This is a genomic window from Salipaludibacillus sp. CF4.18, assembly GCF_051262595.1.
Classification (GTDB): domain Bacteria; phylum Bacillota; class Bacilli; order Bacillales; family Salisediminibacteriaceae; genus Salipaludibacillus; species Salipaludibacillus neizhouensis.
The window spans coordinates 1-44,359 of the sequence record NZ_JBIMEV010000038.1; the positions used below are offsets into that span (position 1 = coordinate 1).

Here is a 44,359-nt window from a genome sequence, read left to right on the forward strand (position 1 = left end):
ATAATCCATTCGGGTTCAGTGAACAGCCATACTGGTTCAAGAAAAGTTAGCCGATGAATCGTTAAAAACCAAATAGTTATGATTGCACTTAAGCCATATCCATAAATTATTTGGACTGCAGTTAAGTATTTAATTCTGCCTAAACAGATGAACAAAAACGGAAGATACGCAAAATTCCATTCGAATAAATGATTACCGTAAGTTATTGTAGATAAAATAATCGTAACAAATCCAATAGTCACCAAATACATTCTAGGATACTTGCCATCTAATAAAAATGAAACAGTTATAATATACATCCAGCCGATCCAATAAAACAATATTCCGTCCATGTCTTCCCTGCTCCTTTCTTTTAAGAGCAGTTTCACCGAAAAAATACAGATCTAAACCTAAGATTAGGTGGTCATTTATCCTTTAGAGTGAAAAACCAGCAGGAAAGCGTAAGAAGATGGTCAACGTGCATTTAGTTCACATAAGCTGACCGCATAATATCGGGGGACAATCCAACAACAGCATGATATTGAGGGACTAAAAAAGTATACATTGACTTTTTCAACCCCTCAGACATTACCTTCGATTTGCATATGTAGTTGTATCAATTCTCCGTTCAACAAGCCACTCTTTTGTGCGGCCGGAAATAAGAATAGAGCTTTTCTGAAGTTCCTGAATCGAACGAACACCTAGAGCAGTCATAATAAAACGCAGCTCCTTAAGCATTGATTCCACATGAACGATCGTTCGATCAATACCATCATCTCTTATCCATTTTAAAACATTTCCCGCCATACCAGCGGATTCGGCACCAAGAGCAATTACTTTTGCAATATCATGTGCATTTTGAATGCCTCCTGAAGCCAAAATGGCACCAGGCTTTTCTATAGACTTGACCTCTGCAATCGATACAGCGGTGGGTATTCCCCAATTATCAAAGCTAGTCATAGGATCATCTCTTCTAGCATTCTCAATCAAAGAAAAGTTTGTACCTCCTAAACCACCAACATCAATTATCGATACACCAATTTCCTTCAATTGCTGAGCGGTTTCTCGGCTCATCCCGAAACCAACCTCTTTTACAATAACCGGAACTTCAATTTGATTAGAAATTTGCTCAATTCTTCTCAAAGCTCCTGTAAAGTTCCGATCCCCTTCAGGCATAACCAACTCTTGAATCACATTCATATGAATTTGCAAAGCATCAGCTTCTAACAAATCTACACAAAATTTTGCCTGATCAACACTTGCTTCACTTCCAAGATTTGCAAAGATTATTCCGGTGGGATTTTGTTGCCTGACGACTTTGTATGATTGCTGTTCTGTCTTATCTTTAATGGCAGCCATTTGTGATCCAACTGCCATTGGTATATGAAACATATTGGCTAATTGAGCTAACTCTCGATTTATTTTCTCTGTTGCTGATCCCCCGCCACCGGTCATAGCATTGATAAAAATCGGCGAACTCGTAGATAGCTCGCCGATTTCAGTTGACAGTGATACCTCATCAACACTAATATTTGGGAAACTTTGATGTATAAATCGTATATCATCTAATCCTGTGCCTCTGCTCTGTCCAGTACTAAGAGCATGTTCTATATGATCAAGCTTACGTTTGGAACGACTCATATTTCCACCTTCAATCTTCAAAAACAATTAGAATTTAAGTGACTTTCTTAGCTCCAAATAAAATGCTCGTGCCTGCACGACTCATCTCAAGTTAAGGCTAAAAAAAGCCTTGGTGCAGCCTGGTTCTGATCGCTAAGTATTATTTTTTATATTTATCTAACTGGTCACCAATGACATCTCCGAAGGAAAAGCCTGAATTGTCATTATGCTTTTGATATTCTTTTTTAGCTTCAGCTTCCATTTTTTCTTCTTGTTCTTCCTCAAGTATCCGAATACTTAATGAAACCCGTTTCTCGACTGTATTCACATCAAGAACCTTCGCTGAAACCTTTTCTCCTTCTTTTAATACTTCACCAGGCGTACCAATATGGCGGTTTGCTATTTGTGAGATGTGTACCAGTCCTTCGACTCCAGGAGAAACTTCAACAAACGCACCAAATGCTACTAAGCGTTTCACCGTTCCTTCCACAATATCACCTTGCTTAATTTCATTAGCAACTAGCTCCCATGGTCCAGGTTGTGTTTCTTTGATGGACAGAGATATTCTTTCGTTATCTGGGTCAACACCTAGCACCTTCACTTTTATTGTATCGCCCTCGCTCACTATTTCTGATGGAGATTCTACATGATGATGTGCCATTTGAGAAATGTGAACTAATCCATCCACACCACCGATATCAACAAACACCCCAAAGTCAGTGAGTCTTTGCACGGTTCCTTCAATTACTTCTCCTTCTTTTACAGAAGAAAGGGTTTGCTTTTTCTTTTCGGTTACTTCTTCATCAATTACAGCACGTTGAGATAAAATTAATTTATTTCTTTCGCGATCCATTTCAATAACTTTTAATCGGAGAGATTTACCGCGATAATCCGAAAAATCTTCCACATAATGTCGTTCGACGAGAGAAGCCGGAATAAAACCACGTACCCCAACATCAACTACTAAACCGCCTTTTACTACATCAGCAACTTCTGCTTCAAATATATCTCCTGATTCCAAGCGTTCTGCCATTTCATCCCATGCTTTTTCAGCTAAAACTGCTCGTTTGGATAAAAGTAGTTCATCTTCCGTTAGCTTTATTACTTTGAAATCATGCTCTTCGCCTTCCTTAAGAACATCACTCACTTTTTCAACATGCAGGCTGGAAAGTTCACTGATAGGCAAAACGCCATCCATTTTATACCCTACATTAATAAACGCTTGTTTCTCCTCTACTTTAGCGACTGTTCCCTTTGTCAAATCACCTACTGACAAAGTTTTGAACTCAACCATCTCATTATTCATTTCTTCTACCATTGACATTAACCTCCCTAAATCCCGATCAACAATACGGGTCCATAAATGCTATTTATGATCATCTTTCACATAAGTGAAAGAAATTACCTGTTTGTCATAAGAGAAAGACCTAAGGTTCAGGCTTCTAGCTGAAACCTCTTCTCCGTTATCCACACGTTTATCGTGATTGGTCTAGTAATGATTGAATACCATTCATAATTTCTTTTGTTGCTTCTTCTGGAGATGCTTTTTGTTCCCTAAGTATACTCATATTTATGGGATCACCGTATACAACCTTTAAAGTAGAAAATAACTTATAGCTACCAATAACCGCACATGGTACAACATAGGCTTGAGATCGAAGTGCAAAAAATCCAACTCCTGCCAAACCTTCACCTAGTTCACTTGTTTTACTTCTTGTACCTTCTGGAAATACGCCGATTAGTTCTTCTTCTTTTAAAAGCTTTAAGCCAGTTCTTAATGCTTGTCTGTCGCTTCCACCCCTGCGAATAGGAAAGGCTCCCAATTTTGGTAATAAACTCTTTAAAATTGGAGCATCAAACAATTCTGCTTTCGCCATAAATCTCGTCTGTCTATTAATAAATGCACCTACTAGTGGTGGATCTAAATAATGAATATGATTACTGCACAATAAAACTCCGGAATTTTCTGGAATCTTATCCTTATCTATAATGAGTACACGGTAAAAAAGACGAAAATAGACTCTGCAAATAAATTTACCGAAATCGTGTAATCTACTCCACATTATAATCCCCCTTATCAATAAGGGCATTTATTGCTTCAACAACCTCATTTATGGTCATCGATGTCGAATCAATTTCTATTGCATCTGATGCTTTTTTCAAAGGGGCTACTTCTCTTTCTGAATCTAATTTATCTCTTTGAGCTATTTGCTTTTTCAAAGATAAATAGTCAGATTTAATTCCTTTAGAAACCAGCTCCTCATGCCTTCGTGTAGCTCGCTCTTCTACGGTAGCCGTTAAAAATATTTTCAGTTCTGCGTGAGGCAATACAGCAGTTCCTATATCACGACCATCCATAACAGTTCCTCCTGCCAAAGCAAGTTGCTGCTGTTTTGCTACCATTTCTTTTCGAATTTCTCCATGCTTTGCTACATAGGAAACCTGACCGGTAACTTCCGAAGAACGAATTTCTTCGGTGACATCTTGTTTATTTAAATATATATGCAGGACGCCGCCTTGATTTATTAGTTGAATGTCCGTTTTTTTAAGGAGATTCACTAATCCCGGCTCATCATCTACGTTACAATCATTTTGCAGAGCGTACCAAGTAAGTGCACGGTACATTGCTCCCGTGTCAACATAAATGAAGGAAATCTCTTCAGCAACCATTTTAGCAACGGTACTTTTCCCTGCTCCTGCTGGACCATCAATAGCTATGTTTATTCTTTTATTCATACTGTATTTCCTTTCTAGCACTACTACAAATTATGTTGTTAATATACCCCATATATTATCACATTTACATGGGAACGGTCTATTTATTCCAAAACCTTCTTTAAAATAGTTTCTTGGATTACGTATTAGAAATTTTTTCTTTTTTCTTCATTTCAAGCTGCTTTTCATAGCAAAATTGAACAATTTTTTGTCTTTCTGTATCTTCTATTTCACTAAACTGAAACATTCCTTTTAAACGTCCAGAAGATTCAATCGCACGTATAAAGGAAGCAACCACTGGAACATACTCAATGGTTCCTGACTGATGATGAAGGGAAAGCCAGGTATTTATTTTTTGATCCGGCTGTAACGTTGGTTCTTTAGGAAGAATCAATGCCATTCCACCACCACTCAAATCAACACTAACGGTAGTAAAAGCTTGAAATTCCCCCCTCATAGAATGGACGGCAACATCTATAGACGCGTCTACACGGAAATGTTGGCGACGTTGAATTCGTATATAGTGATCCTTCCCTGGATCGCTTAACATCAGCATCGGTACCTTCCCATTAGATTTACCGAGAACTTCTGTATCAAACATGTAAATAGCCTGATCATTGCCTTGTATCCAAACTCTAAATTGTGTACCTTCAAAAAAGAAACTTGCTTTGTGAAAGTTTTTCTCTACAGGGAAGTCTATATATATTTTGTCTGTTTCAGCATCTAAAATTTTACTTTTAAAAACTTTTTTTCCACTCTCTGGATCATTTAATTCAAGATTTATCGTATTGCCTATTTTAATCAAATGAACCTTCCTCCCCTTGTTCAATTTACTTCACGATATGTAACATTCTATACTAAAAATAATTCTCCTGCATCTCTTGCTCTATTACTACTTAATTATATCAAATTCAGACACAAATCGTGTAATCGATTAGAAACATTAGTTTTAAAAAACACGCACCGTCTTTTATTATATACAGCGTGAGCTTTTGTCACCCCGAGTAACACCTCTGTAATTTCGTTTAGGTGCTGCTAGAAAGGAGGGCTGATTTCTCTAGATGCACGTGGCTTAAAGATACCTTGCAAGAAAAAACCGTTAAGAGTTTTACTCCTAACGGTTAAGTTTAATAATATGGATAGTTTTCTTTTATAAAGTTGTTCAGCCCTTGAAAATTCGTTCAGGGTTTTGCATTTTCTGGACTCCCTCTTCGCGTCCATTTTTTGCATTGATAAAAATTCGGTAAGTATCTTGATCAATGACCCCATAAAACTCATGGCATAAAACTTCTTCCTCTAATTGATTTTCAATCACTCCGAGATGATGCTCCTTCACATCCAAGTGAGGATTTAGATTTTCCTCCGCCTCTTCCTGAGTCAGGGTAACTTCTAAGTCTCGGTCTTTTTTATAATTAGCTAAATATGGAAAAGCTTCAAAACCAATTACGTCGCCTTGATCAAGTGCAACTTCTAATATAATCCCATCTGAATAGATTCTTACATCGTCTTTTAATACAACAAACTCAAAGACACCAATATTGTCATATTGTTTACTGTCGACCAATTGCATGCTGTCGTATTCGTTTCTTTCTAAAAAGGCTTTTGCTTTTTCTGATGCCTCATTTAAACTAATCTTTTGTTCTTCAACATCTCTTTCGTTGAGCATCCAAACTGCATGACCACCTTTTTTCGTAATGTCCATTGTCGTCGTAGTATCATGCTTCTCATCCGGAACAGTTACGGTATAGGCCTCATATTCCAGACCTTCACCAGCCATTTCTATATCTATGTTACCTTTATTTCCTAAGCCTAGAAACTTCGCAGCCTTATCTCTTGCTTCTTCTTCATTTATCTCTTCACCACTTAAATTTTCAGCAATTTCTTTTGCATTTGATGATAGATGACTATCGCCTGCACCAAAATCAACTTCTGAGAACGCCCCTACTTTTTCATCGATGATGTGAAATCCATCTATGATAGAGTTATCCAACGGCTCGTCTTGAGCTTGCAATTGGTCATTAATATCCATCCAACGAACATCATCTTTTAAAACTTTTGATTGAACGTTTCTCATTTCAGTTTGTATATCTTTTGATTGACTATATAGTGTTTTTAAATTCTCATATTCATCTTCTGTCAATGGTTCTTCGTCAAAGTCCCTAACCGCATGGCGGTAAGAAAATTCCCCCAGTTTATATAAAAATTCTTCGGTTTTACTGAATGAGGAAAGAACCAATGGAAATTGTCCAATATCATTTTGCGCTTCCGAAGTAATCTTCCAAACCTCTGATAAAGATGGAGATAATCTTTCCTTTGAATTCATTGCAAGTGTAGAACCGAGTTCGTCATGTATTAAGTCCACTCGGTAGGTTAAGTCATGAAAAGCTCTTTGGTACGTATTTTCCCCTTGTATCACCAAGGCCTCTTTTTCTTGATGTTCATTATAGCCCCAGACTCCAGTGCCAATAACACCGGCAGCTAAAACACCTATTAAAATATTGCGTATCATATTCTCACCTCACTTTAATTATTCGCAAAATACGTGCTTGCCGATCCGTTTTATTTGTGGTCTCCCCCATATCCATGCTGAAGTAGCTGTATCCGGGTTAAAATAATAAAGTGCATCTCCAGTTGGATCTTGCCCATTTATAGCATCTAAGACCGCTTTTTTAGCATCTTCATTAGGTGTCAACCAAATTTGACCGTCTGCAACGGCTGTAAATGCCCTTGGTTCAAAAATGACGTCTGTAACAGTATTTGGGAATGTTGGGCTTTGTACACGATTTAAAATTACCGACGCTACAGCTACTTTTCCGACGTGAGGTTCTCCTCTAGCTTCACCATGTACCGCCTGAGCCATGATGTTGATGTCATTATCTGAATAACCCTCTGGAACGTTTACTGCTTTTTGAATACTAACCCCATCATCTTCCTGTGGGATTGCTTCCTCAGGAGCCGGTGTTTCATCCGGAATATCTTCACCTGGATAACGCGTTGGTGTTCCTTCTTCAGGCGTTTCCGCTTCTGCTGGAGGTTCTGGTGCTGCCTGATCAGGTGCCTTATCTGGTGCCTTTTCTTTAGCTGGTTGCTTCGATTCCTGTGTATCTTTTTTTGGTTTAGGATCTGCTTTCTCCTTACCGCCTTTAGGTCCTTTTTGTATGTTCTTATCTACGCCTCCATAATAAGTAAACTCCCTTCCTTCCCTTAACATCCGATGTACAAATTCCTTATCAAACTCTGTAGCTTTTTCAAGCATACCTTTCATTTTTTGTCCTACTAAACCATCTACCTCTAATTCAAATTTTTCTTGGAAGTTACGTACTGACCAATAGGTCCCCCACCCAAAAACACCATCGATATCTCCCTCGTAATAGCCGTTGTATTGAAGCCTGGCTTGAAGCTCAACGACATCTTCACCTGTAGCGCCTTTTTGAACCACTTGATCTGAAAAAGCATCTGTGTCAACTGGCAGAGCCATAGTAAACAAACATACGAAAGTAATATAAAACAAGAGTTGTTGGATCGTTTTACCTTTATACCACTTCATCTAAATCCTCCTTCTATGATGCTCGTATATCACAATTATTTGGAATACATCTAGTTTTATCTAAAGTTACGATTTTATTCTAAATCCTTGTTTCTAAAAATTTGAATAGTTATCACAGAAGATTGAAGAATTACTGCTTACTTTCCGTGTCGATCCATAAGTCGCCTCGAGCAATTGCTCCATGGGATATCACTTGGATCTTAATTTGATGGTAGAGAATACTACTATTAAAAGATAGTTAAACAAAAAAAATACAAGGCGCAATCGCCTTGTATTTTTTCTTTATTCAGGTGTAACATCTAAATCAATTTTAGTTTCATTTCCGCAGACACAACGTTTAAATCCCGTGTCAAAACCGCCTAATTCATTAGGTCGTCCGCGAAGGATATATTTCTCTCCGCATTCTTGACAACGAATTGTTACCTTATACCTATGTTTCGTTTCAGGCAAAAAGATCACTCCTTTTTCAACATCCATTCTCGTTTTTTCCATTATAACGTGTTTAAAAAGTTATTAAATATCACTATACAACGAAAGAGGGGGTAGATTCAAGAATTCGAGTCCTTTAGCCTGTAACATCTTTAATAATGTGAAGAGCTTGATTCTGATTTGCTTTTTTAATATTCCTTAAAGCTACAATCCATAAACAAACCATAAACGGAGCTAAAGCATATATCCAGTGATTAAGGCTGGCCAAAATCAAATTATAAAACCCATGTAACACTATAGGAATGAATAAAGCTAGAAATAAATACCTGTTTCGTTTATTTATATGAAACTTCGCTTTACCAAAATAATAGCCCATTACAACTCCGAATAATGCGTGACTTGTAACTGGAAAAATTGCACGGTAAAATGCAGTATCTAGCCCATTAGCTAATATAAAGAGAATATTCTCAATCGATGCAAATCCTAACGCTACAGCAGTGGAATAAACAATTCCATCATACCGTTGGTTAAAATGCACATGGTAAAAAACTGCAACAAGAACAATAAACCATTTAATGAATTCTTCTACAAAAGCAACTTGAAAAAAAGTAATTAAAAGAGAAGAATTAAAAGTAGTTTCTTCCGTTATGACAAATTGAATGAACATCACAGGGAACACTAAAAGTGCCCCAAAAATAAAACAGCGTATAACCATCAAAACAGGTTCTTGTTCAAATTCATCTTTTAAATAAAAAAAGATTAAAAGTGCTATAGCAGGAGTGATTGCCACTGTTATAATCGAAAGCATAGCAAATTTCCTTCCCCTGTAAAATTAAATATTGCCACGGACATTTTTTATTAACTACTACTATAGTAGAAAAAGTTTACGCATAATGCAATAATAACCTTGTGATTCAAATCATACTTAAAGGAGGACTAAAATGAAAAAGATACTTATTTTACATACAGGTGGTACGATTGCTATGAGCGAAGACGTTCAAACAGGAGAAGTGAAACCAAATTCTAATAACCCCCTTCACGACACAATCATGAAAATGGAAAACGTTTCAATTTCTGTTGAAGACTTTTTAAATGTTCCTTCTCCTCATATGACGATCGGAAATATGCTTTCGTTAGCCAAAAGAATTGATGAAAGAGTGATAAATGAAGCATTTGACGGAGTTGTTATAACTCACGGCACCGATACATTAGAAGAAACAGCATACCTTTTAGATTTAACGGTGATCTCCTCGGTTCCAGTAGTAGTAACTGGGGCAATGAGATCCAGTAATGAGCTTGGCTCAGATGGCCCTTATAACCTTTTGTCATCCGTTAGAACTGCAATGAGTGATCAAGCTCACGATAAAGGGGTTCTAGTTGTACTTAATGATGAAATCCATACAGCTAAAAACGTTACTAAAACTCACACAAGTAATATTGCAACCTTTCAAAGTCCACAGTATGGACCAATTGGTATTGTTACGAAGCGTCACGTACAATTTCACCAATCACCAACAAAACAAGAGACTTTTCCCGTTGAAAAAATGTCTAAAAAAGTTTTACTTGTAAAAGCAGTCGCAGGGATGGAAAAAGAAGTCTTTGATGCAATATGTAATATTCATATGGACGGCCTTGTCATTGAAGCACTTGGTCAAGGCAATGTTCCACCTGAGCTTGTATCTGCAATCGAAAAACTTGTTCAAAATAATATTCCTGTTGTTTTAGTTTCCCGCTGTTTTAATGGAATCGTTCAAGATGTTTACGGATATAAAGGGGGAGGAAAACACTTGAAAGATATTGGGGTCATTTTCACCAATGGACTAAGTGGACAAAAAGCTCGAATAAAGTTAATGGTAGCCTTGGAAAGCTCATCAGAAACAAAGTCTCTTCATTCTTCCTTTGATCTATAATCAAAATACTAGCGTTTTGATGAAGCTTATTAAGAAAAACATGTAGCGTCTTATTTAAAGCAAAAGAACTGCTTTCTTAACCATAGGGTTTAAAAAGCTCGAAGTAGCAAAGGCGGCGACTCCGCAAGGACGAACTTTCCCGAGGAGGCTGAAGCACTGCCCGCGGAAAGCGTCCGCCTAGAGCGGATTCGAGCCCCTCTGTTCGGTAGCATAAACCTCTCTTCTTCCACCTACCTATATTGATGTTTTTTTCTCTACTAGGTAATCCGCGATGATTTCTCCGTGATGTCTGCCATTTTCTATAAAAATTTCATTGGCATTGTTTCCAGCTGCAATAACTCCGGCTATAAAAATATTATTTACATTTGTTTCCATCGACGAAGCGTCAAACTCCGGACGCCCTGTTTCCTCATCAATCATAACACCTATTCCACGGATAAAAGCATGGTCAGGATGGTAACCTGTCATTGCAAAAACAAAATCAGCATTGTGCGTTTCGATTGATGTCCCGCTTTTTGAAACAATCGTATCATCTTTTATCTCCATAATTTCTGTATTAAAATGCATACTAATCAATTTGTTTTTCACCAATGATGCAAATTCTGGTAAAATCCACGGCTTGATACTCTTAGAATACTCTTCCCCACGATAATAAACATGTACTCTGGCACCTGCCTTTTCCAGTTCCAGAGCAGCATCAATCGCCGAATTCTTCCCACCTATAACAGCCACATCCTGATCGAAAAATGGATGTGCTTCATGAAAATAATGATATACGTGTGGTTTTTCCTCGCCATGTATACCCATGAAATTCGGCGAGTCATAGTAGCCCGTTGCAATAACAATATACTTGGATATGTATTTTTTTGTTTTACCGGATCTTTCTTTTGTCTCTAATATAAATGAGTTGTTTTCTTGTGGATCTACAGAAATAACTTCTTCATACGCATTAATTCTAACTTTTTTATCTTTAACTACCTGCCTGTAATATACGAGGGCCTCGTTTCGTTTTGGCTTTCTTTCAGTACTGTAGAAAGGAATGCCACCAATAGACAATTTTTCACTCGCACTAAAAAACTGTTGATGGGTCGGATATTTGTATAATGAATGAACAATATTGCCACGTTCAATGACTAAAGGGTTAAAACCTTTTTTTTGTAATTCAATGGCCGCGGATAATCCACAAGGTCCCGCACCTACAATAATAATATCTTCCTGCCTCATGTTAGCAACCTCATTTCACGAATCAAAAAGAATCCCCACAAACATAAGGGATTCCATCTGAATTTATTTAAAAAGATGGTATCGTCCTGTTCTAATTAATCAATAACCTACTGAAAAAACCTTACAAAACTACCGCTCGTTTTCTATCATTGATAATAGATTAAATCCAGCCTCTAAACCTGCTCGCTTCAGCCATTTTTCTCACGCCTACCATATATGAAGCTAATCGCATGTCCACATTTCGAGTGGTTGCGACACGGTAAACATTATCAAAAGAACTTACCATTACTTTTTCCAGCTTAATCGCTACTTCTTCTTCTTCCCAATAAAATCCTTGGTTATTTTGCACCCATTCAAAATAAGACACCGTAACTCCACCTGCACTGGCTAATACATCAGGAACTAGTAAAACTCCACGATCATTTAGTATCTTGGTTGCTTCCATTGTCGTTGGTCCATTGGCCGCTTCCACAACAATGTTAGCTTTAATTTTATGCGCATTTTCTTCTGTAATTTGATTTTCTATGGCAGCAGGAACTAATATGTCACAATCTAATTCTAATAGTTCTTTATTTGTAACCGTATCTTTGAACAGTTTGGATACCGTACCAAAGCTGTCACGCCGATCTAATAAATAATCTATATCAAGTCCTTCTGGATCGTATAAACCACCATATACATCGGAAATACCTACCACTTTAGCTCCTGAATCATGCATGAATTTAGCTAAAAAACTTCCCGCATTCCCGAAACCTTGGATAACAATTCTCGCCCCTTCTAAGTTAACGCCCTTTTTTTTGGCTGCTTCTCGAATGCATATCGTAACACCTTTTGCTGTGGCAGACTCCCTACCGTGAGATCCTCCAAGAACAAGAGGTTTTCCGGTGATAAAGCCAGGAGAATCAAACTCCTTCATACGACTATATTCATCCATCATCCAAGCCATTATTTGTGAATTTGTAAACACATCTGGTGCCGGGATATCTTTAGTAGGGCCTACGATTTGGCTAATTGCACGAACATATCCCCGACTTAAACGTTCAATTTCACGGAATGACATTTCTCTTGGATCACATACGATCCCGCCCTTACCACCACCGTAAGGTAAATCCATAATCCCGGCTTTCAAGCTCATCCATATCGATAAAGCTTTCACTTCAGTTTCTGAAACATCCGGATGAAATCTTACGCCTCCCTTAGTTGGTCCAACAGCATCGTTATGCTGGGCACGATACCCAGTAAATATTTTAATTGAATCGTCATCCATTCTAATTGGAATTCTTACAGTCATCATTCTAAGGGGTTCTTTCATCAACTCGTAAACCTCGTCAGAATAACCGAGTTTTTCTAAGGCTTGTTTAATAACAATTTGGGTTGATTGCAATACATTTTGGCTGGACTTTTTGGCTTCCTTTACGTTCTTCTCTGTATTTTCCACCTTTTCGCTTCCTTCCATTGATATCACCTCTGCAGATCTCCATAGTTTATGAACTTTTCAGTTGCTCTATCTACCTCTAACTATAAAGAAGTTATGGCTATAATTCCACTTTTCTTTCCATATACTTTATATTTTCTCAGATACATTTCAGAGCACCCTCACGTTTAACCAATGAATGTATAGTCTATGTTCTAATTAGAAAAAAACCCATTCAAAATGGGTTTCAGCAAAAATATTTAATTAAATCTTTGACTGCATTTTTAACGATAATTGGATTTCCATACGCCTCAAGAAGAGCTTTCGTACAAGTGGTACGGTTCCCATATTCTTGAATCATTGGTTCGTAATATAATATTTCATCAGTAGAATAAATCTCGGTAGGAAATAATAAATAATAGTTGTTTTTATAGCAATATAACTGGCCTTCCTGAACATTGTTTCTGCTTAGTTCAACTGCAAGATGAATGACATCATCCAGGCTCTCAAAACGATAAATAAATGGATCAGTACTAGGAACAGCACTTGTAATATCCCATTCCATACTAATATCATCGTGATCTTCCACTAGTTCTTCTGTTTTAGTGACAATAATAACAATTCCCTGACTAGGAACAGAGTATACTTCCACAACAATAGGACCATCTGGATCAAAATCGAGCTTTACACTTGCCTCTGTAATCATATCCCGAAAAACTTCGTCAATAACTGGGGTATCAAACCATGTATTCTCTGTTGAAATCCCACGTTGATCGAGATCATCATACGTTAGAAATATTTTCATTTTATCATAAGCTAATCTCTCAAGACGCATCGAACACCCTCCCTCATTCTGTTCCTTTTTCAGAAAAGAGGTCCTCTCTCTTATCGTGATTATGATAAAGTATGTTATTCATAAAGAAAGGGTTCCATAGGGTTTATACAAAGTTTGAAGTTCATAGCTTTTCTTTTAACCACTTTGTCCATTCCTCTTCAGAATCTCCAACAAAAAATGAATTATATTTTAAATCATCTGTGGTATAGAGACCTTTTATTGCATGTCCTCCAACACCTACAGAAAGATACGGAAAATGATTATGGAGGTTTTCAGCAAGCTGCATCGTATTTTTTAAATATTCACTCATTGTGCAAGAGATGATAATCATTTTCGGCTCGACTTCATTAACAACCAGAAATACATCATCTTCAGGAATTCCTGAACCAAGATAAATGGTCTCATACCCTCTACGCTTCAAGAAAAATGTAAATATAAGTAATCCTATTTCATGTCGCTCTTCTGGTCCGCAAACGCAGATAACTTTAGGTAACAGACCATTAACAGGTAAATTGTGAAAAACCATACCAATTTTCGTCCGTAAAAAAGAAGTCACGAAATGTTCATGCGCTGTAGTTATTTCTTTTTTTTCCCATTTGTCACCGACGTCTGCTAAGATCCCTCCAAGAATGTTAATAACAACTTTTTCAGTGGAAAACACACCAAAAGCTTGATCTAGAAGCTCATTACTTTTTGTTTCATTAAATTTAAGTAATGATGACAGTAAATCTTTTTTTAATTTTCCGATTTGATTATAATTAGCCGTCTCTTCCTCCATAACTTCCTGATAGTCATGCTTGTCCAATAATTCGACTGCTTGGCTGATCGTAAATCCATTATCTACTTTATTAATAATCCATTTTAGTACTTTTAATTGTTCATCTGTATACAAACGATGCCCGGCATCATTTCTGACAGGTTGAATAAGTTGATACCTTCTTTCCCAGGCTCTCAACGTACCAGGATGGATGCCAAGCAATTTAGAAACAGCTTTTATGTTGTATTTACCTGCCTGATCTTCCAAATCCGTTCACCTACTTCGTTCTAAGTATAAAGATAATAATATCAAGTATACGTTATTCTAATTATTGTGTAAAACCCGTACAATGTTTGTACAGGTAACGAAAATGGTTCCCCGATATTTCATCCTTGATCAAAAACTTGAACTTGGTTTCTAAAACAAGCTAAATACTACTCCGAAGAGTCAGAAGCATTGTCCGCCTAAAAAATAATACCAAAAAAGATTGTGTCAGAAAGTCTGCAGACCTTTGACACAACCCAAAATTATTTATGAAAAAGATTAATATCATGTTCTTCTTTTAATCTTTTATATACTTCTGTTTGCTTTTCTTTAGTGCTCCAAATATCATATGAACGATCAATCAGATCTTCTTTCAATCGATCAAAATCACTTTCTGCCTTTTCGAATGAAAATTTTTTATTGTTTAGATTAACAAACATTAATCCAATAGCCAAGATGAACACTAATATAATAGGATCAGCAATTAATTGAGAAACATAGTAGGTATCCATCCATCTAACATACAAATATACTACCGATAATCCTAAAATACCAAGGAGATAGACCCCGGCTCGTACAAGTTTTTTTTGTGCCTTCGTTTCTTTTTCCTTAGCTTTTATTATCGCATTAACAAGATATACTTCCATTGATTGATTTTTATTTAATGAATCCAACATAAACTCTCTCCTTTCTATCTAAGCATATGAAGAAGGAGAGAAATATAGCATCATTGATTCAACTATTATCACGAATCAAATTAAAGCCTTTGAATCCATATAGGGTATGTAACCATTGCAGCTACTAAAAATAAAAATAAAATCAATAAGATTCGAACTAAAGGAAATCTTATCATTTTTTTCTTTTTTTTCTTTTTTTTCTTTTGCACGCGTGATTTCTGTTTATCTTTGCGACGATGTGCTTCACTTCTTGGCGGAAATTCCTGAACGTCCAAAGTTGCGGATGTATCGTCTTCATGCGATTGATTTTCCAACTCTTTTTCACTTGTATGATTCTTCACAACTAAAATCACCTCTTTAATCCATTCCTCTACATCTATCATAAGAGTATCATTATACGCTTCATTCCGGAATAAGCATTTTTCATTTAAAAGCTAAGAATTAATAAAAGACGGCTATGCCGTTTTTCTTAGAATTTATGTGCTATTTTATTTTCGAGTATCTGATCATTAATCCAAGTATAAAATCAATTGTAAAATGTGCAACAATAACTGTTAATAGATTGTCTGTAAAATAATATAAAAAACCCAGTGAAATGCTTAGTAATACAGTAAAAGAAAATAAAAATAGATTAGACAAATAGCGTATATGAATAATTGCAAATAAAAATGATGCAATCCATAAACCAAAGTTTGTTTGTAGAACCCCGCGAAATAAAAATTCCTCGCTAAAAGCAATGACAACTGTAAGTACTAAAATATGCAAGGGAGACCTTTTTAAGAATATCCGTGAATTAATTCCACCATCATCAAACCAAGAACTAGGCAAAATTTTATATAAAATTAATTCTAAAAAAACGACTGACAAACCAATAACAAAACCCATTAAGATGTGTTCTATTTGGAAATGAATGTTATCCAAAGGGCTAAACCATCTCCCTGTTAGCCATTTACTAATGACAATGCCAATCACTAATATTGTCATTTGAGTTAAATACAGATTTTGTAACAGCTCTTTATCTGTGAGTGTCTTTATGAGTTCACTCTGTTTATTTCCCATAAAGACCTCCAGCGTTTGTGATCAACATGTTCTCTAACTCTTTCGACCAATCACTTTCCTTGTGAATCGACCTTTCTGATCTCACGTTGTAATTAATACTATCTATTTCCTTTAAATACGTTTCTGTCAGTTGACATTGAGAACAGCAGAATTCTGGTAAAACCAAGATTTCTTCTTCAAAATAATGGGACACATACCTACGCAAGCACGTCCGAGATAAAACAAAAGATTTTATTCTCTCTAATTGTAGAATTTTCTCTTTTTTTCTTGTTTGAAACTTAACACGTAATTTCTTAATAACATGCTGTTGTTGCTCATTTAGTTGCAAGTTTCCTTCCTCAATCAAATTTTCCTGATCGAGGTAATAATGCAACATTCTGTAGCTGTTATCGTCTAATTGATAAAAGTTGCGTAACTCCTCTAAAGAATAATGAGAAAAATCACTTTCATCGGATAAGTAATTGAGTAAATCATCATCAGGAAATTCGTTCTCAATAAAAGAAAGAGGTAATAGCTGATCTTCAGGCTGATAAATTAGTAAAGCGGTACTTTGTGATTGGTCTCTACCTGCTCTTCCTATCTCTTGCACATATTGCTCTATAGATGAAGGTAAGTGTAAGTGTATAACCGTTCTCACATTAGACTTATTAATCCCCATTCCAAAAGCATTCGTACAGCAGATAATATCTAGCTCATCATGAATAAATTGATGTTGGATTAGCAATCGATCTTCTTTTGTCAGCCCTCCGTGATAAAAGGAACTTTCGAAATTTGTTTCTTTTTTCAAGAGGTCAGCAATCCTTTCCGTCTCCTGCCTTGTACCCGTATAAATAATAGCCGGTGTTTCAACTTGATTTATTCTAGCAATTAGCAGCGCATGTTTTTCTTGAACACTTGCTACTTCTTCGATTCCAATATAAATATTCTCTCGATTAACTGGATAACGTATAACTACTTCGTTTTCCATTTTTAGTTGCTCCCGAATATCCTTTTCCACGAGTGGTGTTGCCGTAGCAGTCAACGCCAGGCAAGATGGATTTCCTAGTGAACTTCGAAGGCTGTTCAAGCGTAAATAATCTGTGCGGAATTCATGTCCCCAGTGTGAGATACAATGAGCTTCATCAATAACAAATAAAGTTATTTTTTGTCTTACGAGAGCTTGTTTCACAAACGGAAGGGATGCCATTTCAGGGGAGAGGAATAATAAATCTAGGTCGCCCAATCCCATCATAAGATCTTGTTTTTCTTGTTGATTAAGCAAACTACTCAAATGAGCTACTCTTTTATTCCCACTAGCCTTCATCTGGGTGACCTGATCCTCCATTAATGAAACTAAGGGAGAAATAACGAGCGTCAAACCTCCGAGAATTAACGACGGTAAATGATAACACAGCGTTTTCCCTCTACCTGTTGGAAGGATAGCTAAAACATCCTGCTGATTCATTACAGCTTCGATAATTTCTCGTTGACCTTCCCGGAAGGTATCAAAACCAAATAAATTTTTTAATGTAGCATCTAAATTGCTCAAGTTCTTACAACCCCTTTCAGTTTTTGCGATAATGCTACTCGAATCTGAAAGTAGGAAAATCTATCCCCAAGATTGTCTTTTATTGGTTTCAGTCTGGTTGTTTGTAACAAATCAGCCGTTTGTTGAATGAGCAGTTTCGCTTCCTCCGTTATAAAAACGTTTGTGTTAAAACCAGGATCATGAATGGATAATTCAACAATATGATCTTCTATCGTACTTATCTTTAATCCTCTAGCATAGGCAATCCTCTGCAGATCCAACCCTTTATCTAAATGCTCTTTTGTTTTTCTTGCAGTATCTGTAACCAGCTGTTCCTTCATTTCCAACGGCAACAATATGGGAAGGATAGAATATTCTTCTGGCGTTTGACTAACCTTAGTAATAATCTGATGTACAATAGCCCAAAATATAATTTCGGTATAGTGCGGATCTTGTTGAAAAGGCATCGACAATTGGGAATAAGTACGACCGGTTCGTTGGCTGGATGTCAATTTTTTCACAAATAAATTTGCTTTTTGATCTGAAGATAAATGTAGTATTTGTTTTAAATCTTTTACCAAAGCTTGTCCTATATCAACAATTGATCCATTGGTTTTCAATAATTGTTTTACTTGTTGCTGGGATTGCTTCTTTACCGACACGGGAAGGAATCGATAATTATTATCCTTTAAATGAGATACGGTTTGAACAAGTAAAGATAAGTCTTCCCAGAATGAAGCAGCCACATGATTCCATTCGTATTTCAAACCGTTAAATTCCGTTGGGAAATGATAAACCGCGGATAGCTCTTTTAATTTAAGGCATCCTTCAGCAGTTAATGAAACTGTGTTAAGAGAACACTCTTCAAGCATATTTTTATTTTTCATTTGCTGGCTCAAGTTTTTGAGTTCTTGGAATGAATACCTTTTAAGGGAAGCTGTAATATCTTCACATTGAAACAAGGAAATATCTTGAATAGTCTGTGCTGATCTCTTTCCCTTTAATAGATGTATTACACCATTTAATGTTTTTTCTCCTTGCATCCGATACACGGCTAATAAAAGAATATACTGTAGAAAATTTATTTTAATGTCCTCCTTTCGGTACTAATTTTTATTAAATGTTGTTTTTAGACGAAGTGATAGTTCAGTTTTATTCCACATCCGATCCAAAAAAAGCCTATCATTTAAGTGTTAGAGCTTATTTTTAACTATTGAAATGTCATGTCATTACCTTTACAATGAAAAGATAAGAATAATTTTCACCCTAGAGAGTTGTTCTTGAAATGTAACCCTTTATAAAATGATCCAAGCATTATATAGGGATTCGATATTATATATTTATGGGAGGTATTTCCTTATGGCAAAGTTTACTATTGTAGACAAAGACACTTGCATAGCATGTGGTGCATGTGGCGCGGCTGCTCCAGATATCTATGATTATGATGATGATGGAATTGCATTTGTTATTCTAGATGATAATGAAGGAACTAAAGAGGTTCCAGAAGAACTTCATGAAGATATGGAAGACGCACTTGACGGCTGTCCAACAGACTCCATTAAAATTGCTGACGAATCATTTGATGGAGATGCTTTGAAGTTTGAATAAGTTTTTAAAAACCACCGTTATATTTCCGGTGGTTTTTTAATCCACATTTATACTACTGAGATCCCTGCACAACAAACTCACAGATTTTTCTTCAAAATGATTTTAAAACGCTATTTAATAAAGAGTTCCTTTTCAACACCCGTAATATGACTCATCATTAGGTTGAAAGCTTTCTCAGCATTTTTGTTTTTAATTGCTTCATAAATCGCTTGATGTTCTATGTGGAGTAGCTCCATTTTTTGTCGATTAGAGTACAAAAATACTTGTCTGGCTTCCTTCATCGATTCTTGTACTGTACTTGATATGGTCTCCATCAGCCTTTCTAACATTGGATTATTCGTCGCTCTCACTATGGCCATATGAAAATCAATATCCCCTTTCTCACCTAATTCCCCATTTCCGTAAGACAGACCCATATTGTTTAATATAGATGACATTCTCCCGAGATCCTCATCTGTCCGATTCAAAGCAGCGATAGATGCTGCACCAGTCTCATTTAGTTTTCTCACTTCAAATAGTTGACGAAGATCTTCTTTGACCATAATCGATGGTATTAGTTTCTTTGAAATGTCATAATTATTTTTTTTGACAAAAGTCCCTTCTCCTTGGTGAATTTCAATTAATCCCATCGCCTTTAAAGCACTTAAAGCCTCTCTTATAGCTGATCTACCAACATCGAACTCTGCCGCTAGTTTTTCCACAGAAGATAGCCGATGACCCGGTTCATACTCACCACTTATTATCATCTCGGTTAATTGTTCCGCCACCAGGTCATATATCTTTTTAGATTTCACTTGTTTCATCAAATTTAGCGCCTCATTTCACGTTTCTTACGAATAGTCGATAAAGCGATTAATTACTTAAATTGTAGCGTTTTTTTAGCAAATATACAATCTCACTTTTTCATAGAAATCCAAAATGAAGGACAATATTATAACTCCTTAAAAGTTACTTCTCTTATTTATTTAATTATCATGGATATAACTGGATGACGCAAAGATACATGCAAGCTTTTCAAATTACTTCAGTAAAGACTACAGAATTCAATACAGTATGTCTAATTATAAATTTTAAAAATTGAATTAGCTCTCTTTTCGTGGTACAGTAGTCAAAGTATAAAATAATAGAACTGAGAATTAGAAAGGTTGATGACAGCAATGAAAAGATTTACTAGAAAAACTTTTTTGGCTATTCCTTTAGCTGGGGTACTTCTCCTTGCAGCATGTGGTGGCAATGAAACCGAAAATAATACAACAAATAACGGGGCAAATAACAATGAACCCGCTACAGAAGAAAATGAGGCAACTAACACAGAAGAAGTACCTGCAGAAGATAATGAGGCCGCTGTAGACCCAGAAACAGAGGCTGCAATGCCTGAACCTGACTTAGAAGGTATTCCTGATGTAGTTGCAGAAGTCAATGGTGAAGAGATAGCAAAAGAAGAATTCGTAACGACTTACGAAGGACAGTTCCAGCAAATTGCAATGCAGTCACAGATGTCAGGCCAAGAACTTGACCAGGATCAGCTAAAGACTCAGGTTGCAGAAAGTATGATTGGTACAGAACTACTTATACAGGAAGCTGAAAATGCTGGCTTTGAAGCTTCACAAGAAGAAATTGACGAAACACTTGAGGAGTTAGCAACTCAATTTCAATTAGAATCAAAAGAAGAATTCATGACTCTTATGCAAGAACAAGGCATGGAAGAAGAAGAAATAATGACTCAACTTGAAATGCAAGTAAAAGTTGATCAACTTATTGCTAGCGAGGCTGGTGACATTGAGCCAACAGAAGAAGAGCTACAAGAGTATTATGATCAAATCGTTGCCCAGCAAGAGCAAATGAGTGACGAAAATAGTGAAGAAGTAGAAATACCATCTTTTGATGAAGTAAAACCTGAAATTGAAAAACAACTGAAAAGCCAAAAAGAATCAGAAGTGTATCAAACATTAATCGAAAGACTTCGTGAAGAAGCTGACGTCACGATAAACCTATAATATCTTTATTTCCAGGCACTGAAAAGAGATTTAACTCTTCCAGTGCCTTTTTAATGTATTATCATTGTTTTTCCTAATGATCATTGATTTGCTTCAAATAGAGGTGCTGAAAGCTGCTTCTGGTGGAAGCTTTCCACTGGTAACACAACCCTCGTGAAAACCATATCTCATCCTTACTCAGTATGAAACACGTCTCCCCCACGCTCATACAAAATGTCACTTTTATTAGCTCTTGCATTAACCACTCTTGCAACAGCAAAGAAGTAATCAGACAACCTGTTTAAGTAAGCTACAGCAAGGGAAGAAACTTCACTATCATCATTGATACGGACTGTTAATCTTTCCGCTCTTCTAGTCACTGTTCTACATACGTGTAAATGGGCAGCAGATGGCTCTCCTCCAGGAAGAATAAATTTCTTCAATGCAGGCGCTTCACCCCAATATTCATCAATTTTAGCTTCTAAGTATGTTACCGCATCTTCCTGCAAAGACCACTTTTTTTCAGCAGTTACATTAGCTAAGTCACCACCAAGGTCAAATAACTCATGTTGAATTTTTAACAAGTCATCTTTAACGTCCTGACAATGATCCACCTTTAATGATACAAGTGCCACACCAATAAAACTATTTAATTCATCCACAGTTCCATAAGCCTCTACTCTGTCATTTGTCTTTTTTACGCGCTTTCCAATAAGAGACGTTTCTCCCTTGTCACCTTTTTTCGTGTATATTTTCATTTCTTAGCATCATCCAATCATGTTAGTTTTGTAAACTGATTCCTCCACATTATAACAGTCACAAATCATCTTGTATTAATATTAATTATATTTGTCTTACACGATTAACAACGGTAAGATAATAGTGATAGGAGAGTGATATAAATGAGTGTAGAAGAACATAAGAAAGAAGCTCCCAAAAGTGTATCATGTATGATATTAACGGTATCCGATACTAGAACCCGTGTAACAGATAAAAGTGGCACTATTATGAAGGAAATGCTGGTAGAGGCTGGATTTAAAGTAGCTGCTCATAGAATTGTAAAAGATGATTACACTAGCATCCAGGAGCAAATAAGATACGCTGACCTTGATAAAAATATTGAAGCTCTATTAATTAATGGAGGTACAGGCATTACGTTTCGTGATACTACGTATGAAGCTGTATCAAGTATGCTTGATAAAGACCTTCCTGGCTTTGGGGAGATTTTTCGATATCTAAGTTTTGAAAAAGACATTGGCTCTGCGGCTATGCTGAGTAGAGCAATTGCGGGTGTAAGAGGAGAAACAGCTGTTTTCTCTACTCCTGGTTCTTCCGGGGCTGTGAAGCTCGCAATGAAAGAACTTATAATTCCGGAGCTAGCGCATGTTATTCGGGAGATTAATAAGGATAAATAGAATGGCACGTAAGCCTTTTGATAATAAATATGTTTGTATTAGAGGTTAATTCATACTATCATGAATTAACCTTTTTCTGTTACTTGTGGAACAAGATTTTTCTTGTTCATTCTTGCATATCATATGGTAAAAACACTGAAAATGTCGTTCCTTCATTTAATTTACTATGAACCGATACTTTTCCTCGATGGGCATCTACAAGATTCTTGACAATAGCAAGACCTAAGCCTGTTCCTGCTCTTCCTCTTGTCCTTGCTTTATCTGCTTTATAAAATCGTTCAAACACAAATGGCAAGTCCTCTTCCGATATTCCAGATCCAGTATCCTCAACATCTACTCTGATCCCATTGTTAACTGGTTCAAGTCGCAGTGTAACCTGACCATCTTCCGGAGTATGACGGATAGCATTATCAATAAGATTTGTAAACACTTGCTCAATTCGATCTGAATCAACCTTTAGCAGTCGATCAATCTTATCGATATCGCCAATCATGTGAATACTATTCTCTCTAGCTAATCCTTTGAATTTCCTAAGTATACGATAAGTAAATTCCTCCATGTTAACAGATTCCATATTCAGTTGAGTATGACCCGCTTCCATCCTTGCTAGATCTAATAATTCGTTGACTAATCTTTTCATCCGTACTGATTCTTCATATATAATCTGAGCAAGTTCTTTCTTTTCTTCCTCACTTCCTGCAATATCATCAATTATCGCTTCACTATAGCCTTGCAACAGAGCAATAGGTGTCCTGAGCTCATGAGACACATTTGCAACGAAGTCCTTGCGTAATTTATCATGTAGTCTATCTTCCGTCATATCTCTTAGTACGGCAACGGCTCCGCGGACTTTTTCTTGATCATATAATGGAGTCATGATAATATCCCAGCTTCTACCTTGGACATCTACTTCTCCCATTTGCTCGCACTCTTCTTGAACGACCTGTCCAAACAGACGTTGTAGTTTTTTAGGAAGTTGACTTGCTGTCTCAGTTTTGACTCCTTGCTCATAAACCCAAGCTTTTAGAAATTCATCAGCAGGTGGGTTTGTAATCATTACAGTCCCATATCGGTCAATGGTAATAACACCATCTGCCATTGAGCTTAAGATTCTCGATAACTGCTCTTTCTCATGATTTAAAGCATGTATATTTGTATTTAAACCGCGTGCCATTCGATTAAAAGCATTTCCTAATAGTCCTATTTCATCATTAGTTAAAACAGGCACTTTTGTATTGAAATTCCCTTTTGCTACTTCCAGCGATGCATTTCTCATTTTTCTGAGAGGAGAAGTAATTCGCGACGTCAAAAAGAAAGCAAATACTGTCGTTAAAACTATCGCAACACCAGCAGACAGAAAAATAATATTCTTTGTTTGATTCAAAGCTTCATTCACTATATCCAAAGGCTGATAAAGGAACACAGCTCCTACTTCCGCATCTGCAAAAGTGACTGGTAATCCCACTATCATCATTTCTTCTTGAACTGCCTCTTCCATATTGACTAAAGAAAAGTTGCCTTGAGTAACGACGCGGTTCCCTAATTCTAAAACCTCTGATAGGGCTTCTTCTTCGTAGAAAACCGAGATGGGCAATTCACCTTGACTGTCACCGGAAGTATACCAATATTTTTCTTCATCAAGAATAATTAAGCCCTGGGTTTCGTATGTTTGTGATATCATTGATCCCATCGAGAAAGCTGTCTCATCTACGCCCTCTTCTTCAAGAACGTTAACGATTAGCGTAGCATGATTCATCAATTCATTTTCAGCTTGTTCTGTATAAAAACCTTCAAAAAACTGTAACAGCATAATCGTTAAGATAACTAAAACTACTGAGACTAAAAGTAAAATTGTAAACCAGAGTTTGCCTACTACGCTTCGCCAAAACATCATTACTCCTTCACTGCCTCAAACTTATACCCTACTCCCCATACAGTAGAAATCATATTTGCAGCATCAGGGGAAACCTTACTTAATTTCTCGCGTAATCTCTTTATATGAGTATCAACCGTACGCAAATCTCCGAAAAACTCATAATTCCATACATCCTTCAACAATTGCTCTCTTGAAAACACTTTATCAGGTGCCAGAGCTAAATAAAGCAATAATTCATATTCTTTCGGCGTCAAATTTATATGGTTTCCAGCAGCGGTTACTCTATGTGCATCATTATCAATCGTAAGGTATGAAAACACTAGGACATCTTTCGTTGTTGTTTCCGTTTGTAAGAATTTTGTAGACGATGCTCTTCTGAGTAAGGCTTTTACCCGAAGGACAACTTCCCGTGGACTGAATGGTTTGACTATATAATCATCTGTGCCTGCTTCAAAACCCTGGACGCGATTGGCTTCCTCACCTTTCGCAGTGAGCATAATTATCGGAGTAGCTTTGTGCTTTCTTATTTCCTCGCAAACCTCAATACCATCCATACCTGGCATCATGAGATCCAGTATTATTAAATCATATTCTTCTGCTAAGGCCATCTCTAATGCCTTTTCTCCATTTTCAGCATCATCGACCAAATACTCTTCTCTTTCCAAATACATTTTAAGTAATCTTCGAATACGCTCTTCATCATCCACTACTAATATTCTTGCTTCTTCAGCCATTAGCTAATCCTCCTAAGACTATATAAAACGATTATATAAAAATCGGAAAGCATCGTTCTTTACAGTTTAATTATAAAGTTTTTCAATAAAGAATTGAAAGACTATTCAACACACTAATATTACATTTATTGTAACACGCTCTTTTATAAGAAGGTAGGCACATTCACGGAAAAAGAACACAGAAGAAAAGCACACTCTCGAAAAAGAAAGTGTGCCAGCATACTACATTGCATAAGAATGAAGCCCCGCGATAACAAGGTTAACAAAAATCAGATTAAATAAAATAATTATAAAACCCAAAACGCAAAGCCAAGCACTTTTCTCTCCTTGCCAACCTCTCGATAGACGTAAATGAAGATATGCTGCATAAAATAAGAATGTAACAAGTGCCCAAACTTCTTTTGGATCCCAACCCCAAAAACGGGTCCAAGCAATTTGAGCCCAAATCATCGCAAAAATCAGGCCTCCAAGAGTAAATACGGGGAAACCAATGGCAATAGCACGATAACTAATTTCATCCACTGCTTGCGGATTAACATTTTTCACCAGTGGTTGAATAATTCCACCTATCGGCTTTCGGAACAGAAGCCTCAAAATCAGATAAAAAACAAGCCCTCCTAGAAATGACCAAATAACGACATTTAAATCCCCACTTGCTATAATTGCAGGCGCATTAAATAAAGGATTCATCCCGCCGGAAATTAATTCTCCTTCGTTTGGTCCTACTAACGGTGGCATCGTATAATCTATCTGTGCTTCTTCGCCAAGTTCGTTCGTGTATTCAAACGTGGCTTCGTAATCTGCTAGGTTAAAACCAACATTTAATAATATATAGCCAATCCCGGCAATGATTGAAAAAAGGATAAACTCGACGCCCAGAACTTTCTTTGTTGCTTTTGTAAAATCAATAACCCGAATTAAATAGATTAGTCCCCCAACAAATCCGATTGCTAAAATACCTTGACCAATAACCGTGGTTATAACATGAATCGTTAACCAATGTGATTGAAGTGCAGGTATAAGTGGCTGTGCTTCCGTCGGAAACATGGAAGCATACGCTATAATCAGCATCACTATAGGCATCGTAAAAATTCCCAGATAATTATTTTTATACATCGGATAAATAATTACAAATGCTAACGAGATTGCTATGCCTAATGCAGTTGTATATTCAAACATATTACTTACAGGGGCATGTCCAACTGCAATCCATCTGACGATAAAATAACTCACTGCAGCTATTAAGGCAATAACAGCACTAATATACCCCCATAAACCGGCTTTATTTTTTTCCTCTCCCTCACGGGTTTTAAATTTCTTTCCAGTTATGGAAACTGCGAAAAGAATTGTTGATGCTAAAAAGAGAAAAAAAGCAACATACATTAAATTACTGCTCATTTCAAACATTGTTTTGATTCACTCCTTCATTTTCCTTCTCTTTCGCTGCTTCGTCTAATTGATCAACTGGTGAAGGGATTTGAGTGTTGGCTGAAATGAGACTGAAGTCTTTTTTCAAAGCATGCCAATTTTTATTAGCATGACCAGCTAATAAAAGTGTTCCTTCACGATTCTGAATCCAAATACGACGATGGTGCCAATAAGATCCTTGTATTAATCCAATCATAAATATGATCGCTCCAACTGAAATAACCGGTAATGTTCGATCCTTTCTAATTGTCAGACCAGTAACATCAACCATTTCTACCCCAGCCAAACGAATTGTGTGGTCATGGTCACCGTTTAAGGATTCATTTACCTGAATTCCAATAAGACTGATTTCTCCCTCAGCATTTTCATCCTCTCGGTCTACATCAGGAGGAAATACCTCAAAGATTATTCTAGGATTATCCGGAATTCGGTTTATCGTTGTTGGCTCACGATTGTCATCAATAAGAAAATTAGGAAAATACTCTAAAATTTCAATTTCATAACCATTTTCAAATTCATAAAGTTTTTGTGGATCATTAAGGTCCACTTCAAAAATGAAGTCTGAAAAGTCTTCGTCTACTGTCTCGCTTTCCAATGTAAACGAGAAGGTAGAGAGTTCATTAAGTTTATAATCAACTTGATATAATGAAAAACCTTCAAAAGTTAAAGGATCATTAACAATAATCTCGTGGTCTTTGACCTCTTCTAATTCTGTTTCACTGCCCACTGTGCCATTAGATGACCTTTTAAGTAATGTCGCAGAAGTTCGAAAGGATTCAACGACTGATCCTCCTGCTCTTTCCAAAGCCGCCTCAAACATTTCGTTTTCTTCATCATATAAATCGATCGCAAATTCATTATTACGCACAAAGTAATTTCCACCAGTTCCACTTATTACTTCTTGTTCCCCTTCCCGAACCCATACATGCTCATCTGTGTACATTTCAGGGAAAAACCGAAGCATTCCACCGATTAGAAAGATAATTAAGCCTACATGATTGACATATGGGCCCCATCTAGCAAATCTCCCTTTCTCAGCTAGTAAGTTTCCATTTTCTTTTCTAATCTTATATTTTTTATCTCGTAATACTTTCTCTGCTTTCTTCATTTCAGCCTCAGGATCATCCAATCCTTCCGCTTCTCCAAAAACTCGTTGCCGTTTGAGAAACCCTTCGTGACGAGTTACTCTTTGAGTACTAAGTGCGCGATATAAAGGGACTACCCTATCTAAACTGGCGATGACCAGTGAAATACCCAATGATGCAATTAGAAGCATATACCACCATGAACTATATAGATTATGAAAACCTAATTGGTAGTATAACAACCCTAATGTACCATACTCTTGTTCATAGTAAATCGCTGGATTTTCGCCTGGTGGAATATACATCTCTTGAGGAAAAACAGTTCCTAAAGAAGAAGTAATTAATAAAGCAAAAATTATCCATATTCCAACCTTAACGGAAGAAAAGAAATTCCATACTCTATCTATCATTGATTTTTTATATGTTTGAGAACGTCTCGCTACACCTTCGTATCGCATGTTAGCGATTTTTCCCTTTTCCTCTTTCAGCGGCTTCCCACAGGACTCACATAAATACGTCCCATAAGGATTAACATGGCCACACTCACATTTGACCTTCTCCATAATGAACCCCCACTAATTGCTCGGTATTAATTCATCCAATGATGCAATTACTTGCTCTTCTGTTTTGGCTCCCACTTCAGCATCTATTACTTGCCCTTCTTCGTTAATAAGGAATGTAGCAGGTAGGCTGTGAACACCATATGCATTACTCACTAGCATGTTACGATCAATATATAATGGATAAGAAAGACCTTGTCTTTGTTTATGACGATCTACTTGTAGTGTCGTTTCATCGACATTAATAGAAACAATTTCTACACCTTTTTCATTGTAGTCTTCATGGTACTCTTCCAAATATTGCATTTTTTCCCGGCAGTAAACACAGTATGTTGCCCAAAAATTAACATAGACACCTTTTCCTTGAAGCTCAGCTAACTCCAGCCGATTACCGTCCATATCTTCTAATACGAAATTCGGAGCTATGTCACCTTCGCTTACAAGACCACGATCCGCAGAGAAATGATTGTAAAAGGTAAATCCTATAGCCACCATCATTACACCTAAAATGATTGACCGTATTAGCAGTCTTCGTTTTTTCATGATGAACCCCCATTACGTCAATTAATCTTCACTCTAATATTAACACTAGCCGTTTAGTGTTTACAGCAGTTGCATCCATTAGTTGTGAACTTTATGTGACGGCTAAATCTCTAAGTTGTTTTACTTCGTGCGGTTTTAATTCTCTGTGTTCTCCCGCATTTAAACCACGAAGATGAAGAAATCCGTAATTCTCTCTCTTTAGTTTAATAACTTGGTGACCAATGGCTTCTAGCATGCGTCTAACTTGTCTATTTTTACCTTCGTGAATTGTTATTTCAAGAATCGACGTATTTTTATTGTTATCTGTTTTTTTCACTTTGACTTGCGCCGGTGAAGTTTTGCCATCCTCTAGATTAATTCCACGCTCAAGCCTTTTTAAATCTTCCCTTAAAGGTGCACCTTCTACCTTGGCTATGTACGTTTTTTTGATTTTGTACTTAGGGTGCATGAGCAAGTTTGCAAACTCTCCATCATTTGTTAATAGCAGCAGTCCAGAAGTATCATAATCTAATCTCCCAATTGGAAAGATTCTTTTTTCCGTTGGAATATAAGAAGTAACTACTTTTCGGTCAAATTCATCAGTAACACTGGAAATAACTCCAGAGGGTTTATATAACAAGAAATAGACAGGCTCTTCTTTATTAATAGGTACTCCATTCACTACTACTTCATCTTGTTGTGCATCCACTTTCGTACCAAGCTCTGTAACCTTCTTTCCATTTACCGATACTTTTCCTTCAGTAATTAATTGTTCTGCCTTACGTCTTGATGTAATACCAGCTTGCGCTATAACTTTTTGTAATCGCTCCATTACTTTCACCTCGTATATTTCTAATCGATATTTTTATTCTAGTAGTTAGTTTGTGTCTCAAACGTTAATTTTATCTTTTTTTTAGTGCCGATACAATAAATAACCCCTAAAGGCAAACCCTTTAGGGAAAATATCGTAATATATCTCTAAATTCTTTTCAACTTATTAGAAACTATGTCCTGCTACTGCACTGATTACTGATCATTATCATATCACATACTATGATGAACACAAGCATATTTTCCTCTAAGAAAAACGGCATAGCTGTCAACTTATAAATTCTTACCTTATTAAGAATAAATTTAGACAATCTTTATAGATAGGTTTTCTGAAAAAGATTCTTCCTTCACAAAAACACAAGTCGAACAATAATTATAGAAGCAATAATGCCAATTACATCGGCAGCTAAGCCTACTTTTAATGCATCTCCCATTTTTTTAATTCCAACTGCCCCAAAATAAACAGTGAGTACATAAAATGTTGTGTCCGTACTTCCTTGCATTGTTGAAGCTAAGCGGCCAATAAATGAATCAGGACCATAAGTAGCTATAAGGTCACTCGTCATCCCGAGCGCTCCATTTCCGGAAAGTGGACGAATTAATGCTAAAGGTAGGATCTCAGCAGGAATATAAAACATGGATAACACCGGTGATAGCGTTTCAATAATAAAATCCATAGCTCCTGATTCTCGAAATACTTTAATAGAAACAAGCATACCAACCAAGTAAGGTATAATTCCAAATGACATTTCTACGCCTTCTTTTGCTCCTTCCACAAACATTTCATACGTAGCTACTTTTTTCCACGTTGCAGTAAGAAGGATAAGTAAAATTATCGAAGGAATAATCCAAATGGAGAAGTTTGTTATCCAGTTCATAACGTTTTAACCTCCCTTTTTCAATCGACGAAAGTGAAAATAGCGATCTATGATTATCGCTCCTATCGTCGAGCACGTCGTAGCCAAAATAGTAGTAAACACAATTTCGGTTGGTCCTACGGAGTTATATTCTATTCTTAATGCAATAACAGTCGTAGGTATCAGGGTGATACTAGCTGTATTTATAGCAAGTAATGTAATCATAGATCTGCTTGCTTCTTCTTTATTTCCATTTAACACTTTCAGTTCTTTCATCGCTTTAATGCCCATCGGAGTCGCTGCGTTACCTAGACCAAATAAATTTGCACTCATGTTTGATATAATATATCCCAATGCTGGGTGTCCCTTTGGTATGTCTGGAAAAAGTATTTTAACGAATGGAGACATTATTTTACTTACCCCATTGATAATGCCCGCCTTTTCCGCAATTCTCATCATCCCAAGCCAAAAAGTTAACACACTGATTAAGCCTATACAAATGGCAACGGCTTCTTTTGCTCCTGAAAATATTGCCTCATTAACTAAGTCCATATTTCCTTGTATGGCAGCAAATACAAATCCTATCAGGAATAGACTCACCCAAATAATGTTAACCACCTGTAAAAACTCCATTCATCGGAATCCATCTCTGTATCCATTTCTCATAAAATGTAGAAACCTTCTCTTCATTTTTATATGCTAGTGGAACAATTCCAATTGTTTCTCCAGACAAGTCTATTTGAACCGTTCCTATTGGATATGGATGTCCACTCTCTTCCCATTCAGCTGAATTTGACGGGGATAATAGCATCAGCTTTGTTTTTATTTGATTGTGTTCATCTTCTTCCAAAGGAAATTCAAACGAAAATTCAGCTTCAAGATGATTTTTAAAGTACGGATCGTCTATGTCCTTTACCATTCCCTTTTTAACCAGTGTCTTTATTTGAAAGTTTGCAAACCCCCAATCAAATAAATTCATATGGTCATGCCAATCACTTGGGGCATCGATCGTCACTGCAATGAGTTCCAATCCATCTTTCTCTGCCGAGGAAACGAGTGTCCTGTTGGCTCGTTTTGTATATCCCGTTTTACCTCCTATTGCATAGGGATACAGCTGAGTTAGTAGACGGTTTTTGTTGTTAAACACGCGAATATGGTCTTTATCTGAATCAGAGCGATAACTTTTTGTGGATGTCACTTCTTTGTATGTTTCATTTTCCATGGCATATTGAGTTAATAAGGCCATGTCTAATGCGGAAGAATAGTGTTCTTCGTGGTCATCTAGACCATGGGGATTTGCGAATATCGTTTGTTCCATACCGATCTCACTTGCTTTTTCATTCATCATATAAACGAATCCTTCTAAGCTTCCACCTACATGTTCTGCTATAGCAACTGCTGCATCATTTCCTGATCGAAGCATTAATCCATAAATGAGATCTCTGAGGGGAATTTCCTCACCTTCTGTTAAATATATCGAAGAACCCTCTGTACTGAACGCCCGCGAAGACACAGTTACTTTTTTATCTAGATTCCCAGACTCAATTGCCAGAATTGCTGTCATTATTTTCGTAATACTTGCAATTCTCATCGGAGAACGAGCATCCTTCTCATATAAAATTCTACCACTCTCCTGTTCTATTAAGATTGCTCCTTTTGCCGATACATTCTGATTGTATTCTGCATAGATAGAGCGACTCTCGAAAAATAGAACCGAAAAAAGAGTAAGTAATACGATAACCATTCGGGTAACTTTCATTATTTTTCCTCCGATCTAACAGGTAATTCTATTGCATGTCCTATTAGCCAATTTTATGCATGACGATCGGAAGTATGTCTTTAAAATCAGATAATAAAAAAGTGTTTATTGTTAGTGGTGACTATTTTTAATGAGGAAAATAAAATAAGAGGAAATGATGAGGATGAAGGGACCTTCATAAATAATATGATCGGTCCTTCCTTCGTTATTTTGTCATCCTTTAGATTTAAAAATTAATGCTGCTAGGAAGCTGAATATAATTGCGGATGATATACCTGCACTGGTTACTTGAAATATCCCAGTTATAATACCAATCATTCCACTTGCTTCGGCTTCCTGCAAGGCACCATGTACAAGTGAATTCCCAAAACTCGTTATGGGTACTGTTGCACCTGCACCTGCAAAATCAATCAGTGGCTCGTATAAACCTAATCCATCCAGTATCGCTCCTGAAACAACCAGTGCACTTAATGTGTGACCCGGGGTAAGTTTTCCAACATCTAAGAGAAGTTGTCCGATGACACAAATTAATCCACCTACAATAAATGCATTTAGAAAAATCATTTAGTTTCCTCCTTTCTGTTTTTCTAATGATACCGCATGGGCAATACAAGGAATTGATTCGTGTTGCTGGTATGTTATTGGTGACAGTAACGCACCTGTAGCCACTACAAGAACTCGATTTAATTCCCCACTATTTATTCGGTTCACGATGTTTCCGAACGTTACGGCAGCCGAACATCCAGCGCCACTTGCTCCGGATTGAACTGGTTGCTCTTTTTTATAAAGCATTAATCCAGCATCTTGAAAGAGCTCCTCTTTAATTGCAATATTTTCATTTTCAAATAACTCGAGAGAAATTGCTCTTCCAATTTTCCCTAAATCACCCGTTAATATTAGGTCATAATAGTCAGGTTCTAATTTTAAATCCTCTAAATGAGCTTTAATCGTATCCACCGCAGCAGGTGCCATTGCCCCGCCCATATTAAATGGGTCTTTTAGACCTTCATCAACGACATGACCGATGGTTGCTGAAGTAACAATTGGACCCACCCCAGAAGAACAAACTACACCTGCACCTGCTGCAGTTACGGTCCACTGTGATGTTGGTGGTTTTTGCGCACCATACTCTGTAGGATATCTAAAAGTTTTTTCCACTGCAGCATTATGGCTTGACGAAGCAGCTAAAATATAATCCGCACCTTTAGCATTTATAATGAAAGCAGAAAGTGCTAATGCCTCCATTGAGGTTGCACATGCACCGAACAGACCAAAGAAAGGAATAGCTAAGGATCGACTTGCAAAACTTGTTGAAGTAATTTGATTAAGTAAATCTCCAGCGAACATAAACTGAATATCTTCCTTTGTTACATTTGCTTTTTTTATCGCTTCCTTACATGCATCTTCAAGTAATACTTTTTGTGCTTGTTCAAAGCTGTTTTCCCCACACATTAAATCATCATAGAAAGCGTCAAAATGATTGACTAACTCTCCTTTCTTTTCGAAAGGACCACCGATAACACCAGTACCAATAATTACTGGATTAGACTCAAATGTCCACGTTCTTTTTCCTTCAAGCATTTGTAACCCTCCTCTCAAAATAATAAGGTTTTAATAATCGCTATGATAAACGCAGAAAAGACACCAAATACTATGACTGAACCAGCAAGTTTAAACATATTTGCTGCAACTCCAAGTACAAATCCCTCTGTTCGGTGTTCAATAGCCGCAGATGACATCGCGTTAGCAAACCCTGTTACCGGTACGGCCGATCCCGCTCCGGCAAACTGTCCGAATTTATCATATATCCCTAGGCCAGTAAACAGACACGCTAGAAAGATCAGTGTCGCTACCGTTGGATCCCCAGCAGTTTTATCCGTGAAATCGAAAAAATAAATATACCCGTTTGAAATAAGTTGACCAAGTGTACAAACTAAACCACCAATAATAAAAGCTTTTAGACAATTTATTCCCACCGGACGCTTTGTTTCATGCTTACTTGCTATTTTTTGATATGCTTTTTGTGAGGGCGTTGGTTTCTTAGATTTTTCCATAACTGTAAACCACCTAGCCTTTCAAATCTTCTTTTACTTTTTTAATTTTCTGCTCTAACTCTTTTTTAGTTAATTTATTATTTTCCAAAGCCTGCTCAATCTCTGTTAATTCCATCTCTATTTTTTGGTCTGTTGATACCTCAAATTCCCCATTCGGAATCGATTTTTCAAGTTTTTCTTTTGCTTCTTTACGTATGTCTTTTAAAAAGAAACGATCGAATCCATTTACTGTTAAAGCAACATATACATCTTTATCCAGGGCGACTGAAGTTGCATCATCCACTTCCTCCATGTCTAATACTGTTCTTTCCGCTTCCTTGGCTAAGTGCTGAGGAATCTCCACGCCTGAACCTGCCACACCGTACCTCTGTGCTTTTACCGGATCATCTTCAGCCTGACATCCCACTACACCTATCAGACAGAATACCGAAAGAAGAATCATACATATCCTCATACTCTGTTTGCACTCCTTTTATTTTTCATATTATTATTATCAGAGTGGGAAAGTCTTTTTATGTAAGAAATAATTAACATTTTTACGGAAACAATTATAATCGAAGGAGAGGCTTCTTATGGTTTGGATTGGAATCTATGTTTTACTTGTAGTTGTTATTTTTCTGCAAGGATTCATTTTTTATCAGCTGCGTTTACAAAGTAAAAAGGTAAAGGAATTGTTTAACAAGATTGATTATGTGCCTGAAGTTAAATCAAAGTCTTCATTAACAATGGATTTTGAGGAAGAAATACGAAGAACTACGGAACTTCAGTGGTTAAGAATTCGAAACGCCATTCAAAAACAATCTCACGATATTCATAAAAAAGAGATGGAACTTGCCCCAAAACAGTTTCTTTATAGTCAGGAGACCCTCTCCACTGTTTTTAATGATCAACAGATGGATGCTATCCTTTCTTTCTCAAACACCTACCAACAGTATTTGACTCGCTTTTGGTATACAAAGAACGGAAACTTGAAATCTGTTTTTACAGGCTCAACTAATGACCCGCACTCTGAAGTAGGACAATTAGTGCGCTCGTCGCATGAACTATGCCACCTAATGGATAAGTGGTTCCTCCTCTTTCACCAAAACTAAAATATAATTTAACAAATAGAGAAACCTATCTAATGTAGTTCATTTACATAGGAGGGTTTCCCATTGAACACTAATTTTTTTGCATTAACAATAGAGCTCCTAGTAGGGTTCCTTGCTCTACTCGTATTGACGAAAGTCTTAGGGAAAACTCAGATTGCTCAGCTTACACCTTTTGATTTTATATCTGCATTAATACTTGGTGAATTAGTTGGTAATGCAATTTATGATAAGGATATTGGTTTGCATTATGTTCTATATGCGGTTTTTGTTTGGGGAGCTTTAATTATGTTGGTGGAAACGATCACTCAAAAATATAAAAATTCCAGAGGATTGCTGGAGGGTAAACCTACGATTGTGATTAGACGCGGTGTCATTGATCGGGCCAAACTTCAGACAACAAAACTCGATTTGGATCAATTACAGCATTTATTACGTGACAAAAGCGTTTTCTCCATCCAAGAAGTCGAATATGCTATTCTCGAAGCTAACGGTACAATTAACGTTTTAAAAAAGAGTACGTATCAATCGGTAAGCAAAAGTGATATTAATATAGCTCCAAATGATGTGATGCTACCTATAACCATTGTTTCCGATGGAGGATGGATTGATGAGAATCTTCAGCAAACCCCTTTACTAAAGGAGTCTTTACAAAATCTCTTCAGTGAGCAAGGGATTGAGATCAATCATGTATTAATTGCTGAGTGGTCAGAGGGAGAGCCTCTCTATGTTCACCTCGATCATGCGCCATTTATAAAATATTTAGATATTAGTTCTTTAATATAAGAAAAACGCTGAGCGTCTTTTATTAAATACAGCGTCAGCTTCCATCGCCCCGAGTAGCACCTATATACTGAGTGTAGGTGCTATACTCGAAAGGATGATGGATTTCCCTTGATACGTGCGGTGTGAAGGGAGCTACCAATTTTATAAATTCTTATCTCTTAAAAAATAAAGGTATATCTAATAGGTTAGCAAACCCATTGATATACCTTTAATATATTAATTCTCTCTTTGATTCACTTTCGTTCGGTAGTCTGTTTCGTAATACTCTAATTCTTCTCTCACTGTCTGGATAGGTCCTTCAATAGTTTGTACAACTTCTTTTACTATCCTAGGGACCTCGTTACGAAAACGAATCGCATTTTTTCCTGTGTAGGCAGCCCGACTATCCTCATACCAAACATCATAATGCGGCTGAAAAAATTCTTCAATGCATTGATGAAAAATCCAGTACAACGTTTTTTCAGCTGCTGCTTTTCTGAAATTTTCGCTACGCAAAATAATATTACCCGATTCTCTGCCTTCTTCAAAAAAAACAAGAAGACGCCTAAATTGGTCAAGAATTAATTCGAAGTCCTCAGTTGAAGTATTGGTAGTTGATTTAACTAAATCGTCTAATCGGATCTCATTTAAGAAAGATCTAATTTCTCCGGATACATCTTTCATATTCCCCATGGTAATCTGAAGCTGCTGCCTGACTAGATCATTTCCCATTTCTGAACTCCCCTCTATCTGATTACTTCTATTTTAGCTCTTGTGAGGCCAATTGTTCCTGAAACTTCTCGAAAAATAAGTCAACTTCACCTTCTACATCTTCTTCTGATTGTTCTGTTAAAGGTGGTAATTCTTCAATAGTACGTAAGCCAAATTGCTCTAAAAACTGTTTTGTTGTTCCATATAAAATTGCTCTACCTGTTCCCTCGACTCTACCCACTTCTTTAATAAGACCCTTGGCACTTAATGTACGGATCGGGCGTTCAGATTTCACACCACGGATATCTTCAATTTCCATCCGCGACAATGGCTGCTTATAGGCTATAATCGCCAGAGATTCAAGTGCCGCTTGGGATAGCGTCGTTGAAGTTGGAGATTGCACGAGGCGTTTAAAAAACTCTGCATGCTCTTTTTTCGTCGTTAGCTGATATCCCCCAGCCAATTCAACTAATTGTATTCCCCTTTGCTCTGATTGATACATCTCTTTCATTTCAGCAAGGTAAAATTTTAATGTTTTTCTATCTAATTCAAGGACCTCCATTAGTTGCTTTTCATCAATACCCTCTTCGCCGGATACAAATAAAAGTCCTTCTATCACAGCTTTAATTTCATGACTCTTCAATGGATGGACCTCCTTGTGCGTAAACCATAATATCTTCAAAATTTCTTTCTTGTTCGCATCGAATAGCGTTCGCCTTCATCAATTCCAGTAAAGCTAAAAATGTCACCACAAGGTGAGGTTGATCATCCTCTTTAAATAAATCTGAGAAACGGCTTCTGCCTTTCTTCAAATAGAGAGCTTCCACAATTTGTGACATACGTTCATCAATAGGAACCTCTTGTCGATTTATAGTTGAAATGGTAGGTTTAATTTTTTTATTTCTTTTCTTCATTTTTTGAAAGGCTTGAAGCATATCATAAATAGAGGCATTAACAGGAGTGCTTTGACCTTCTTCTTTATCCTCAAGTAAAGGCGTCAAGTCCGTCATTGGTTTAGAGAATAAATCACTTCTTTCTGTCTCTCGCGTTCTTAGTTCACCAGCTGCTTCTTTGTATTTTTTATATTCTATAAGACGCTGCATTAAGTCATCTCGCGTATCTTCCTCTTCCATCACCAAATCTTCATCCCATACCTCTTCTTCGACAGGAAGAAGAAGTTTGCTCTTCATATGCAACAGGGTGGACGCCATTACTAAGTATTCACTGGCTACATCGAGGTGAAGGGTTTGCATAGCATGAATATAAGTCATATATTGCTCAGTAATTTCTTTTACTGGTATATCATAAAGGTCTAGGTCATTCTTTTGAATAAGGTGTAAAAGTAAGTCTAAAGGCCCCTCAAAGGCGTGTAGCTTTACGCTGTATTGAATCATTTGTTTATTTCCCCGTTCTTAGTAAGATCTGCTTAAATTATACCATATTCCGAAAAACTGGACCTATTTTCCGCTAAAATTGCCTGCTCTTTCTTTCCTCGAAACAATCGTTTATTATAAGAGATATAAACATACCTTTTGGAGGAAGCAATGAAAAAATATGCGAATGAATATATTGAATACTTACTGCATTTCCAAAGTTCCAGAGATTATTTTGAATGTCATGAAATCATGGAAGAATTTTGGTTAGAAAATGATCGTGATTTAAAATGGTTATTATTAATTCAACTTGCAGTAGCTGTTTATCATGAGAGACAGAAAAATTTCACAGGTAGCTTAAGGCTTTACCGAAAAACACTGTCATACTTGCGAAACCAGCCAGCTCTATTAGATGAATTAAGTATTCACGGTGGAGATCTGGAACAACAAGTGAAATCTCGGATTAAAACGATATTAAATGAGGGAGAGTATGAACCCTTTAATTTACCATTAACTGATGACATGCTTATTAAAAAGTGTGAAATCCTGTCAAAAGAAAAAGGTTGGGTATGGTTATATAAAAATGACGCCAGTAATCCTGATCTAACTTATCGTCATAAACGTCGTGACCGTAGTGAAGTTATTGAAGCAAGACATCAGTCTCTTTTATATAAACAACAGAAAAGAGGAGGTCTCAAAAGGTAATAAAGACCTTTTGAGACCTCCCTATAATATGAAAAAAATGAAACCTCCGTATCTTTTAAAAACCCATTAGGAACATATTTGTCCTTATAGGTTGCTCAGAGCTGAGCCCTTGCCAATCAAATTTACACTTTTTTTCGACAATGTTTTAAAAAATGATCTGTATGCTTTAAGCCTATTAAATAAACAGAATACTTGTCTTCCATTGCCTGAACCATCGTTAATGCTAATCCTTCGTTTCTGTGTGAGGGATCAACCGTTAAATCTCGTAAATAGACGTCCTCGTTATCTTCTTCTACACCAATAACTCCGACAAATTGATTCGCTTCCGTCCGCCATAAATAAAGCTTCAAAGTTTCTGATTTTGTATACTTATCAATAACTTTTTGAATCTTTTTGATACTTTTTTCTCCCGGCATAAAAGAGAGTAAACCCATGGCAATTTTTTCATGTTCCTTTTTATATGATACAAGCATTTATTCATCCCTCATCGTTCGCTTTGTTCTCTATATTATGAACATTAATTAGAAAACGTAACCTCCCTAGACAACTAATTCCTTGTTATCTTGTAAAGTTTTTTGATAAGTTTGCCATTTCAATGGCTCCAGCAGCAGCTTCCCATCCTTTATTACCAGCTTTTGTTCCTGCTCTTTCAATAGCTTGCTCAATCGTATCCGTTGTAAGTACACCGAAAATTACAGGGATTCCCGATGACAGTGATAAGGAACCTACTCCTTTAGCTACTTCACTACACACATAATCAAAGTGTGGAGTCGAGCCGCGAATCACAGTTCCTAGTGTAACAATCGCATCATATTTCCCTGAGTCAGCCATTTTTTTCGCAATAAGAGGAATTTCAAATGCGCCTGGGACCCAAGCTATATCGACATCTTCGTCATTCACTCCGTGACGTTTAAATGCGTCTACTGCACCTCCAAGAAGTTTACCCGTAATAAATTCATTGAATCGACCAACAACGATTCCAACCTTTAAATCTGTTCCAATTAAATTTCCTTCATATACATTTCCCATCATACATCCTCCTAATATTTATTTATAAATGCAAATAATGACCTAATTTTTCTTTTTTCGTTTTTAAATAATTTTCATTGTTTTTCGTTTGCGGCATTTGCAATGCAATACGATCTACTATTTCAAGATCGTAACCGCTCAATCCAGTTATCTTTCTCGGGTTGTTTGTTAACAACTTCATTTTTCTAATGCCTAAATCTCTTAAGATTTGAGCACCAATACCATAATCGCGTAAATCCGGAGCGAATCCAAGTTTTTCGTTTGCTTGGACTGTGTCATAACCTTCTTCTTGAAGCTTATAAGCTCTCATTTTATTAAGGAGGCCTATTCCTCTGCCCTCTTGCCTCATATATAAGACAACTCCTGAACCTGCTTCTTCAATTTGAGCAAGCGCTGCATGTAGCTGAGGTTTGCAATCACACCGTTGAGAACCAAAAACATCCCCTGTTAAACATTCAGAATGTACACGGACAAGTGTTGGTTTTTCGCCGCCAATCTCCCCTTTTACAATCGCTACATGTTCTTTTCCATCCACTACATTAGAATAACCAAAAGCTTTGAAATCACCGAAATCGGTAGGAAGATTAATTTCAACTTCTTGCTGAACTAATTTATCTTTCCTGTTTCGATATTTAATCAAGTCTTTAATTGTAATCATTTTCAGATTATGTTCCAAGGCAATTTTATGCAGGTCAGGAACCCTTGCCATTGTACCATCTTCTTTAATTATTTCACAAATTACACCTGCAGGCTCTGAACCGCACAATCTCGCTAAATCAACCGTCGCTTCTGTATGACCTGCTCTGCGAAGTACTCCCCCATCTTTAGCGATTAAAGGAAAGATATGACCAGGACGTTGAAAATCTGCAGCTTTTGTATTCTTATCAATAAGGCTTTTTACAGTCAGCGATCTTTCAGGCGCAGAGATGCCTGTTGTTGTATGTTTATGATCAATACTCACTGTAAAAGCTGTACCATGGGGATCAGAGTTTCGGTCCACCATAGATGCTAAACCCAGTTTCTCCGCTCTCTCGGATGTAATAGGTGCACACACAAGACCTCTCCCATGTGTAATCATAAAATTAATAACCTCAGGTGTTGTCTTCTCTGCTAAAGCAAGAAAATCTCCTTCGTTTTCTCTATCCTCATCATCACATACAATAACTACTTCGCCTTGTGCTAATGCATAAATTGCTTCTTCAATAGGATCAAAAATCTTCATCATTGTACCTCCTCTCGTTATAAATACCCATTTTCTTCTAAAAAGCTTTCAGTCAAATTCCCGGATGTTTTTTTCTCCGAAGACTTTTTTTGAAACAGAAGTTCTTCTATATATTTAGCTAACATATCACATTCGATATTCACAATATCTCCGGGCCCTTTTTGACCTAGAATCGTCTCTTGAATAGTATGTGGGATGATCGAAATCGTAAACACATTCTCATCTAAGCCAAAAATAGTTAAGCTAGTTCCATCAACTGTGACACTGCCTTTCATCATCATAAATTTTCTAAGTTCAGCTGAAATTTCTATTTCATAATAAACAGCGTTGTGCTCTGGTCTTTTTGTTCTAATCGTTCCTATTCCATCAACGTGCCCGGATACAAAATGTCCTCCAAAACGTCCATTCGCGGGCATTGCTCGTTCTAAGTTAACTTCCGAGCGAGAAGTCAGACTCTGCAGACTTGTACTTCGAACTGTTTCAGGCATGATGTCAACTGTAAATGCCGTCGCTTGAAAAGAGGTAACCGTCAGACAAACGCCATTAACAGAAATACTATCCCCTAATTTGACATCAGCTAATATTTTAGAAGCCTCAATCGACATCACGATCGATTCTCCAGATTGACGAATGCTTTCTACTCGACCTTTTTCTTCAATGATTCCCGTAAACATCGTTATTCCTCCTTTTTTTCGTAAATTAGCTTTAAATCTTGACCGAGTTTATCTATAGACAGTAAAGCTAACCTGGGAGCGTCCTTTAATAATTGTATACCTTCACCGGAGAAAGAAGAGGCGGCTGAAGCTCCGCCTATAATAACTGGAGCGAGATACTTAACTAACCGTTGAAACTTACCTGCTCTGAGAAAACTATCGTTTACTGTTCCGCCACCTTCTACTAGTAGCGAAGTCACTTGTTCTTTCCCAATCACTTGCAAAAGTTCTTTAATAGCAAGGCTCTCATCTTTTAGAACAAACACCTTCACATTTTTATTTTCTATCTGTGTTATTTTATCCAAAGAAGCTCGGTTTGTTGTCATTATCCATGTTTTTGCTTCATTGTCATGCAACATTTTTGCTTGAACTGGAATACGCAACTGACGATCCAATACGATACGAATGGGGCTTTTCCCACCGTCATTCAACCTCGTTGTTAGTAAAGGGTCGTCCTTTAATACTGTTTCTACACCAACTAGAATTGCATCATGTTCATATCTTAGTTCATGAACGTCTAACCTGGCGGCTTCTCCAGTAATCCATTTGCTTTCACCGGAAGTTGTCGCAATCTTACCATCGATACTTGAAGCAGTTTTAAGTGTTACGTATGGTGTTCCTGTGCGAATATAATGGAAGAACACTCGATTCAATTGATCTGCTTCTTCCTTCATAACACCAACTTCTACTTCTATTTTTGCCTGTCTTAGTTTTTCAATCCCATTTCCCGCAACTTTAGGGTTGGGGTCCATTGAGGCTATGACGACTTTTGATATACCACTTGCTATAACAGCATCAGCGCAAGGTGGCGTGCGGCCATGATGTGAGCAAGGTTCAAGTGTTACATACATCGTAGCACCAACTGCATTCCTTTTAGCCATTTCTAACGCATGACGCTCTGCGTGGGGTTCTCCTGCTTTCAAATGAGCACCCATTCCTATTATTTCGTGGTTTTTTACAATAACAGCACCTACAACTGGATTAGGTGATGTTTGTCCTACGGTTTGCTTTGCTAAGTCAATGGCAAGCTTCATATATTGATTTTCCAAGTGAAGCCTCCCCTTCCTATTCATAATTTTGACAACAAAAAATCCCGAAAGATGAAGATCCTTCAGGACATAAGTACAGAATATGAAAAGTAAAGAAAAGGATTATGTTGTTTTTAGACACAATGGCAGAATATCTATTTTAAAAAAGGAATCCCCTTTTTAAGACAGATTTCTCCCAATCGTTAGGACAAATCCTTTTTTTAACCGTCATAATCCTTCTCCCATCCAGACTTTACTGTCGGCTTTGGAGTTTCACCAAATCCACCGTTACTAAAAAAAATAGTACCGGGTCACGGACTAAGAGGCATTGCCTCATCACCGCCGGTTGGGAATTTCACCCTACCCCGAAGGAAATCGGTTTATTCAATTTTGTTTATTATATCACAAGTCTTAGATTTGACAATCAAATATGCTTTTAATAAATGGATTTTCCCGCTTATTATTTAAATTAGAACATGGATGTTAATTCGAATTCTCTAACAAATGAACGCTTTCCAAGCACAATGCTTCAGCCTTTCAGCCTCCATGGGAATTCCAAACGAGGCCACTGGTAAAATTTGAAAATGATTTGGAAATCGCTTCTCTCCCGGAAAGCTAAAAAACTCGTACCGTCTTTTGTTGAAAAGACTTAGCATCTTTTATATGTATTTTGTTGTTCTATGAGTACGAGAGGTTGTTTGGAAGAATTACCGCTCGCTTTCCGTGGATGATCCGCGAGCCTCCTCGAGCAAACTGACGCTCTGCGGGGTCTCGCTTGGATCATTCTTCCACAGGAGTCTCGCGGATTCTTCCCAACAACAAGTTTACATAACTATTATTGTTTCTGATATGAGGCTTGAAAAGAAAAAAACATTTTTTTAGAAAGGTTATCTATGTTGTCTTTCTTTTTTTGAAAAAATAACTCGAAGTAGTGAAGGCGGCGACTCATGCAGTAAAATACATAGCTGAATCCCACAGGACGGTCTTTGGAGGGCACTGAAAAAGTTAATTTATCGATATTGAAATGCATAATAATGCAATTACTTTCATTTAAAAAGTTGTTGATGAGCCCGGAGCAAGTGA

49 protein-coding genes and 1 riboswitch are annotated in these 44,359 nt (G+C 37.0%); of the genes, 7 read left to right on the forward strand and 42 right to left on the reverse strand.

The features are described from left to right. From ACHABW_RS18325 to prsW, 10 genes are all read right to left on the reverse strand, one after another. Positions 1–332, reverse strand: a 332-nt coding sequence (locus tag ACHABW_RS18325; RefSeq protein ID WP_435757394.1) for a YphA family membrane protein, incomplete at its 3' end; no start/stop codon positions are given. A 235-nt stretch (positions 333–567) separates the two neighbouring features. Then, positions 568–1,620, reverse strand: coding sequence for a type 2 isopentenyl-diphosphate Delta-isomerase (gene fni, locus ACHABW_RS18330; RefSeq protein ID WP_435757396.1), 1,053 nt, complete (start codon positions 1,618–1,620; stop codon positions 568–570). 139 nt (positions 1,621–1,759) lie between these two features. After that, a complete protein-coding gene (gene rpsA / locus ACHABW_RS18335; RefSeq protein ID WP_435757398.1) occupies positions 1,760–2,917 on the reverse strand; it encodes a 30S ribosomal protein S1 in 1,158 nt (385 codons plus the stop codon). Positions 2,918–3,074: 157 nt separating this feature from the next. Beyond that, positions 3,075–3,662 (reverse strand): lysophospholipid acyltransferase family protein, encoded by a 588-nt coding sequence (locus ACHABW_RS18340; protein WP_110935227.1) that lies wholly within the window; start codon positions 3,660–3,662, stop codon positions 3,075–3,077. Then, the gene (gene cmk / locus ACHABW_RS18345) at positions 3,652–4,335 is read right to left on the reverse strand and encodes a (d)CMP kinase (RefSeq protein ID WP_110935226.1); all 684 of its coding nucleotides are present in this window, start codon (positions 4,333–4,335) and stop codon (positions 3,652–3,654) included. The genes ACHABW_RS18340 and cmk overlap by 11 nt, the downstream gene beginning before the upstream one ends. A gap of 118 nt (positions 4,336–4,453) precedes the next feature. Next, entirely contained in the window at positions 4,454–5,119 is a 666-nt protein-coding gene (locus tag ACHABW_RS18350; RefSeq protein WP_435757401.1) for a flagellar brake protein, read from the reverse strand. Between the two features lie 357 nt (positions 5,120–5,476). Then, positions 5,477–6,823, reverse strand: coding sequence for a germination protein YpeB (gene ypeB / locus ACHABW_RS18355; protein ID WP_435757403.1), 1,347 nt, complete (start codon positions 6,821–6,823; stop codon positions 5,477–5,479). Positions 6,824–6,841: 18 nt separating this feature from the next. Next, entirely contained in the window at positions 6,842–7,861 is a 1,020-nt protein-coding gene (gene sleB, locus ACHABW_RS18360; protein ID WP_435757405.1) for a spore cortex-lytic enzyme, read from the reverse strand. Between the two features lie 282 nt (positions 7,862–8,143). Then, positions 8,144–8,311 carry a hypothetical protein gene (locus tag ACHABW_RS18365; protein WP_223292219.1) on the reverse strand — a complete coding sequence of 56 codons (168 nt, stop codon included), beginning with the start codon at positions 8,309–8,311 and terminating at the stop codon, positions 8,144–8,146. A 115-nt stretch (positions 8,312–8,426) separates the two neighbouring features. Next, entirely contained in the window at positions 8,427–9,098 is a 672-nt protein-coding gene (prsW, locus tag ACHABW_RS18370; RefSeq protein ID WP_110935222.1) for a glutamic-type intramembrane protease PrsW, read from the reverse strand. A 133-nt stretch (positions 9,099–9,231) separates the two neighbouring features. Here prsW and ACHABW_RS18375 point away from each other — a divergent pair, with 133 nt between their 5' ends. Then, entirely contained in the window at positions 9,232–10,200 is a 969-nt protein-coding gene (locus tag ACHABW_RS18375) for an asparaginase (RefSeq protein WP_435757408.1), read from the forward strand. 234 nt (positions 10,201–10,434) lie between these two features. Here the strand turns inward: ACHABW_RS18375 and ACHABW_RS18380 are convergent, their stop codons facing one another. The 9 genes from ACHABW_RS18380 to ACHABW_RS18420 form a co-directional block, all read right to left on the reverse strand. Continuing rightward, complete coding sequence (locus ACHABW_RS18380) at positions 10,435–11,424, reverse strand: YpdA family putative bacillithiol disulfide reductase (RefSeq protein WP_435757410.1); 990 nt, start codon at positions 11,422–11,424, stop codon at positions 10,435–10,437. A gap of 160 nt (positions 11,425–11,584) precedes the next feature. Continuing rightward, positions 11,585–12,880, reverse strand: coding sequence for a Glu/Leu/Phe/Val family dehydrogenase (locus tag ACHABW_RS18385; protein WP_110935219.1), 1,296 nt, complete (start codon positions 12,878–12,880; stop codon positions 11,585–11,587). Positions 12,881–13,085: 205 nt separating this feature from the next. Further along, positions 13,086–13,673 carry an adaptor protein MecA gene (locus tag ACHABW_RS18390; protein WP_435757412.1) on the reverse strand — a complete coding sequence of 196 codons (588 nt, stop codon included), beginning with the start codon at positions 13,671–13,673 and terminating at the stop codon, positions 13,086–13,088. Positions 13,674–13,794: 121 nt separating this feature from the next. Continuing rightward, positions 13,795–14,697 carry a MerR family transcriptional regulator gene (locus tag ACHABW_RS18395; protein ID WP_435757414.1) on the reverse strand — a complete coding sequence of 301 codons (903 nt, stop codon included), beginning with the start codon at positions 14,695–14,697 and terminating at the stop codon, positions 13,795–13,797. 260 nt (positions 14,698–14,957) lie between these two features. Then, the gene (locus ACHABW_RS18400; RefSeq protein ID WP_110935216.1) at positions 14,958–15,371 is read right to left on the reverse strand and encodes a DUF2663 family protein; all 414 of its coding nucleotides are present in this window, start codon (positions 15,369–15,371) and stop codon (positions 14,958–14,960) included. Positions 15,372–15,451: 80 nt separating this feature from the next. Next, complete coding sequence (locus ACHABW_RS18405) at positions 15,452–15,712, reverse strand: hypothetical protein (RefSeq protein WP_435757416.1); 261 nt, start codon at positions 15,710–15,712, stop codon at positions 15,452–15,454. A gap of 142 nt (positions 15,713–15,854) precedes the next feature. Further along, positions 15,855–16,430 carry a lysostaphin resistance A-like protein gene (locus tag ACHABW_RS18410; RefSeq protein WP_435757418.1) on the reverse strand — a complete coding sequence of 192 codons (576 nt, stop codon included), beginning with the start codon at positions 16,428–16,430 and terminating at the stop codon, positions 15,855–15,857. Beyond that, positions 16,420–17,958 carry a RecQ family ATP-dependent DNA helicase gene (locus ACHABW_RS18415; RefSeq protein ID WP_435757420.1) on the reverse strand — a complete coding sequence of 513 codons (1,539 nt, stop codon included), beginning with the start codon at positions 17,956–17,958 and terminating at the stop codon, positions 16,420–16,422. Before ACHABW_RS18415 ends, ACHABW_RS18410 begins: the two co-directional genes overlap by 11 nt. Continuing rightward, on the reverse strand, positions 17,955–18,824 hold the full coding sequence (locus tag ACHABW_RS18420; RefSeq protein ID WP_435757422.1) for a helix-turn-helix domain-containing protein: 870 nt from the start codon (positions 18,822–18,824) through the stop codon (positions 17,955–17,957). Before ACHABW_RS18420 ends, ACHABW_RS18415 begins: the two co-directional genes overlap by 4 nt. Positions 18,825–19,296: 472 nt before the next feature. Between ACHABW_RS18420 and ACHABW_RS18425 the strand changes: the two genes are divergently transcribed. Beyond that, positions 19,297–19,545 carry a ferredoxin gene (locus tag ACHABW_RS18425; protein WP_110935211.1) on the forward strand — a complete coding sequence of 83 codons (249 nt, stop codon included), beginning with the start codon at positions 19,297–19,299 and terminating at the stop codon, positions 19,543–19,545. Between the two features lie 110 nt (positions 19,546–19,655). Here ACHABW_RS18425 and ACHABW_RS18430 read toward each other — a convergent pair whose 3' ends face one another. Beyond that, positions 19,656–20,348 (reverse strand): FadR/GntR family transcriptional regulator, encoded by a 693-nt coding sequence (locus ACHABW_RS18430; RefSeq protein ID WP_435757463.1) that lies wholly within the window; start codon positions 20,346–20,348, stop codon positions 19,656–19,658. Between the two features lie 354 nt (positions 20,349–20,702). Between ACHABW_RS18430 and ACHABW_RS18435 the strand changes: the two genes are divergently transcribed. Next, on the forward strand, positions 20,703–21,542 hold the full coding sequence (locus ACHABW_RS18435; protein WP_435757425.1) for a SurA N-terminal domain-containing protein: 840 nt from the start codon (positions 20,703–20,705) through the stop codon (positions 21,540–21,542). A 173-nt stretch (positions 21,543–21,715) separates the two neighbouring features. Here the strand turns inward: ACHABW_RS18435 and ACHABW_RS18440 are convergent, their stop codons facing one another. After that, positions 21,716–22,279, reverse strand: a complete 564-nt coding sequence (locus ACHABW_RS18440; protein WP_110935208.1) for a cob(I)yrinic acid a,c-diamide adenosyltransferase — start codon at positions 22,277–22,279, stop codon at positions 21,716–21,718. Positions 22,280–22,423: 144 nt separating this feature from the next. Here ACHABW_RS18440 and ACHABW_RS18445 point away from each other — a divergent pair, with 144 nt between their 5' ends. Next, positions 22,424–22,936 carry a MogA/MoaB family molybdenum cofactor biosynthesis protein gene (locus ACHABW_RS18445; protein ID WP_435757427.1) on the forward strand — a complete coding sequence of 171 codons (513 nt, stop codon included), beginning with the start codon at positions 22,424–22,426 and terminating at the stop codon, positions 22,934–22,936. A gap of 106 nt (positions 22,937–23,042) precedes the next feature. Here the strand turns inward: ACHABW_RS18445 and ACHABW_RS18450 are convergent, their stop codons facing one another. The 13 genes from ACHABW_RS18450 to ACHABW_RS18510 form a co-directional block, all read right to left on the reverse strand. Next, positions 23,043–24,830: an ATP-binding protein gene (locus ACHABW_RS18450; protein ID WP_435757429.1), complete on the reverse strand. Its 1,788-nt coding sequence runs from the start codon at positions 24,828–24,830 to the stop codon at positions 23,043–23,045. Further along, positions 24,830–25,546 carry a response regulator transcription factor gene (locus ACHABW_RS18455; protein WP_110935205.1) on the reverse strand — a complete coding sequence of 239 codons (717 nt, stop codon included), beginning with the start codon at positions 25,544–25,546 and terminating at the stop codon, positions 24,830–24,832. The genes ACHABW_RS18450 and ACHABW_RS18455 overlap by 1 nt, the downstream gene beginning before the upstream one ends. A gap of 222 nt (positions 25,547–25,768) precedes the next feature. Further along, the gene (gene ccsB / locus ACHABW_RS18460) at positions 25,769–26,953 is read right to left on the reverse strand and encodes a c-type cytochrome biogenesis protein CcsB (protein ID WP_435757432.1); all 1,185 of its coding nucleotides are present in this window, start codon (positions 26,951–26,953) and stop codon (positions 25,769–25,771) included. Then, positions 26,946–28,622 (reverse strand): cytochrome c biogenesis protein ResB, encoded by a 1,677-nt coding sequence (resB, locus tag ACHABW_RS18465; RefSeq protein WP_435757434.1) that lies wholly within the window; start codon positions 28,620–28,622, stop codon positions 26,946–26,948. Before resB ends, ccsB begins: the two co-directional genes overlap by 8 nt. A gap of 12 nt (positions 28,623–28,634) precedes the next feature. Next, a complete protein-coding gene (gene resA / locus ACHABW_RS18470) occupies positions 28,635–29,162 on the reverse strand; it encodes a thiol-disulfide oxidoreductase ResA (protein ID WP_110935202.1) in 528 nt (175 codons plus the stop codon). A gap of 91 nt (positions 29,163–29,253) precedes the next feature. Further along, the gene (locus ACHABW_RS18475; RefSeq protein ID WP_435757436.1) at positions 29,254–29,973 is read right to left on the reverse strand and encodes a pseudouridine synthase; all 720 of its coding nucleotides are present in this window, start codon (positions 29,971–29,973) and stop codon (positions 29,254–29,256) included. Between the two features lie 346 nt (positions 29,974–30,319). Beyond that, a complete protein-coding gene (locus ACHABW_RS18480; RefSeq protein ID WP_110935200.1) occupies positions 30,320–30,850 on the reverse strand; it encodes a spore maturation protein in 531 nt (176 codons plus the stop codon). Positions 30,851–30,856: 6 nt separating this feature from the next. After that, positions 30,857–31,447: a nucleoside recognition domain-containing protein gene (locus tag ACHABW_RS18485; RefSeq protein WP_110935199.1), complete on the reverse strand. Its 591-nt coding sequence runs from the start codon at positions 31,445–31,447 to the stop codon at positions 30,857–30,859. Further along, a complete protein-coding gene (locus ACHABW_RS18490; RefSeq protein WP_435757439.1) occupies positions 31,440–32,588 on the reverse strand; it encodes a D-alanyl-D-alanine carboxypeptidase family protein in 1,149 nt (382 codons plus the stop codon). The genes ACHABW_RS18485 and ACHABW_RS18490 overlap by 8 nt, the downstream gene beginning before the upstream one ends. Before the next feature lie 213 nt (positions 32,589–32,801). Continuing rightward, positions 32,802–33,152, reverse strand: coding sequence for a stage V sporulation protein AE (spoVAE, locus tag ACHABW_RS18495; protein ID WP_435757441.1), 351 nt, complete (start codon positions 33,150–33,152; stop codon positions 32,802–32,804). After that, complete coding sequence (gene spoVAD, locus ACHABW_RS18500) at positions 33,153–34,169, reverse strand: stage V sporulation protein AD (protein ID WP_435757442.1); 1,017 nt, start codon at positions 34,167–34,169, stop codon at positions 33,153–33,155. A gap of 14 nt (positions 34,170–34,183) precedes the next feature. Beyond that, positions 34,184–34,642, reverse strand: a complete 459-nt coding sequence (spoVAC, locus tag ACHABW_RS18505) for a stage V sporulation protein AC (protein WP_435757444.1) — start codon at positions 34,640–34,642, stop codon at positions 34,184–34,186. Between the two features lie 13 nt (positions 34,643–34,655). Further along, on the reverse strand, positions 34,656–35,084 hold the full coding sequence (locus ACHABW_RS18510) for a YhcN/YlaJ family sporulation lipoprotein (RefSeq protein WP_435757446.1): 429 nt from the start codon (positions 35,082–35,084) through the stop codon (positions 34,656–34,658). Positions 35,085–35,214: 130 nt separating this feature from the next. Between ACHABW_RS18510 and ACHABW_RS18515 the strand changes: the two genes are divergently transcribed. Beyond that, complete coding sequence (locus ACHABW_RS18515; protein ID WP_435757448.1) at positions 35,215–35,733, forward strand: hypothetical protein; 519 nt, start codon at positions 35,215–35,217, stop codon at positions 35,731–35,733. A 63-nt stretch (positions 35,734–35,796) separates the two neighbouring features. Further along, a complete protein-coding gene (locus tag ACHABW_RS18520) occupies positions 35,797–36,516 on the forward strand; it encodes a DUF421 domain-containing protein (protein WP_435757450.1) in 720 nt (239 codons plus the stop codon). Between the two features lie 216 nt (positions 36,517–36,732). Here ACHABW_RS18520 and ACHABW_RS18525 read toward each other — a convergent pair whose 3' ends face one another. From ACHABW_RS18525 to ACHABW_RS18535, 3 genes are read right to left on the reverse strand one after another with little or no spacing between them, the layout of a single operon-like run. Then, entirely contained in the window at positions 36,733–37,227 is a 495-nt protein-coding gene (locus ACHABW_RS18525) for a DUF3907 family protein (RefSeq protein ID WP_435757452.1), read from the reverse strand. 28 nt (positions 37,228–37,255) lie between these two features. Next, on the reverse strand, positions 37,256–37,849 hold the full coding sequence (scpB, locus tag ACHABW_RS18530; protein ID WP_435757454.1) for an SMC-Scp complex subunit ScpB: 594 nt from the start codon (positions 37,847–37,849) through the stop codon (positions 37,256–37,258). Then, positions 37,836–38,600 (reverse strand): segregation/condensation protein A, encoded by a 765-nt coding sequence (locus ACHABW_RS18535; RefSeq protein WP_110935189.1) that lies wholly within the window; start codon positions 38,598–38,600, stop codon positions 37,836–37,838. The genes scpB and ACHABW_RS18535 overlap by 14 nt, the downstream gene beginning before the upstream one ends. A 150-nt stretch (positions 38,601–38,750) precedes the next feature. On the opposite strand from ACHABW_RS18535, the gene ACHABW_RS18540 reads away from it, so the two are divergent. Then, positions 38,751–39,284 carry a DUF309 domain-containing protein gene (locus ACHABW_RS18540; protein WP_435757457.1) on the forward strand — a complete coding sequence of 178 codons (534 nt, stop codon included), beginning with the start codon at positions 38,751–38,753 and terminating at the stop codon, positions 39,282–39,284. Between the two features lie 122 nt (positions 39,285–39,406). Here the strand turns inward: ACHABW_RS18540 and ACHABW_RS18545 are convergent, their stop codons facing one another. The 5 genes from ACHABW_RS18545 to ribD all read right to left on the reverse strand — a co-directional run bounded on the left by ACHABW_RS18545 (position 39,407) and on the right by ribD (position 43,321). After that, positions 39,407–39,757 (reverse strand): GNAT family N-acetyltransferase, encoded by a 351-nt coding sequence (locus tag ACHABW_RS18545; RefSeq protein ID WP_110935187.1) that lies wholly within the window; start codon positions 39,755–39,757, stop codon positions 39,407–39,409. 85 nt (positions 39,758–39,842) lie between these two features. Then, the gene (ribH, locus tag ACHABW_RS18550; RefSeq protein ID WP_110935186.1) at positions 39,843–40,313 is read right to left on the reverse strand and encodes a 6,7-dimethyl-8-ribityllumazine synthase; all 471 of its coding nucleotides are present in this window, start codon (positions 40,311–40,313) and stop codon (positions 39,843–39,845) included. Between the two features lie 22 nt (positions 40,314–40,335). Then, positions 40,336–41,535 (reverse strand): bifunctional 3,4-dihydroxy-2-butanone-4-phosphate synthase/GTP cyclohydrolase II, encoded by a 1,200-nt coding sequence (locus ACHABW_RS18555; protein ID WP_435757465.1) that lies wholly within the window; start codon positions 41,533–41,535, stop codon positions 40,336–40,338. 17 nt (positions 41,536–41,552) lie between these two features. Next, positions 41,553–42,209 (reverse strand): riboflavin synthase, encoded by a 657-nt coding sequence (ribE, locus tag ACHABW_RS18560; RefSeq protein WP_435757459.1) that lies wholly within the window; start codon positions 42,207–42,209, stop codon positions 41,553–41,555. 2 nt (positions 42,210–42,211) lie between these two features. Then, entirely contained in the window at positions 42,212–43,321 is a 1,110-nt protein-coding gene (ribD, locus tag ACHABW_RS18565; protein WP_435757461.1) for a bifunctional diaminohydroxyphosphoribosylaminopyrimidine deaminase/5-amino-6-(5-phosphoribosylamino)uracil reductase RibD, read from the reverse strand. A 185-nt stretch (positions 43,322–43,506) separates the two neighbouring features. After that, a riboswitch (FMN riboswitch) is annotated at positions 43,507–43,653 on the reverse strand. Between the last annotated feature and the right edge of the window lie 706 nt (positions 43,654–44,359).

Coding starts and splice junctions, on each gene's coding strand:
- ribH (WP_110935186.1), bottom strand. CDS start 40,313: ATGGGAAATGTATATGAAGGAAATTTAATTGGAACAGATTTAAAGGTT.
- ACHABW_RS18375 (WP_435757408.1), top strand. CDS start 9,232: ATGAAAAAGATACTTATTTTACATACAGGTGGTACGATTGCTATGAGC.
- ACHABW_RS18555 (WP_435757465.1), bottom strand. CDS start 41,535: ATGAAGATTTTTGATCCTATTGAAGAAGCAATTTATGCATTAGCACAA.
- ACHABW_RS18430 (WP_435757463.1), bottom strand. CDS start 20,348: ATGAAACAAGTGAAATCTAAAAAGATATATGACCTGGTGGCGGAACAA.
- ccsB (WP_435757432.1), bottom strand. CDS start 26,953: ATGTTTGAAATGAGCAGTAATTTAATGTATGTTGCTTTTTTTCTCTTT.
- ACHABW_RS18525 (WP_435757452.1), bottom strand. CDS start 37,227: ATGGGAAATGATCTAGTCAGGCAGCAGCTTCAGATTACCATGGGGAAT.
- ACHABW_RS18455 (WP_110935205.1), bottom strand. CDS start 25,546: ATGGCTGAAGAAGCAAGAATATTAGTAGTGGATGATGAAGAGCGTATT.
- ACHABW_RS18435 (WP_435757425.1), top strand. CDS start 20,703: ATGAAAAGATTTACTAGAAAAACTTTTTTGGCTATTCCTTTAGCTGGG.
- fni (WP_435757396.1), bottom strand. CDS start 1,620: ATGAGTCGTTCCAAACGTAAGCTTGATCATATAGAACATGCTCTTAGT.
- ACHABW_RS18480 (WP_110935200.1), bottom strand. CDS start 30,850: ATGAACTGGATAACAAACTTCTCCATTTGGATTATTCCTTCGATAATT.
- resB (WP_435757434.1), bottom strand. CDS start 28,622: ATGGAGAAGGTCAAATGTGAGTGTGGCCATGTTAATCCTTATGGGACG.
- resA (WP_110935202.1), bottom strand. CDS start 29,162: ATGAAAAAACGAAGACTGCTAATACGGTCAATCATTTTAGGTGTAATG.
- cmk (WP_110935226.1), bottom strand. CDS start 4,335: ATGAATAAAAGAATAAACATAGCTATTGATGGTCCAGCAGGAGCAGGG.
- ACHABW_RS18420 (WP_435757422.1), bottom strand. CDS start 18,824: ATGAAAAATAAAAATATGCTTGAAGAGTGTTCTCTTAACACAGTTTCA.
- ACHABW_RS18440 (WP_110935208.1), bottom strand. CDS start 22,279: ATGAAAATATACACGAAAAAAGGTGACAAGGGAGAAACGTCTCTTATT.
- ACHABW_RS18535 (WP_110935189.1), bottom strand. CDS start 38,600: ATGATTCAATACAGCGTAAAGCTACACGCCTTTGAGGGGCCTTTAGAC.
- ACHABW_RS18390 (WP_435757412.1), bottom strand. CDS start 13,673: ATGCGTCTTGAGAGATTAGCTTATGATAAAATGAAAATATTTCTAACG.
- ACHABW_RS18515 (WP_435757448.1), top strand. CDS start 35,215: ATGGTTTGGATTGGAATCTATGTTTTACTTGTAGTTGTTATTTTTCTG.
- ACHABW_RS18400 (WP_110935216.1), bottom strand. CDS start 15,371: ATGTTGGATTCATTAAATAAAAATCAATCAATGGAAGTATATCTTGTT.
- ACHABW_RS18410 (WP_435757418.1), bottom strand. CDS start 16,430: ATGGGAAATAAACAGAGTGAACTCATAAAGACACTCACAGATAAAGAG.
- sleB (WP_435757405.1), bottom strand. CDS start 7,861: ATGAAGTGGTATAAAGGTAAAACGATCCAACAACTCTTGTTTTATATT.
- spoVAC (WP_435757444.1), bottom strand. CDS start 34,642: ATGGAAAAATCTAAGAAACCAACGCCCTCACAAAAAGCATATCAAAAA.
- ypeB (WP_435757403.1), bottom strand. CDS start 6,823: ATGATACGCAATATTTTAATAGGTGTTTTAGCTGCCGGTGTTATTGGC.
- ACHABW_RS18490 (WP_435757439.1), bottom strand. CDS start 32,588: ATGAAAGTTACCCGAATGGTTATCGTATTACTTACTCTTTTTTCGGTT.
- ACHABW_RS18475 (WP_435757436.1), bottom strand. CDS start 29,973: ATGGAGCGATTACAAAAAGTTATAGCGCAAGCTGGTATTACATCAAGA.
- spoVAE (WP_435757441.1), bottom strand. CDS start 33,152: ATGATTTTTCTAAATGCATTTATTGTAGGTGGATTAATTTGTGTCATC.
- ACHABW_RS18445 (WP_435757427.1), top strand. CDS start 22,424: ATGAGTGTAGAAGAACATAAGAAAGAAGCTCCCAAAAGTGTATCATGT.
- ACHABW_RS18340 (WP_110935227.1), bottom strand. CDS start 3,662: ATGTGGAGTAGATTACACGATTTCGGTAAATTTATTTGCAGAGTCTAT.
- ribE (WP_435757459.1), bottom strand. CDS start 42,209: ATGTTTACGGGAATCATTGAAGAAAAAGGTCGAGTAGAAAGCATTCGT.
- ACHABW_RS18540 (WP_435757457.1), top strand. CDS start 38,751: ATGAAAAAATATGCGAATGAATATATTGAATACTTACTGCATTTCCAA.
- rpsA (WP_435757398.1), bottom strand. CDS start 2,917: ATGGTAGAAGAAATGAATAATGAGATGGTTGAGTTCAAAACTTTGTCA.
- ACHABW_RS18450 (WP_435757429.1), bottom strand. CDS start 24,830: ATGATGTTTTGGCGAAGCGTAGTAGGCAAACTCTGGTTTACAATTTTA.
- ACHABW_RS18385 (WP_110935219.1), bottom strand. CDS start 12,880: ATGGAAGGAAGCGAAAAGGTGGAAAATACAGAGAAGAACGTAAAGGAA.
- spoVAD (WP_435757442.1), bottom strand. CDS start 34,169: ATGCTTGAAGGAAAAAGAACGTGGACATTTGAGTCTAATCCAGTAATT.
- ribD (WP_435757461.1), bottom strand. CDS start 43,321: ATGAATAGGAAGGGGAGGCTTCACTTGGAAAATCAATATATGAAGCTT.
- ACHABW_RS18545 (WP_110935187.1), bottom strand. CDS start 39,757: ATGCTTGTATCATATAAAAAGGAACATGAAAAAATTGCCATGGGTTTA.
- ACHABW_RS18380 (WP_435757410.1), bottom strand. CDS start 11,424: ATGAGGCAGGAAGATATTATTATTGTAGGTGCGGGACCTTGTGGATTA.
- ACHABW_RS18425 (WP_110935211.1), top strand. CDS start 19,297: ATGGCAAAGTTTACTATTGTAGACAAAGACACTTGCATAGCATGTGGT.
- prsW (WP_110935222.1), bottom strand. CDS start 9,098: ATGCTTTCGATTATAACAGTGGCAATCACTCCTGCTATAGCACTTTTA.
- ACHABW_RS18510 (WP_435757446.1), bottom strand. CDS start 35,084: ATGATTCTTCTTTCGGTATTCTGTCTGATAGGTGTAGTGGGATGTCAG.